This window comes from Sedimenticola hydrogenitrophicus, from assembly GCF_025175675.1.
GTDB lineage: Bacteria > Pseudomonadota > Gammaproteobacteria > Chromatiales > Chromatiaceae > Sedimenticola > Sedimenticola hydrogenitrophicus.
On record NZ_JANIOA010000016.1, the window covers coordinates 56,825 to 98,158 of the forward strand.

Genomic DNA, 41,334 nt, shown 5'->3' on the forward strand with positions numbered 1-41,334 from the left:
GCGATACTGACAGTCATCTTTCGGCAGATTGAAGGCGCGGGCGGTAAAGCAGCGCGCCGAATAGGCCAGCGGCAGACGGCCAAAGGCGAACAGCTCGGTCTCCACCCCCGCCGGCCTCCGCTCCTGCATGGTCTGCAGGGTCTGTTTGGAGAGTTCGACCGGAAACACCCAGCGCCTGAGGCCCTGCCTCGCCAGCAGACTGAGGGTCCGGTCGTTATAGATATTCACGCTATGGCCCGCGACGAAGGGCTTGCCGCGCATCAACTGCACCGCCCCCATGTCATTGGCTTCAACCATATGCACGCCATTCTCGCACAAGCGCCGCAGACGCTTCAGCTCAGACTCCGCCTCCAGCAGCGCCAGGGTGGAGAACACCACCTCTTTCCCCGCCGCGGCCAATCGTTCCGCCAGGGAAAACCAGTCGTCGGTGCGCATCAGGCTGCGTTTGGAACAGACCGTCTCGCCCAGATAGATGATATCCACCGGTGCGGCCGCCATCTCTTCGTAGAAGTCGAGCAGTTGGTCCTTTGCCCAATAATAAAGTACGGGTCCGAGCGAGAGTTTCGGCTGTGTATGCATAGTGGTAGAGACCTTCACTGCCAGGGGCGACTATAGGCGCCAAGAGTGGTTTGCGTCCCTTCCGATACCTTGCCCAGTTCGGCCATCCACGCGGCCTGAGGGCGGTAGTTTTGCGGATCCCGTTCACAGGCATCCAGCGCCGCGCGCCAGACCCGAGCCACCTGCTGGACATAGACCGGGCTGCGCTGGCGTCCTTCGATCTTGATCGCCACGACACCGGCGGCCTGAAGTTGGGGCAGCAGTTCCAGTGTATTGAGGCTGGTCGGTTCCTCCATGGCGTGATAGGTGTTGCCGCCGACCCGGAAACTCCCCTTGCAGAGCGTGGGATAACCGGCATTCTCGCCCTTGGCGAAACGGTCGATCAGGACCCCGCCCAAGCGGGTTTCCAGACCCGCCGGGGTCTCCCGCCACTCCACATGACTGGCCGGCGAACAGGCGCCATAGGTGTTGGGCGAGCGGCCGGTGGCATAGGAGGAGAGAATACAGCGCCCCTCCACCATCACGCAGAGACTGCCGAATCCAAACACCTCGATCTCGACCGGGCTGTTGTTGACAACATGCTCCACCTGACTGAGGGAGAGCACCCTGGGCAATACGGCACGGAGGATACCGAAGTTGTCCTTGTAGAACTGCAGCGCCTCGTAATTGGTGGCTGAGCCCTGAACGGAGAGGTGCAGTTTAAGCTCCGGATAGCGATTTGCCGCATAGTCCATGATCCCGATATCCGCCGCGATCATGGCATCCACCCCCAGTTCGGCCGCCTGATCCACCGCATTCTGCCAGCGGCTCCAGCCATCCGGCTGGGGATAGGTGTTGAGTGCCAGGAACACCTTCACCCCACGCTGGTGGGCATAACGGATACCCTCCGCGATCTTGGCCGGGCCAAAGTTCAGACCGGCAAAATGCCGGGCATTGGTATCGTCACGAAATCCGAAATAGACGGCATTGGCACCGTTATCCACCGCGGCCTTGAGGGAGGGCAGATTTCCGGCAGGGCATACTAGTTCCATCGATTAAGTCACTCAGCAGGTATGAAACAGGACAGGGGCGGGCATTTCCTCGCCAGGGGTCTGTCGGTCTTGACCGATCGTAGCTAGTAGGTTGGGGTGAGCCTGCGAACCCCAACTAAATTCCCTTCAGCGACGATGTTGGGGTTCGTTCCTCACCCCAACCTACGGACTAATTCCGTCAATTAGACTCCTAGTTTCGATCTTTAATCGTAACTACTCACCCGCCTGCAAGCGATTGGCCTGGCTTGTTGGCCGATCTTGATGGCGTCTCGAATCCGGCTCCTTTTTCAGATTCAAGCCTGCCCTTGTCTGAGCGAAGCGAGTTTGGGCAGGCGCTGAAAAATGGGCCGGATTCGAGGAAACAAGCCATCGTGTGAGGCCGACAAGGCAGGCCAATCACCCCGTGAGTAGTTACCTTTAATCTAAAATCAATCGGTTGCACATTTCCTGTATATTTTATAGGTCAATTATCCCTTCCCCGACACCGCACAGACAACCCCTAATTAGTACGGGTTTAAGTCAGTGGCATCGCCCGTCTTGGCCTGGGCGACGGTTACCGGTATGCTTCGCAGCCATTCCCGGCCCGTTACGAATACCATGCTCTACTACTGGATCAAAACACTGCACGTCAGTACCGTGAGCTTCACCATCGGCTTCTTCACGCTGCGCTTCGTGTGGATGCTGAACGGGTCACGCCTGTTCAACCACCGTTGGGTCAGGCGAATTTCCCAGATCAACGACACACTGTTGCTGATGGCCGGCATCGGCCTAGCCGTGATGAGCCGGCAATACCCGTTTGCGGCCCCCTGGCTGACGGCCAAGCTGGCCGCGCTACTGCTCTATATCGTGCTGGGGATGTTTGCGTTCAGGTGGGCCCGTTCGCGGCACGACCGAACCCTGTTCGGCTTGCTGGCCTTGCTTAACGTGGCCTATATCGTCTCGGTCGCCTTGACCCGCAACCCCCAACCCTGGGGAGTTTGGTTTGGTTAGCGGCCGATCCGGGGAGGGATCAGTGTTCGGCAATCTCTCTCAGACCGTCCGGATCCAACAGGCGCAGGCGTTTATGGCGCAGCTGAATCAGGTCATTTTTCTGAAACCGCGTCAGCACCCGGCTGACCGTTTCACTCGCCAGCCCGAGATAACTGCCGATGTCGCTTCTCGACATACCGATCTGAAACTCGACCTGGCGCATGCCGCGTGAATACAGACGCTTGGTCAAATTGAGCAGGAATCCGGCAAGACGCTGATCCGCACTCTGATGGATCAGTGCGGTGATCAGCTGGTGGTTGAACGCCACCTCGGCACTCAACATGCTGATAATGCCCCGCTGCAACTCCTCCAGCAGATACCCGGTCTCCGCGAGGGACTCCATTCGCAACTCACAGACGCTGCTGTCCTGCAGCGCGCGGGCGGTATAGGGGTATCGCTGGCTCGAGAGGCCCTCCATGCCGATCAGCTCGCCGATGAGGTGAAAACCGACCACCTGATCATGACCGGAGACCTTGGGAATATAGGTCTTGAACGAACCCGATTTGACGGCAAAAACCGACCGGAACGGATCATCTTTGAGAAAGATCGTCTCCCCGCGGGCCACCTGGCGACGCCGCAGCAGCACCCCTTCCGGCACATGACTCCCCTCCTCGGCATACTCAAGGATGGAACACATCGGGTCCATGCCGCAATCCTGGCAGGCCACTTCGCCGGCCGCCAGCTTTTCCGGCACTCTTCTACGCCCGATATGCGGAATCTGTTTCTTCAGTTTTTCCATTCGTCAATCGTTGTTCAGTCGCTGATGGTTCAACATATCCTGCCAAAAACATGACAATAATTATACACGGTCTAGCAGCAATTCTTATTCACCGCCATGGGTTGCGGTGAATTGCCCTCACCCGGTGTCGGCATGAATTTCCCGCGCGGGAGACAGCACGACACCCTGCCAGTACCACCTGAACAGGGTGCCTGTTTTACTGACAAACGTCAGACAGTAGTCTACTTGAATAACGCTTCCACGGAAAATCCATCCTTTTCCAGGATGCCACGCAGGCGCTTCAGGGCATCCATCTGAATCTGTCGGACCCGCTCCCGGGTGACCCCCAGTTCATTGGCTACCTGCTCCAGGGTGGCGTTTTCATAGCCGTGCAGCCCAAACCGCCGTTCCACCACCTCACGTTGCTTATCATTCAGCTTGTTCAACCAGTCATCCAGATTCGCGGTCATTCCCTCGCTCTGCAGGCTGTCGGAAGGGTCTTCCGACTGCACATCGGGGATAGTGTCGAGCAGCGGTTTGTCGGCATTCTTGCCGAACGGCGTGTCGACGGAGGTGATCCGCTCATTCAAGCCCAGCATGTGTTTGACTTCATCGATCGGCTTGTCGAGCAGTTCCGCTATCTCATCGGCGGTCGGCTCATGATCCAGTTGCTGGGTCAGGGCTCGTGCCGCGCGCAGATAGACATTGATCTCCTTGACCACATGAATCGGCAGGCGAATGGTGCGCGTCTGATTCATGATCGCCCGCTCGATGGTCTGCCGGATCCACCAGGTGGCGTAAGTTGAGAAGCGGAATCCCCGTTCCGGATCGAATTTTTCCACCGCCCGAATCAGACCCAGATTCCCCTCTTCGATCAGATCGAGCAGGGCAAGGCCGCGGTTCATGTAGCGTCGGGCGATCTTTACCACTAATCGCAGATTACTTTCGATCATGCGCTGGCGGGCGGCGATATCGCCTTTCTGCGCCAGCCTGGCCAGCGTAACCTCCTCTTGTGCGGTCAGCAGTTTTGAACCACCGATTTCACTCAGATAGAGTCGCGTTGCGTCCATCTGGGCGGATTGGCCGGCCGCATCTTCACTTTCGGATATGATTTTTACATCCTTATCCGCAGGTCGTTTTGTCCTTGTCGTGGTTCCCGGGGATACCGACAAGCCGGCATTCCCCTCACTCTCCTTATCCAACTGCCGTTTGACCATAAAAATCCTCCTGTCAAATCTCCGCGGACAGACCGATGAGTAAATCATGGGTGGCGAGGCAACAGCTTCAGTGGATCAACAGGCGCACCATTACGTCTGATCTCAAAATGAAGCATGGGTTTTCCATTACCATCGCTGCCCATTTCCGCAATACGTATCCCTTTCTTTACCGTATCACCTTCTTTAACATGGATTTTTTTATTATAACCGTAGGCGCTGAGAAAATTTTTATTATGTTTGATGATAACCAGTCGCCCGTATCCAATCAAACCACTTCCTGCGTAGACCACCTTGCCCGTCTCCGCGGCGTTGACCGGGGCTCCGTATTGCCCTTCGATCTTCACCCCTTTTCTCACCGGATCGCCTTTGACAAAACGCTGTACCACCGGGCCTTTTGTCGGCCATAGCCAGTGTAACGTTAAATTGTTACCGGTTATTTTCTCCTCGGCCTGGCTTGATGATACCCCTATTGATGGCGATTCGGATACCTCCTTACCAGATACTACCGGTTTATTCGGCCGAGCGGCACCTGTTGATTGTGGGGTTTTTGTCGAAGCCTGACGGACAACCCGTTTCCGTGGTGCGGGCACCAGGCGCAAGCGCTGGCCTGGATAGATGGTATAAGGGTGCCCGATTCCGTTCCAGCGGGCAATAGAGGTGTAATCGATGCCGAAACGCCAGGCGATGGAGTACAGGGTGTCGCCTTGCGCTACCCGGTAGGCACCGGGTCTGGCGCCGACATGCTGCGGCGGCGGGTGGTCACGGGAAACCACCGGTGCCCTCACCGGGGCGCCGCAACCGCCCAGACTCCCGGTCAACAGCAATACGATCAGGCAGTCGCGAACCCTCCTGGCGTCCTTTGCCCGCGGACCCGGCGCAATAAGCCGGATGTCGCCGCAGCCGATCCGGAGACCGATCATTTTGCCATACACCTTACCTGTCAATATTACGCCCGCTCCTGGTTTGCCACGGCTGATTCAACCAGGGGCTACTGGGATAGCTTGACCCAGGTGACGGCCAGGCCGATCAGCAGCACCGAAGTCCAGCCAATCCTATCAATATATTTATGCAGTGTACCCTCCATACGTTCACCTCCCCAGGCCATCAGGCCGGCCACCAGGAAGAAGCGTGCGCCGCGCCCGATAAAGGATGCCAGGATAAAGGGCAATAACGCCATCGAGATGACCCCGGCAGTGATGGTGAACAGTTTGTAGGGAATGGGCGAGAATCCGGCCAGGAAGATCGCCCAAAAGCCCCACTCGCCAAACCACTCCCGCACCTGCAGATATTTGGGGAAATAGCCCGCCCCCCGGAGCAGGGGTTCGATCAGCTCAAAGGCAAACAGGCCGATCAGATAGCCCAGTAGCCCTCCCAGGACAGATGCCACCGTGGTCAAAGCGGCGAAGTTCCACGCCTTGTCTGGATTGGCCAGAGTCATCGGCGCCAGCATGACGTCGGGGGGGATGGGGAAAAACGAGGATTCGGCAAAACTGAGCCCGGCCAGGTAGTGCGGGGCATGGCGATGGCGCGACCACTGCAGCACACGCGCATACAGACGGGAAAAGAGTTTCATCACAGCGTGCCCCCCAGCAGCGGGACGAAAACCACCTGTTCGAGCAGCTCTTTCTCATAGCCGGTCCGGGTGCGGATCACCCGCACCAGAACCTGCTCGGAGCGATTGCCAATGGGCAGGATCATACAGCCGCCGACACGCAGCTGCTCCACCAGCGCCAGGGGAATGCCCTCCGGGGCCGCGGTGACCAGTATGCCGTCGAATGGCGCATATTCAGGTAGCCCCATACCCCCGTCGCGATGCTGCAGACGGATATTGCGGATATGCAGCTCCTGGAAGCGTCTTCTCGCCTGTAGGTGCAATGATTTGATCCGCTCCACGCTATAGACCCGTTTTACCAGCCGCGACAGGATCGCCGTCTGGTATCCGGAACCGGTACCGATCTCCAGCACCGTCTCCATCGGCGCCACCTCCAGCAGCAGTTCGGTCATCCGGGCCACGATAAACGGCTGGGAGATGGTCTGGCCCTGGCCGATGGGCAGTGCGGTATCCTCATAGGCCCGACTGGCAAGCGCCTCATCCACGAAGATATGACGCGGTGTATGGCGAATGGCGTCGAGGACGGCGCGGTTGCCGATCCCTTCATCCCGCAGGCGCTGTATCAACCGCTCCCGGGTGCGCTGTGAGGTCATGCCGATGCCGCGGTGCAGGGTACTGCTCATCGCCCCAGCCTGCTCAGCCAGTCACCCAGGCGATCGATATCGGTATGCCGGGTCAGATCCACCTGGAGCGGTGTGACCGAGACGTAGCCCTCCCTGATGGCATGAAAATCCGTGCCCGCACCGGCATCCTGCTCGAGGCCGGCCGGTCCCACCCAGTATATTGTGCGCCCCCGCGGGTCGGTGTCGCGCACTACCGGTTCGGCCCGATGACGATGGCCGAGCCGGGTGACCTGATAACCCTTCAGCTCCGCATAGGGGAGATCCGGTATATTCACATTGATAATGGTATCCGAGGCCAGGGGTTCCGCCTGCAGATGCTGAACCAGTTCCCGGGCGACCTGCGCTCCGGTGGCAAAATGCTTTGGTTCATGGGCATTCATGGAGAGGGCGATCGCCGGCAGACCCAGGAACCGTCCCTCGGTGGCAGCCGCCACGGTGCCGGAATAGAGCACATCATCGCCCAGGTTGGCACCCGCATTGATGCCGGCAATCACCATGTCCGGCTCCTCATCCAGCAGGCCGGTGATGGCCAGATGGACACAGTCGGTCGGAGTTCCATCCACCCGGATAAAACCGTTGTCCGCCAGTTCCGCGCGTATCGGATACTCCAGGGTCAGCGAATTGCTGGCCCCGCTGCGGTTGCGCTCCGGGGCTACCACGGTAATCTCGGCCAGGGCCGACAGCTCGGCCGCCAGTATCCTTAGCCCCGGGGCCAGGTAGCCGTCATCGTTACTCAGTAGAATCTTCATACAAAATCAAGGCGCCAAATGCTCTGGTTCAAAGGCCAAACTATACTGGAAATGCCACAACTACTCGACTGGCAGCGTACGGTTCGCGGCATGGATTACCGGTATAGCGGCAGGATTGCCTAACAGTTGATTCCGGAATGGTATACTGGTTGCCGTAATGAACGGCGATGAACAGCAGAAACCGGGCGAAGTCGACCTCCTTTTCCAGCAGGAGATGGATGGCGCCGTGCGCCATGAGCACGACAAGGCGACGCCCTACAAGCCCAGGTTGAAACCGCTACCGCTCCCGCCCAATCCCAAGGTGACGGGAGATGGACTGAGTGACGCGTTTGCCGATCTCAATATCGAGACCGGCGAGGAGCTGGAGTTCGTCCGCCCGGGGATTCAGCACCGCCTGTTTCAGGAACTGCGGCGCGGCAGCATCCCGCCCGAGGATATGCTCGACCTGCACGGCCTGCGGGTGGTGGAGGCGCGCCAGGCGCTGGCCGGTTTTCTGGCGCATGCCATCCGCCACCGGCTGCGGGTGGTGCAGATCATCCACGGCAAGGGCTCTCGCTCGGAAGACCGGCAGCCGGTCCTGAAACAGAAAATCAATCAATGGCTGCGACAACGCGATGAAGTGCTCGCCTTCTGTTCCGCCCCCCAGTTTGACGGGGGCACCGGTGCGGCCTATGTGCTGCTCTCGCGCAAGGGATCCAGGGATGGCGATTGACGGTAGTCGACACACTCCCTGAGTAGCGCGGTGGCGAAACAGCCTTTGGGCAGGCTGAAGCCCAACTCCAGCAGATCACCCTGCCGGCTCCAGGCCAGATCGCTCACCGGCACCCGCAGGGCACGCCGCTCCATCTGCAGCCCGAAACCCTCCAGCCCCTCGCGCCAGAACCGCTCCGGCAGCAGCACCGCCGACTCCAGCTCGGCCACCTCGGCCGTGACCATGGCCTCACCGCGCCCCCACAGGGGACCCGAGAGGTGGATATCCATCTCCCGATGGCGCCGCCGTAGCTCATCGTCGACCGTAGCGGCGGGAAAACTGCTGCGCGTCCCGTCCAGCATCATCCGTTCCCCGGCCAGCGGCCGGTTCCAGTTGCCGGCGCTGACCCGGGCGGCCAGCACCTTATTGAACAGCAGCGAGCGGACCGCGGAGAGATAGAAGCCGCGCTGCTCCCGCTTCACCCGCTTCAGCTCACCGCTGAACAGGGCGCGGGCCGCTGCCAGGTTCGCATCATCCGTGCCGAAGCGCTGCTCGCCGAAATAGTTGGGTATCCCCTCGCGCGTGATATGTTGCAGGGTTGCATCCAGCGCCGCCTCATCCCCGTCAAACGCCCGCACCCGGATCCTGAACCGGTTCCCCTTCAATGCGCCGACACGCAGCTTCCGGCTGTGCCTGGCGGTTTGCAGCACCCGGAATTCGCTCGATCCGATGGCGTCCCAGTCCGGCTCCGGTTTGCCGGCCAGACGGATCGAGAACCACTGCCGGGTCACGGCGTGCCGATCCTTCAGTCCGGCATAGCTGACATCCATGCGCGGGACACCGGCAAAGCGGGCCAGCACGCCGGCTACCCAGGCGGTATTGCTGTCACGCTTCTCCACATGCAGCAGCAGATGCTCCCCTTCACCGTCCGCTTCCAGCAACGGGATCTCATCCACCAGGAAGTCCTCGGGTGTGTGTCGGATCACCCCGCGACAACGCGGCGTCCCATAGGCAAAAGGCAGCAGTCTGTTCTCAGGTTCGGTCACGGTATCTGTTCAGGTGGTGAAAAACGGCCATTCTAACCGATCCCAGTGAGTCTGTCGGCTTGTGCAACAGACTCCAACAATTCTAAGCGTGGTTTTCAATAGCCGTTTAGTTATCCCAGTCCGGTCAGTAAGGAACCACGGATGGACACAGATTCACACCGATAGGAGCTCAGAATTCTGAATCTGTGTTTATCTGTGTGAATCCGTGGTTCTCCAGGGTCCCGCCCATTATGAACTTGTCCGCTATGCCTCACCTCTCTGGCGCCCATCAAACCATCGGAGGGAATTACAGTATATTTATTCGCGTTTATTTGCGTTCATTCCATCCTTAGCCCGTAAACGATGCATTGCATCCTCGGCTCCGTTATCGGTACATCCCTGTACCACTCCTCTTGCACCACTCCTCGCGGCTAAAAATGAATCCTTGCCAAGCGATGCTGAGGCTAAGTGCCCAAACTTTACACCGAATCGATGCGGCGATCCCGGGCCACCGGGTGGGTGCTGTCGCAGGGCAGCCGCAGAACGAATCGCGCACCACCGCCCGGCGGAGACTCCACAAACAGCTCACCACCGTAATTCTCCCTGATAATAAAGTAGGCGACGGATAGCCCGAGGCCGGTACCCACCCCGATCGGCTTGGTGGTAAAGAAGGGTTCAAAGATGCGGTTGGCCTGATCTGGCGGAATACCCGGCCCGTTATCCTCGACCTCCAGCCTGACGGCGGCGGATTCGCCCCGAATCCTGAGAATGAAGCGCGCCGCCTCCGGGGTGCGGGATTCTGCCATTGCCTGGGCTCCATTCTTCAACAGGTTGAGCAGCACCTGCTGAATCTGACTGGACTCACAACTGACCAGGGGCAGAGCGTCGTCATATTCCCTGACAATTCCAATCTGCCTGAAATCAAAGCCATCCTCCAGGCGGTAGTCGTTGGCCGCCAGTTCAAGCGACTGTTCCATCAGTCCGACCATATCGCAGGGTTCCAGATGGCGACTGCTTTTGCGGCTGAAACTCAGCATATTGTCGACGATCTTCGCGGCCCGCTTCCCGGACTCCCGGATCCGTTCGATCATCTCATAGACCTTGCGCTCGTCCAGATAGCGTGTGACCGACTGCAGCGTTGTTCCGCACTCTGCCGCGGTCTTTCTATTGGCAGGCAGATCCGCCTGGATCCGGTTCTGGATCACCTGGATATTTTGCAGTATACCCGCCAGCGGATTATTGATCTCATGCGCCATGCCGGCCGCCAGACCCCCGATCGAGAGCATCTTTTCCGACTGGATCATCAGCTCTTCTATACGCACCCGCTCGGTGACATCATCCACCCGGATCACCGCGCCATCGATGCCGTTGGTGGTCAGCGGATAGATGGTGACGTCATAAAGCCGGAGCGCCTTCCCCTCGGCTGATTTCAGGCGCTGGCCGTGGGACGACAGGCCCTTGCGGACAGCGTCCCGGATAGGCGTGATCTGTTGGGCCAACAGGGGAAACACGGAGATCAGGTAGTGCCCCGCCGCCTGTGCCGCGGTGACCCCGGTAACCCGCTCCGCCTGCCGATTCCACTGGATTACCCGACAATCCACATCCACACAGATCAGTGACGAGGGCATGGAGTCCACCACATTACCCAACAGATTGCGCAGCCGGTTGAGCTCGGCCTCCGCCTCCTCCTGCTGGCGAATGTGCAGGCGATACTCGTCCAGCACCCGATTCCCCGTATTCACCAGCAATCCGATCTCATCCGCCCTATGCCCCGGGGGCATGGCGATCCTGGCATCGGAATTATCCTCTGGATTGATCGCGGCAAACGACGCGGCGGTGCGCATCAGCGGTTTGGTGAGGGTGAAGTAGAAAATCACACTCAACAGCAGTGCCAGCACCAGGATCCGAACGATGCCGAACAGCAGGATCAGTCCCGCCCGCTCAAAGAAGTCCGCCGTCACCAGATAGGGGTCGACCGACAGCGTCAGTACCCCCACCGGCTGTGCCCGCCCGGTCCACTCCAGCGGGAGCTGATAGCTCTGGCTGTCACCCACCAGCCGGTTCGCCAAGTTGCGCAGGGGGGAGTCCACACGCACCCGCTCGGCGGTGGCCAGCACGCCACCGAGGTCATCCCTGATCTCCGCCTTAAACACCGGGGGATATTCAAACAGGCCACTTACAACCTGCTGCGCCAGGGTGTTGTCCAGACTGTAGGCGGCCTGGGCCGCCGGCGATTTCAGCAGCCGCAGTACCTGATTGACCGTCTGATCCACTTGCAGTTTTTCCTGCTCCAGATCGACCACAATCTGGTAGATGGATAGAGCCAGGCCAATGACAAACACTGTCATCACGGTGATCAGTGCCTGTTTGTAGGTAAGGCTGTTTCTGCGTTTTATCCTCACCACGTCTCCGGATTGCTGACGGTCATGTTTCGTTCAGATAACTAGCGTTAGCGCAACTTTGTTAGCTCTATTCAGGTTGGCTACCTTGGGCCTTCCACCCTGTAGTTCTCCGCACAGCACCAGCATCTGACAAAGTAGAATCAGGTCGAAGCCCTTTAGTCTCTCCGGACCAGCAGTACCACGGCATAACAGGCGATTCCCTCGCCGCGGCCGGCAAACCCCATCCCTTCGGTGGTGGTCGCCTTGATATTGATATTTTTTCGATCACTACGCAGATCAGTGCCCAGGTATGCACGCATGGTATCGATGTGGGGGCTGAGTTTTGGCGCCTGTGCCACCACCGTGATATCGGCATTGCCCAGTATCCACCCTTCCGCTTCCAGCAACCCGGCCACCCGGACGAGCAGCTTGCGGCTGTCGATGGCCTTGTATTCGGCGCTACTGTCGGGAAAATGAAACCCGATATCCCGTAGCCCCGCGGCGCCGAGCAGCCCGTCACAGAGCGCATGGATCAGCACATCACCATCGGAATGCGCCTCCAGGCCAAACGGGTGGTCGATCTTCACCCCCCCCAGGATCAGGGGTCTGCCGGGGGCAAACCGGTGGGCATCGTAGCCCTGGCCTATGCGCATCGCACCACCTCACGGGTTAGGGTCGCGGTAAGAATAAAGTGTTCCAATATCGCACAGCCCTCGGTTTGCTCACAAGGCCGCTCTCGGGCATCCTGCCCTTCGCGGCATTAGCGCATCCTTGCACGTCGCGTGCAGAGGGGCGCGTAGCGAGCCTATGTAGCCCTTTGCACAACGCCGTGAGCAGGCCGAGGGCGAAGCGGGACGGGATGATCTATTTTTTTCGCGGCCCTTAAATATGAAAAAACGCTCCCAAGCCCTGAACCGCCTGCGGGCGACAGGCAGTCTCGGCTGCCGTGGACTACTCTTTTATATAACAGCTAATAAGAAGAAAGTGACCGTAGCGTTCCTCAATCAACCGGGAGGAGAGGAAAATGCCGAAAATGGACCCCTTATCCATCGAACAGCGCCAGCTACCCGACAGCTTCTACCAATGGAACCCGACCCTGGCCGAGTTACTGGCGGCGGAGGAGCATATCGAGCTGACCGACAAGCACTGGCAGGTCATTCACTTTCTGCGCGACCATTGCGACACCCACGGTACCGGCTGCAGCGCGCGACTGCTGCTCAAGACCCTCAGCCGACGATTCGGCAAGGAGGGCGGCAAACGCTATCTATATACCCTGTTCCCGCGCGGACCCGTGGTGCAGGCCTGCAAGATTTCCGGCATTCCGCTGCCGCAATATGCCCTGGATCTCTCCTTCGGCAGCGTCCATTGAACGCTGCCGCCGGCGGGTCAACCGCGGCCCTGCCGCTCGAGCAGGAAACCGGCCAGCACCAGGTCTTCGGGCGAGGTGATCTTGATATTGTCGCTACGCCCCGCAATCAGCAGCGGGGCGGCACCTGACAGCTCCATGGCACCCGACTCGTCGGTGACCAGCAGTCCGCCTTCCCGGGCGCTTTCCAGCGCCTTAAGCAGGGCGGCATAACGGAACATCTGCGGGGTGAACGCCCGCCAGAGCTGTTCCCGGGGGACGGTCTCCAGCACTCTGTCCGCGGGGTCCGCCCGCTTGATGGTGTCGCTGAGCGGTATCGCCAGCAACCCGCCCACCGGGTGCCCGGCCAGGGCTTGCAGCAGCCTGTCCAGATCGCTCCGGTGCAGGCAGGGTCTCGCCGCATCATGCACCAGCACCCAGTCCATGGCATCGGCCTCGCCCTGCAGCGCCAACAGGCCGTTCAGCACCGAATCGGCGCGCTCCTTGCCGCCCGCGACCCGCTGCACCCGGGGATGTTCCGCATAGGCCGTCCCGCTCCACCAGGCATCCGTCGCCGAGACAGCCACGATTACCCGGGCAATCCGCGGATGCTCCACCAGGGTCCTTAGGGTGTGGTCGATGACCGGGCGGCCATGCAGGTTCAGATACTGTTTCGGTACCGCCCCCCCCATGCGCCGGCCGACTCCCGCCGCCGGCACCACCGCCCAGTGGCGCCTGGCCGGCCGGGTCACCGTTTGCCCTCGCGGGGTTCGATGATCTGGTAAAAGGTTTCACCCTGGCGAATCATGCCGAGATCATTCCGCGCCCGCTCCTCGATCGCCTCCAGTCCCTTCTTCAGGTCGTCCACCTCGGCCTGAAGCGCCTGATTGCGCCGCCGCATCTGTTGCAACTCGCCCTTCTGCTGTTCGATCTCCTGTTTCAGCAGATGCAGTTCCGCCAGGCTTCCATCGCCCACCCAGAGGCGGTACTGGAGCACCACCAGCATGGCAAAAAGCAGCAGCATCAGAATACGTAGCATCATCGTAACTACTCACGGGGTGATTGGCCTGCCTTGTTGGCCGATCTTGGTCCAGCCATCGTGTGAGGCCAACAAGGCAGGCCAATCACTTACAAACCGGGTGAGTAGTTACACATCATCTACCTTAACGATTCGGCGATGGATACTCGCCCGTTCAGAGGCAGTTAAATGCCCCTTTACCCGCATAAACCGCCTCGCTGCCCAGCTGATCCTCTATACGCATCAACTGGTTATACTTCGCCACCCGGTCGGTGCGGCTCAGTGAGCCGGTCTTGATCTGCCCGGTATCGGCCGCCACCACCAGGTCGGCGATGGTGGTGTCCTCGGTCTCGCCGGAACGGTGGGAGACCACCGCGGTGTAGCCGGCATCCCTGGCCATATTGATCGCTTCCAGGGTCTCGGTCAGGGTGCCGATCTGGTTGAACTTGATCAGGATGGAGTTGGCGATGCCCTGCTCGATACCGCGGGCGAGGATCTTGGTGTTGGTGACGAACAGATCGTCGCCCACCAGTTGCACCCGACTGCCGAGCCGCTCGGTCAGCAGTTTCCAGCCGTCCCAGTCGCTTTCGTCCATGCCGTCCTCGACGGAGATGATCGGATACTGGTCGACGATGCCGGCCAGATAGTCGACAAACTCCGCCGCATTGAACCGGCGGCCTTCCGAGGCGAGGTCATACACCCCGTCCTTATAAAACTCGGAACTGGCCACATCCAGGCCCAGGTAGATGTCGCTGCCTACCTTGAAGCCGCTCTTCTCGATCGCCTCCAGAATCACTTCGATCGCCGCCACATTGGAAGAGAGATTCGGGGCAAAGCCTCCCTCGTCACCCACGTTGGTATTGAGGCCACGGGCCTTCAGCACCGCCTTCAGGGCATGGAACACCTCGGCGCCGTAGCGGACCGCCTCGCGGATCGAGCCGGCGCCCACCGGCAGGATCATGAACTCCTGGATATCCACGCTGTTGTCGGCATGGGAGCCGCCATTGATGATGTTCATCATCGGCACCGGCATGCGGAACGGACCGTCCGAGAGAGAGCGGTAGAGGGGCAATGCCCGCTCCTGGGCCGCCGCATGGGCCGCCGCCAGGGAGACGGCCAACAGGGCGTTGGCGCCCAGCCGGTCCTTGTTCTCGGTACCGTCCAGCTGGATGATCTTGCGGTCCAGCCCGACCTGATCCTGCACATCCAATCCCAGTAATGCCTGTTTCAGCTCGCCGGTGATGTTGCCGACCGCCTTGAGCACGCCCTTGCCCAGATAGCGCCGCGGGTCGCCGTCACGCAGCTCCAGCGCCTCGCGCGATCCGGTGGAGGCCCCCGACGGGGCCACGGCCCGGCCGATCGCGCCATCGGCGGTGATGATATCCGCCTCTACGGTGGGGTTACCACGGGAGTCCAGGATTTCACGACCTCGAACATCAACAATCTCAGACATTGTTACTCCAGTTTATTGACTCCAAAAGCCTGTCGGATTTAACGCGGATCGATTAAGGACCCGCCCGACAGACTCGCGGATAAGATAAAAGTATAAATAATTCAGTTTTCGCCGGATCAAACCATACGCTGTATTTGTGGCAGGACGCTTACATGCCGCCGCGGTGCCATACAATACTTAATCCCCGAATACCCCGATCCGGGACATTTTTTTATCTCAACGCGTGGTTATCTCAAAGCGTGCTTTCGATAAACCCGCGCCGCTTGACCGCCTGGTCCAGCTCCATCAGGGTCTCCAGCAGCTCCTCCATGCGCTGCAGCGGCCAGGAGTTGGGGCCGTCGCTCAGGGCCTGTTCCGGGTTTGGATGGGTCTCCATGAACAGCCCGGCCACCCCCGCCGCCACGGCGGCGCGAGCCAGTACCGGCACGAACTCGCGCTGCCCGCCGGAGACGTTGCCCTGTCCGCCCGGCAGCTGCACCGAGTGGGTGGCGTCAAACACCACCGGGACACTGGACTCACGCATCACCGCCAGCGAACGCATATCGGAGACCAGATTGTTGTAGCCGAAGGAGGCACCACGCTCGCACACCATGATCTGCGGGTTACCGGTACTGCGTGCCTTCTCCACCACGTGTTTCATATCCCAGGGCGCCAGGAACTGCCCTTTTTTCAGGTTGACCGGAAGCCCCTGGCTGGCGACCGCCTTGATAAAGTTGGTCTGGCGACAAAGGAAGGCCGGGGTCTGCAGCACATCCACCACTGCGGCCACCTCATGCAACGGGGTGTCTTCGTGCACATCGGTCAGCAGCGGCACGCCAATCTCCCGTTTCACCTTCTCCAGGATCTTCAGCCCCGCTTCCATTCCGGGTCCACGAAAGCTCTCCCCGGAGGAGCGGTTGGCCTTGTCGAACGAGGATTTGTAGATAAAGGGTATACCCAGCCGATCGGTCAGCGCCTTCAGCGCGCCGGCGGTATCCAGCGCCAGCTGCTCGCTCTCCACCACACAGGGACCGGCGATCAGGAACAGCGGGTGCTCAAGACCCGCCTCGAATTCACATAGTCTCATGCCTGCACACTCTCCCTGCTCATCTCGTATTTATGCTTCCGTGCCGCCTGGACAAAACCGGTGAACAGCGGATGACCGTCCCGCGGGGTGGAGGTGAACTCCGGATGGAACTGGCAGGCGACAAACCAGGGATGATCCCTGATCTCGACAATCTCGACCAGTTTGCCATCCATCGAGCGGCCGGCGATCTTCAGGCCCGTCTTCTCCAGCACCGGCAGATACTGGTTGTTGAATTCATAGCGATGCCGATGGCGCTCGATAATGGTATCGCTGGCGTACAGTTTGCGGGTCAGGCTATCCTCGGCCAGCCGGCACTCCTGTCCGCCCAGCCGCATGCTGCCGCCGAGATCGGAGTTCTCGTTGCGCACCTCCAGCTCGCCATCCGCGTTGAGCCACTCGGTGATCAGCGCGATCACCGGATAGGGCGTTTCGCGATTGAATTCGGTGCTGTGGGCATCGGCCATCCCCGCCATGTGACGGGCATATTCAATGACCGCCACCTGCATGCCCAGACAGATGCCCAGGTAGGGGATGCGCAGTTCGCGGGCATAGCGCACGGTCGCGATCTTGCCCTCCACGCCCCGTTCACCGAAGCCGCCGGGGACCAGGATCGCATCCACGCCCGTCAGGCAGTCGGTACCCTCTTTCTCCACCTGTTCGGAGTCTATGTACTTGATATTGATCTTGGTGTGGGTATGAATCCCGGCATGGATCAGCGCCTCGGAGAGGGACTTGTAGGCCTCGGTCAGATTCATGTACTTGCCGACCATGGCCACCGTGACGCTGCCGTCGGTGTTCTCCAGGCCGTCGATCACCGCCCGCCATTCGGACAGATCCGCCGCCGGCACATTGAGTCCCAGCTGGCGTACCACGATCTCATCCATCTTCTGTTCGTGCAGCAGCAGCGGAATCCGGTAGATGTTATCCGCGTCCACCCCGGTGATCACCGCCTCCTCGGGGACATTGGTGAACAGCGCGATCTTCTGGCGCTCGCCCTCCGGCAGCGGACTCTCGCAACGACACAGCAGCACATCAGGCTGGATGCCGATGGAGCGCAACTCCTTGACCGAGTGCTGGGTCGGTTTGGTCTTGATCTCACCCGAAGTGCGGATATAGGGCACCAGTGTCAGGTGCAGGAACAGGGCGTTCTGTTTTCCCAGTTCCACGCCCATCTGGCGAATCGCCTCCAGGAACGGCAGGGATTCGATATCACCCACGGTGCCGCCGATCTCCACCAGGGCGATATCGGCGTCGCCGGCGCCCAGCCGGATACTGTCCTTCATCTCGTTGGTGATATGGGGAATCACCTGCACGGTGCCGCCCAGGTAGTCACCGCGCCGCTCCTTGCGGATGACGCTTTCGTAGATTTGGCCGGTGGTGAAATTGTTGTTGCGGCCCATGGTGGCGCGGATGAAACGCTCATAATGACCCAGATCGAGGTCGGTTTCCGCGCCGTCCTCGGTAACGAACACCTCGCCGTGCTGGAACGGGCTCATGGTGCCGGGATCCACGTTGATGTAGGGATCCAGCTTGATCATGGTGACTTTGAGACCACGCGCTTCCAGCAGTGCGGCCAGTGAAGCGGAGGCAATACCCTTGCCCAGTGAAGAAACAACACCGCCCGTGATAAATACGAATTTGGTCATAGACTCTATGTCTTGTGGTGGAGGAAAGAAATCATTCAGGACGGGGCAATGCTCTGTCAAGGTGATATTGACGTATTCAGTTGGCCTGTCCGCGTTCCTGGCAAGGCGCGGCTCGCAGCGAATGGCCCGGTCCTTTGCAAGAGCCGCAACGCGGACAGGGGCGCGGACAGGCCAACCCGAAGGGCGCCCCTGTGGTGTCCCGCCGCTGCGTTGCATCGCTTGACAAGGACAGGGGCATTGCCTGCGCGACGCGCCTTGCGGCGAAACACCACAGGGGCGCTGAACTAGTCAATATCACCTTGGCAGAGCATTATATAGTACGCGAAAGCAGCTGCAGCCTCAATCAAAAGGCCGCTTATTTATTGTCGCCGGGAACCACCTCACAAGGCTCCCCGAGCGGATGCGGGTAAACGGATGCCCGCCACTTTTAGACCCGGCGGACCGAACTGGACTAAACTGCGCCGAAGCCCTGGGAATGGCCCCATACCCGTTGCTGCGGGAAAAGTTACTTGATCCAGAGCAAAGCAATCTGCAAAATGTCCGTTCCGATAGAGGAGTAAGGTATTGCCGTGAGCGAACACAAGGTCATCTCTTTTGACAATATCAAGGTTGCCTGCAGGAACTGTAGCCTGACTTCCCTCTGCCTGCCCATGGGCCTGACCCCGGAGGATGTGGATCAGCTTGACAATATCGTCAGGCGCAGCCGGCCACTGCATCGCGGCGACCACCTGTTCCGCCAGGGCGACGTATTCCAGTGCATCTATGTGGTCAAGACCGGCACGGTCAAGAGCTTCGACCCGGGCGAGGACGGCAGCGAGCAGGTCCTGGGTTTCCACCTGCCGGGGGAGATGATCGGGTTGGATGCGATCGAGACCGGTTATCACCACTGCTCCGCCAAGATTCTGGAGACCACCGCGGTTTGCGAGATCCCCTTCACCCGACTGGAGGAGCTGAGCAGCATCATTCCCAGCCTGCAGCACCAGATGTTCCGGCTGCTGAGCCGGGAGATCGGTCATGACGAGGATATGCTGACCCTGCTGGGCAAGCGCAATGCCGAGGAGCGGCTGGCTTCGTTTCTCTTGAGTCTGTCGGGACGCTTCCAGCGACGCGGCTTCTCACCCTCCGACTTCTACCTCAGCATGTCCCGACACGAAATCGGCAACTATCTGGGACTGGCGGTGGAGACCGTCAGCCGCCTGTTCACCCGCTTCCAGGACGAGGGGCTGCTGAAGGTGGAACGCAAGCACATCCAGCTGATGGATATCGAGCGGCTGAAACAGATTTTGCACAATGATCAGGGTGGCGGCGTTCGCGAGCGGCAGATCCCCTGATCCCTATTCGGGTTGATCCGCAGCCCGCCACAGGCATCCGCCCCCCGACCCTTTCTCGATCAGATCGAGCCGCTGCTGGTGCGTGGCCAGCTCGTCAACGCTGGCCCGGACCACCTTCAACCGGGCTCGACCCGGATCCAGGCGCTGAATCCGCTCCCCGGCGGACTCCCCCTCGCCGCTACCCGTGTCCAGTGACAGGGCACCCTGACCACCGGTCATCATCAGATAAACGTCGGCCAGGATCTCCGCATCAAGCAGCGCGCCGTGCAGCTCACGATGGCTGTTGTTGATGTCGTAGCGCTTGCACAGGGCATCCAGGCTGTTGCGCTGCCCCGGGTGCATCTTTTTCGCCATCACCAGGGTGTCCAGCACACTGCAGACGCTGTCCAGCGGCGGCGGCTCCCCCGGCAACCGTCTCAGCTCGTGGTTCAGGAACCCCACATCGAACGGTGCATTGTGAATAATCAGTTCGGCGCCCCGGATATAGGCAATAAAATCCTCCACCACATCGGCAAACCGGGGCTTGTCGGCGAGAAATTCATTGGTGATGCCATGCACCTCGATCGCCGCCTGGTCGATCTCCCGGTCGGGCTGCAGATATTGATGGAAATTATTCCCCGTCAAGCGCCGGTCGATCATCTCCACACAACCGATTTCGATAATCCGATGCCCCTGCGCCGGTTCCAGACCGGTGGTTTCCGTATCCAGCACAATCTGCCGCGAACTCATATCTTCATACTCCCAACTCCGCTACGCCCCTGTTGGCCAACTGGTCGGCCAGCTCATTTTCCGGATGCCCGCTATGTCCTTTGACCCAGGCCCAGTTCACATCATGCGTTGTCACCAACTGGTCCAGGCGTTGCCAGAGGTCACTGTTCTTGACCGGCTTTCTGGCCACGGTTTTCCAGCCGTTCCGCTTCCAGTTGCCGATCCATTCGGTAATGCCGTTCTGCACATATTTCGAATCGGTGGTCACCCGCACGCTGGTCGGACGGGTCAGCACCTCCAGGGCACTGATTACGGCCATCAGCTCCATCCGGTTATTGGTGGTCGCCTGCTCGCCGCCGTATAACTGCCGTTCCTTGCCTTTATAGCGCATCACCGCGCCCCAGCCGCCCGGACCGGGATTGCCCTTGCAGGCGCCATCGGTAAATATCTCCACCCGTTCACTCACTTAATCGCCTCTCCTGGTATGCCTTATATTATTTGCCGTGGGCTCGGTCATGCCGCCGCGAATACGCCGGGGGCGCAACTTCCAGGCCGGCTTGATCGGCGTCAGCCGCGCCACCCGTTTGACCGCCAGTATCACATAGACACCCGCCAGCGGCGACCACAGACGGCCGCCGATCCACTCCAGAAAGCCCAGACGCTGCATCATCCGTTCATGTTTCAATGGCGGACGAAACATCCCCGCCCGCTCCGCCTTGATCTCGAATCCCAGCAGGGAGAGCCAGTCATGAACCCGCCAGGACGAGATGAAGTGGCCACACCAGGGGACCTTGTTGCCGCGCATTCGCAGCAGCCGCCAGGCGCCCCAGAGACTCCAGGGATTGAAACCGACAATGACCACATGACCTTCGGGGATCAGCACCCGCTCCACTTCACGCAGCAGCTGATGGGGGTTCCTGGAGAAATCCAGGGTGTGGGAAAGCAGCACGGTATCGATACTATCCGAGGCCACAGGGAGATTCTGCGAGTCACTGACGATACAGCGCTCGCTGAAGACATCCGCCTGGTTGGGCACCAGCACCACCTGGGACTTGATCCGGCTCATCCTGAGCGCATCCAGCTGCAGTCCCAGGCTGCCGACCTGCAGCAGATAGTAGCCGAAACACTCGGCCAACAGGTGCTCCAGGTAGACCTGCTCCACGGCCAGCAGCTCCTTTCCCGGCGTGGTACTGAACCAGGCCCGAAGTTCGGCCGTCGTGGGTGGTGTGTTGATCCGGTTAAATAGTCTCTTCATCAGCAGCTGCGGTTACTTGCGCATGATCCTAATTCCAGTCGGCAATTCCCGTTGCGGGATGACGCCATGGCACCCCCACGGCGCCCATGGTATCACTCTGCCGGCATCGACCAGTCTACCCTCTAAACAGACAGCCCTCATCCAAAAAAGATCATCGGCGAGGGGTCATCCCCGGAACATGACCCGTTTCCTGGAAAAAAACAGGTGATTTGCGTATAGTCCCGACAAATTTACCCAACGCCAGACAGCCGCGGATCGCTTAATGATAAAAAGATATCTGACCCTGACCGTCCTCTCCACCCTGGCGCTGAGCGGGTGCAAATCCCTCGATACCCGAACCCAGACCGGAGCCGACTCAGCGGCCGCCCCGCAGTACTTCAAGGTGGCAGCCCGGCCGGAGACCGTCGCCGAGGCGTTAACGCCCCCCGTCGTCGTGACCACCACCGGGAAGAGCGAGGTTGAACCGGCGCCCACCCCCCAGCAGTCGGCCGAGATCGAGCAGCCACCCGAGCCGCCGTTGGACCTGATGGAGCGGCTGCGTGCCGGCTTCAATCTGGAAATCCCCGACCATCCGCGGATTGACAGCCAGATCCGCTGGTTCGCCGCCAACAATGATTACCTGGATCGGGTACAGGAAAGAGCGGCCCCCTACCTGTACTTTATTCTCGAGGAGGCCGAAGCGCGGGGTATCCCCAGCGAATTGGCCCTGTTGCCGATCGTCGAGAGCGGCTTCCAGCCCTTCGCCTACTCCCCCGGGCGCGCGGCCGGTCTGTGGCAGTTCATCCCGTCGACCGGGAAACACTTCGGGCTGCAGCAGAACTGGTGGTATGACGGGCGTCGCGACGTGGTTGCCGCCACCCGGGCGGCCTTCGACTATCTGAGCAGCCTGGCGACCCAGTTTGACGGCGACTGGGAGCTGGCACTGGCCGGCTACAATGCCGGGGGCGGCACCGTGCGACGCGCCATCAAGCGCAACCAGCGCCAGGGCAAACCCACTGATTTCTGGTCGCTCGAGCTGCCGGAAGAGACCATGCGCTATGTGCCCAAACTGCTGGCGGTGGCCAAGGTGATGACCGATCCGCAGCACTACGGCATCACCCTGGCCGCGATCCCCAACCAGCCCTACTTCGAAAACATCGATATCGGCTCCCAGCTCGATCTGGCCCTGGCGGCCGATATGGCAGGGATATCCATTGAGGCGCTGTACCGGCTCAATCCCGGCTTCAATCGCTGGGCATCCGCGCCGGAGGGGCCGCACCGACTGAGCATCCCGGTTGAACAGGCCGAGCGGTTCAGTGAGGCGCTCGGTGCCCTCGATCCGCAACAACGCCTGCGCTGGAACCGTTACAAGATTCGTTCGGGCGACAACCTCGGCAGCATCGCCAGACACCACAACACCACGGTGGCGCTGCTGCAACAGGTAAACAAACTGCGGGGCAACAACATCCGTGCCGGCCGGCATCTACTAATCCCTGTCTCGGTCAAGAGCTTGGACCAGTACACCCATACCGCGGATGCCCGCCTGGCAAAGACCAAGGACCGGCAGCGCCAGGGCAAGCGTCTGACCCACACAGTGGTGGCGGGGGACACGCTTTGGGACATCGCCCGAAGCTACCGGGTCAGCCACCAGGCCCTGGCCCGCTGGAACGGGATGGCGCCCAGGGACACCTTGCGGCTGGGACAGGAGCTGGTCATCTGGCAACAGGCCGCCAAGACCCAGGACAAGCTGGCCCACCTCGCCCCGACGCTCTCACCACCGGTCAATACCCTCAGCAGCCTGCGTTACCGGGTGCGCAAGGGTGACTCCCTGGCGCTTATCGCCCAGCGCTTCAATGTCTCGGTAGCGGATCTGAGGAAGTGGAACACCCTGGAGGGACGCTACCTGCAACCCGGCCAACGCCTGCAGCTGTTTGTCGACGTGGCCGAGCAGACCCTGTAGTAGTGCCCTTTACCCATAAAAGTGGGTCGGACTGCACCCGGGCGTAGGATGGGTGGAGCGCCCCCGTGAACTAACTCTCCGCCGGCTCCGTCTCCGGCGCACAACCCATCATGCACCTGCATCCGAATCCGAAGATGGGTTACAGCGCACCCGACCGCCGCGAACAGCCGCTAACAAGGGTGCCGCGCCTCCACCCATCCTACACGCTGACGAGGGGTCTTTGCGCTCCTGGCGTTCTTGGCGGTTGCGGCGCGATGAACCGGCAAAAAGAGAGTAACCGCGAAGGACGCAAAGCACGCGTAGAGATGCCCAGCTTCGTATCAGCTTCGCAGGACCGGCTCGCCTGAATCACCGAGGGTACCCCCTGCTCTGCCGGGACAGGCTCTGAAGTCACGGATTCAGGTAGTCTTACGACTCCTCGTGCTCCACCTTGTAACAGCTCACCTGGCGGCCGTCGGCCAGCCGGTTCAGGTCCGGGTAGCGTTCCCGGCACCGGGGCATGGCGAACGGACAGCGGGGATGAAAGTGACAGCCAGCGGGCGGATTCGCCGGCGACGGCATATCCCCTTCCAGCCGGATCACTTCACGCCTCGACCGGGGGTCGGCCACCGGGACGGCCGAGAGCAGCGCCTGGGTATAGGGGTGTCTCGGGGCGGCCAGCAGTTGTCCGACCTCCCCCCGTTCGACAATCCGGCCCAGGTACATCACCGCCACCTCATCCGCCAGATAGGCTACCACAGAGATGTTGTGGGTGATGAACAGAAAGGCGAGGCCACGACTGTTCTGCAGCAGTTTCAGCAGATTCAGGATCTGCGCCTGCACCGAGACATCCAGAGCGCTGGTCGGTTCATCACAGATGATCAGTTTCGGATCCACCGCCAGGGCACGGGCGATACAGATACGCTGGCGCTGCCCGCCGGAAAACTCGTGCGGATAGCGGCTGGCGCTGTCGTCGGGGAGCCCCACCTGTCCCAGCAGTTCCGTCACCCGGGCCCGCCGCTGCTCGGCGGTTCGACCGATACGCTGTGCCTTCATCCCCTCTTCGATAATGTCCCCCACCAGCATGCGCGGATTCATCGAGGCGACCGGGTCCTGAAATATGATCTGCAGCTCGGAACGGCGACTGCGCAGGGCGCCGCCCTTGAGTCGGGTCAGCTCGTCACCGGCGAAACGCACCGAACCCGCGGTGGGCCGGACCAGTTGCAGTATCCCCTTGCCCACCGTGGTTTTGCCGCAGCCCGACTCGCCGACCAGGGCCAGGGTCTTCCCCGGGTCGATGGAGAGGGAGATGCCATCCACCGCCCTGACATGACCCACGGTACGCTTGAACACCCCCTTGTGAATGGGAAAGTGGACCTTGAGCTGCTCCACCTGCAGCAGCGGCCCCTGACTTGAACCCGGGCCCGACGCGGCAGCAACCGGCGTATGCTCGGCTTCCGGCAGTTCAACGATCGACACGGCGTCATGAAAACCGGCCAGGTGACAGCGTACTCCCTGACCAGGCGCCAGCTCGGTCCACCCCGGGGCCATTTCACAATCCTCGAAGGCCCGGTCACAGCGGTCGATAAAGCGGCAGGCGGTAAAGACCTGGTTCAGTGGCGGCACATTTCCGCTGATCACAGCGAGCCGCCGGCTGCGCTTGCCGGCATCCGGCAGGGACTGGAACAGCTTCCGGCTGTAAGGGTGTTGGGGATTGTCGAAGAAGCGGTCACGGCTCGCCTGCTCGATAATCTGGCCGGCGTACATGACCGCCACCCGGTCCGCCACCTCGGCCACCACCCCGAGATCGTGGGTGATCAGCAGGATGGCCATGCCGGTCTGCCGCTGCAGCTCTTTGAGCAGCGCCAGCACCTGGGCCTGAATGGTCACGTCCAGCGCGGTGGTCGGCTCGTCGGCGATCAGCAGTTCCGGGCGACCGGCCAGCGCCATGGCGATCATCACCCGCTGCTTCATGCCGCCGGAGAGTTGATGCGGATACTCGCCGACCCGGCGCACCGGATCGGGAATGCCCACCGAGTGGAGCAGTTCCACCACCCGCTGCGCCACGGCGCGGCGATCCCCGCCGTCGCGGATCTTCACCGCCTCGCCGATCTGCTGACCGATGGTCAGCACCGGGTTGAGGGAGGTCATCGGCTCCTGGAAAATCATCGCCATGCGACCGCCCCGCTCCGCCCGCATGGCGTACTCCGGTAGCTCAAGGAGCGCGGTCTTGCCCAGGTAGACGTCCCCGGCGACGATACGCCCCGCCGGTGGCAACAGGCGCATGAGCGACAGGGCCGTCATCGACTTGCCGCAACCGGACTCGCCCAGCAGCGCGAAGGTTTCGCCCCTTCTGATTTCCAGATCGATACCGTCCACGGCGCGCACCGGGCGCTCGCCGCTGCCCAGCCAGGTTTGCAGATTTTCGACTTTAAGCAGCGTATCGCTCATTCGGCAACGGCTTCCATGGATGGCGGGTCAGCGGCTACTGCGCAGACGCGGATCGAACGCATCGCGTACCACGTCGGAGAACAGGTTGGCCGACAGCACCAGGGTGAACATAAAGATCATCGCGGCCAACAGGGACCACCAGACCACCGGCTCGCGGGCCATCTCCAGTCGGGCGCTGTTGATCATGTTGCCCCAACTGTTCATGGTGGGGTCGACACCGATATTGACATAGGAGAGCACCGCCTCGGCCAGCACCAGGCCGGAAAAATCGAGTACCACGGTGATCAGCACGATATGCAGCACATTGGGCAGGATATGCCGCACGATGATCTGGAAATGGCCCACGCCGAAGGCCACCGCCGCCTGCACGTAGTCGACTTCGCGCAGCTTCATCGACTCGCCCCGCAACAGGCGGCACAGCCCGGTCCAGCTGGTGACACCGAGGATGATGCAGAGGAACAGCAGGCGCAGGTCGGCGCGCTCCACCAGGCTGTTGAACTCGTCGGCATGGTTGCTCATGTAGATCTGCAGCATCAGGATCGCCGCGGCGATCAGCAGCACCCCGGGGATCGAGTTGAGGGTGGTGTAGGTGTACTGGATCAGGTCATCCACCCAGCCGCGGAAATAGCCGGCCATGATACCCAGCAGGATGGCGGCGGGGAGCATCACCAGGGTGGTCAGGGTGCCGATCAGCAGGCCGGTACGGATGCTTTTGAGCGCCTGATAGAAGACATCCTCACCCACCTTGTCGGTACCCAACAGGTGGTAACGACCCGACAGCTCCACCGCCCACAGCAGCACCATCAGCAACAGCCCCAGGGTGATCAGCGCGGAGCGCCAGGGGATCTCGCCTTTCCCGGTCAACACCTCCCGGGCGACCCCGGCGAACCCCCCGGCGCGCCGGGAAGCCAGCAGGGCAAACAGGATATTCGCCAGGACCAGGGTCACCAGCAACCCCTTGACCAGACCGATCAGGCTGAGGCGCAGGACATCCCCGGCCCAGTCCCGCGCGGGGTCCGCCAGATGGGCGCCGCCATATTGCAGCCGCGGATAGTCCCGGATCATCGTGCCGTCCGACTGCTCGATGTTCTCCTTGGCGTACAGGTGAGTGGCCAGCGGCGCCGAGTAGGTCTTCTCCTGGCGCTCCCGCAGCGGCAGCACCAGGCGATCGAACAGGCTGACCACCTCGGTCGACTGCGCCCGGTCCTGCGCCTGCGGATCGGCCAGGTACGAGGGTTCAAAGTGTACCGAATCGAGCAACCCGACCGCCACGTAGAAGCTCAGGATCACCAGTGTGCTGACGCCCACCCGGCTGCGCACCACCAGCCGCCAGGGTCCGCGCAGATGCTCCTTACCGGCGGCATAGACACCGAAGGTGCCGACGAACAGCAGCAGCAGGAAGACCAGCGCGTCGGTCCACAGGATCACCAGGCTATCCATCATGACAGCCTGACCCGCGGATCGACCAGCGTATAGGAGATATCGGTCAGCAGCAGACCGATGATATAGAGCACCGAGCCGAGGAACACCATGGCGCGCACGATGGCGAAATCCTGCCGGTTGATGGCGTCGATGGTGTAGCTGCCGAGCCCGGGGATGCCGAAGAAGGATTCGGTGATCAGGCTACCCATGAACAGCAGGGGCAGCACCACCACCACGCCGGTGAGGATCGGGATCATAGCGTTTTTCAGCACATGGCGGAACAGTACCAGCCCCTCGGAGAGCCCCTTGGCCCGGGCAGTGCGCACATAGTCCCGATTGATCTCCTCGAGAAACAGCGTGCGGTACCAGCGCGTGCCCGCGCCGATGCCCCCCACCACGCCGATCAGCACCGGCAGGATGAGAAACTTGATCGCGGCAAGGCCGGTGTCGTAGCCGGAAATGGGTACCAGATGCAGCAGCTTGCTCACCAGATACTGGCCGCCGATGATATAGAACAGGCCCGAGATGGACATCATCACCACACACAGCACCACGCTCCAGATATCGATATAGGTGGCACGAAAAAAGGCGATCAGCAGGGCATAGGTGATATTCACCAGCAACCCCACCAGCAGCACCGGCACCGCGATGGCCAGGCTCGGCCACATGCGCTGGGATATGTCGTAGCCGATGTCCCGGTCACTGTCGGATACGCCGAACTCGAACTGGAACAGCTTCAGGGATTTCTGGAAGAAGATGGTGTTGGTCAACTGTTCCGTTCCCTGGCGCGCGGCGTTGTACAGCAAAGGTCTGTCGTAGCCGCGCTCGGCCTTCCAGTTCTCTATCGCCTCCGGTGTCACCCGCTTCATACCGAGGTTCATGCGCGCCATGTCATCGGGTGAATTGACCACGAAGAACAGCACGAAGGTAAGGATGTTGATGCCGATCAGTATCGGTATCGCATACAGCACCCGGCGAATGATATAGGCGATCATCGGGCGGCGCTCCGCTCATGGCGGCGATACACCAGTACCGCGGGCACGGTACTGACCACCAGCAGCAGCAGCAGCAGATTCAGAGGCCAGACGATGGGCGGGTTCCACGCCTGCTGATTCGCGTTGCGCGTCTCGGGATCGACGCGCTTGTACTTGAGGGTGTTGTTGGCCATCAGATTGGGCTTCACATTCCCATACCAGTCATGGTAAAGCGAAAACGATTTGGGGTAGAAACCCCAGATCCAGGGGGCGTCGTGACGCAGGATATCCACCATGCGATCGATGATCTGCTGCCGTTCCGGGCTGTTCTCCATATTCTTCATCCGGTCGAACAGGGCATTGAATTCCGGGTTGTCGTAATTGACCGCGTTCTCGCCGGCATGCTCCACCTTGCCGTTGGGTCCATAGAGCAGAAACAGGAAGTTCTCCGGATCCGGGTAATCGGCATTCCAGCCGAACATGAACAGCTGCCCCGTGCCCTTGCGCAGCTTCTCCTGAAACCGATTGTAGTCGGTGGCGCGAATCACCAGCTGTATTCCCAGCTGATTGAGCTGCTTGCGTATCCAGTTGAGTTGCGCCTTGCTGTCCGGCCCGGCCGAGGCCGACTCGTAATTCAGCACCAGCGGCCGCCCGGTATTGGCACTCTTGCCGTTGGGATAACCGGCCTTCGCCATCAGCGCCCGCGCCTCCTGCAGGGATTTACGCCGCGGCCTGCCATTTTCCAGGTCATACACCACCGGATTGATCCCCTCCGGGCTCTGGTCCGAGCTCTGGCGACTGCCGAAGATGCCCACCGGCAGCGGGCCGTGGGCCACCACCCCGCGGCCATTCAGGAAGATGGAGATATACTCCTCGAAATTGACGGCGATGGAGATGGCCTGACGCAGGTATCGGTTCTCCTCGCTGTCGCCACCGATCACCGGATCGGCCATATTGAAACCAAGATAGAAGATCGAGGTCTCCACGGCCGTGGCCAGCTGGATATTCCGCTCCTGCATCTCCTGGGTCAGGTTGGCCTCGCCGCCGGTACCGAACCTGACCGCCTGATCGAAACTGTCCGAGCTGACCCCGGAGGTATCGTAATAGCCCTGGAGGAATTTGTTCCAGCGCGGTATCACCTCCTTTTCCAGACTGTAGACCGCCTTGTTGATCAGCGGCAGCGCCTTGCCGGCATCATCCAGCATGCCGTTTTCACCGTCTTCCGGCTCCCCTTCGGTAGGATAGGCCTCGCCGTGAAAATTGGGATTGCGGCTCAACACCATGCGCAGATTGGGGTTGTTCTCCGCCAGCATGAAGGGCCCGGTCCCGATCGGGTACCAGTTCAGGTTGATATTGCGTTTGTCCATACCCGGTTGACTGTAGAACAGATCCGCCTCCCAGGGCATGGGCGCGAAAAAGGTCATGGCCAGCCAGTAGACAAACTGGGGGTACTTGCCCCGCAGCCGCACCTTGAAGCGGTAGCGGTCGAGCTGGGTGACCCCGGCCATGCGGTGTTGCCTCAGGTCGATAAAATCACCATTGCCGCCGGCGTCGACCAGCGCCCTGCCGAATTCGTTAAAACCGACGATATACTCCCCCATGATGCTGGCGATGGGGGAGTGCAGGCGGGGGTTGGCCAGGCGCTTGATCTGATAAATGAAATCCTCCGCGGTCGCCTCGCGCGTACCGGTCTCCGGAAAGTCGGCCAGGGTATTGACCCCTTCCAACTGTTCCTCTGTCAGCCGGTGGTAGCGATAGGCGCCGTCCGCATCCTTGGCCAGCGCCGGATGGGGCTGATAGCGCATGTCCGGCTTGATGCGTATCTCATAGTCGCTGAAGGCCACCTGGTCGGCCGGGGCATCCGCCGACAGCGGGTTGCCGGCCCGGTCGATCAGCTGCGGCACCGGGACCTGTTCGGCCGCCAGCGGTACCAGCTGATAGGGGCGCTTCAGGAAGTGGTACTGTAGCGGCGGCTCGTAGATCTGGGCGATGAAGGCGTACTCATTGGCCGCGTAGGAGCGGGCGGGATCGAGATGCTTGGGGCGTTCGGAAAACGAGCTGAAGAGGGTGTTTGAGTTCGCCTCACTGGCCGAATGGGGGGCATTCCAGGCGCGCTCGCCACAGCCGCTGAGCGAAAGCAATGACAGCACCGCAAACAACAGGCCAACCATACGCCCGGCATTCGTAGCGCTTCTCCACTCCCGCCTGGCCACTTGTTTCCTCTGCTGTCTCATTCTTGATTATTGATCACTCGGTAGCTCTATTTTGTCAGATTGAATCAGACCGGCTTCCTCAGGGCTTTCGGGTGGAAGGATTCCAAGACCGTCGGCGGCAGGAGGAGTGGTACAGGGATGTACCGTTTACGCAGCCGAGGATGCCATGCCGCCGTCGAGCCCCCCGGGATGGGTTTACGGCGTATCTTGGAATCCTTTCACCCGGAAGCTATCCGCATAAAACCAACATCCAATAAAAGTGCTGCCGGTACAGCAGCATATATTAGAACAGACCAACAAAAAACCATTGGGTTCTTTTCGGGCCGATGCTTTTCCGGTACCTTAGGACTGCCCTCGACCGGGCGTCAGCCGGGCCTGACCCGCAGACGCCAGGAGCCGTCAGGCACATTCAAACTTTCTTTCATACGAAGTTGCAAGGATTTCACATGGGTTTCCTACAAGACAAACGCATCCTCATCGTCGGCGTGGCCAGCAATCGTTCCATCGCCTGGGGGACCGCCCAGGCCATGCACCGCGAGGGGGCACAGCTGGCCTTCACCGCACAGGGCGACAAGCTGCTGGAGCGGGTGCGGAAAATGGCCGCCGAGTTGGATTCGGAAATCGTCCTGCCGCTGGATGTCACCTCCGACGGGCAGATCGAGGCCGTGTTCAGCGAGCTCGCCAAGCATTGGGATGGCCTGGATGGCATCGTCCACTCGGTAGGCTTTGCCCCCCGGGATCAATTAGAGGGCAGTTATATCGATGCGGTCACCCGCGAAGGATTCAGCATTGCCCATGATATCAGCGCCTACAGTTTTGCCGCCTTGGCCAAGGCGGGCCGCACCCTGATGCAGGGACGTAACGGCGCCCTGATCACCATGAGTTATCTGGGGGCCGTGCGCACCATCCCCAACTACAATGTGATGGGTATCGCCAAGGCCAGCCTGGAGGCAAGTGTGCGTTACATGGCCGATTCACTGGGGCCGGAAGGAACCCGGGTCAACGCCATCTCGGCCGGGCCGATACGCACCCTGGCCGCATCCGGGATCAGCGGTTTCAAAGGGATGCTCGCCGAAGCGGAAAAGAAGAACCCGCTGCGTCGCAACGTCACCATTGAGGAGGTGGGCAACGCCGCCGCGTTCCTCTGCTCCGATCTGGCATCGGGCATCACCGGTGACATTGTCTACGTGGATTCCGGCTACCATATCGTCGGCATGGCGTGATTCTAACAAAAAAGCCGCCCACCCCACGCCAAGTGGGGTGTGCGGCTTTTTTGTGTACGTCCTTAATTATCCGATGATTTGCCGCTGACGGTCACATCGGCCGCGGCGCGCAGATTACCCTGCAAGTGCTGGAAATAATTTTTACCCCGCGACTGCGCCAGGGCGTTGTTCAGGGCCGCCTCACCCCCCAGCTGCTCGGCGTCCGCCAAAGTACCGTCGGTGACCGTATGCAGCGCGATCAGGGCCAGGTCCCCACTCGCCATCGCCAATTGGCCGTACACCGGCGACTCCCCTTCCGGGCGCGGCATGAGGAACAGCTCCCTGACCAGCTCTGCCGGCAGATCGCGCTCATCCCGGGTCACCACCTTGCGCGGCTCAACCGTAACCCCCTGCTCCGCGGCAAGCGCCTCCAGGGTCTCCCCCTGCGAAAGCCGGGTCACCAGTGCAGCCCCCTCCCGGCCAGCCTGCTCAATGGCCTGCTCGATACGCAATTTATCGCGGATGGCCTCCTTCACCTGATCCAGCGGTTTGACAGCGGCCTCCTCATGGGCGGTAACCCGCAGCACCATGATGTGTTCCGGATTGATCTCAATGGCCTCGCTGTTGTTTCCCGATACCAGGACATCCTCGCTGAATGCCGCGGCGATCACCTTGGGTGAGGCGAAGATCCCCTCCCCCCCGTCGCGGGCAACCCAGTCACTCTCTTTCGGCTGGATCCCCAGGGCGTCGGCGGCCGGCTGCAGGCTGTCCGGCTCTTCGTAGGCGATAGTGCCCAGTCGTTCGGCGTATTCGTAGAACAGGCGCTCGGCCTCGACCTTCAGATAGGCCCGCTCCACCTCATCCCGCGCCTCCGCGAAAGACTTCCCCTCACCCTCGCGAATTTCCATCAGCTTGATGATATGGAAACCGAACGGCGTGCGCACCAGGTCACTGATCTCGCCAGGCCGCAGGTTGAATACGGCCTCGTCAAAGGCCGGCTCCATCACCCCGGATTCAAAGAAGCCGAGGTCCCCGCCCTCTTCGGCGGATCCGGGGTCTTTGGAAACCGCTTTGGCGACCGTGGCGAAATCCTCACCACCGCGCACCCGCTCGAGTATCGCCTGCGCCTCACTTTGCGCCTGCGTCACCGCCGCCGCGTCACTCCCCTCTTCCGCCGGGATCAGGATGTGGCTCGCCCGCCGCTGCTCGGGGTTCTTGTAAAGGGACTGATTCTGGTTGTAATAGGCCAGTAGCGTTTCATCATCCACCGTCAGGCTCTTGGCAATACTGGCAATATCCAGATCAAGATAGCTGAGTTTGACCCGTTCTGGGGCGATGTAATCGTTTCGATGCGCGGCATAGTAAGTCGCCACGGCCTCGTCGCTCACCTCTATACCGCTGAGAAAACTGGCGGCCGGCAGCAGCAGGTATTCTAACTCACGTCGCTGAAGCCGCAGCCGCAACAGGCTTTGCAGTTCCGAACGGGTGGCGAACTCGGAGCCGGTAACCGCCTTGGCGAGCTGTTCACTCACCAGACCGCGGCGAATCTGCTCCTCGAACCCGGCCGGCGTCAGTCCCTGCAGACGCACACCGCGCTCATAGGCATCCTGACTGAATCGGCCATCGATCTGAAAACCGGAAAGCGAGGCAATGATCCGTTTCACCAGCTCATCACCGATCCGAATACCCAGCTCATCGGATTTCTGCATCAGCAAATTGTTGCGGATCATCAACTGCAGCACCTCCTGCCGCAGTTCTGCCTCGTCGATCATCTCGGGGCGGTAGTTGTCCCCCAAACGCTGGCGCAGGTTTTCGCGGAAATCGCGATAACCTTCTTCAAACTCGCTCTGGGTAATCTCCTGACCATTGACCGTTGCCGCAACGGACTCGGAGCCGCCACCGAGATAGGAGTTAATGCCGAACAGTGCGAAAGGCACACTGATGAGGATTACTATGAACCAGGCGATCACTCCCTGGGCGCGTTCCCTGATGGACTGAAGCATGTCGTACCTGAAATCAGAAATCTGACAATGACAGTAAAGAAAACGGGGTATCCAAGGATACCCCGCGTCTCCTCACCGATGGCGGAGCGGACGGGGCTCGAACCCGCGACCCCCGGCGTGACAGGCCGGTATTCTAACCAACTGAACTACCGCTCCGAAAATGGTGGGTGCTGAGGGGATCGAACCCCCGACCCTCGCCTTGTAAGGGCGATGCTCTCCCAGCTGAGCTAAGCACCCGTGAAGGCGCGCTAGTTTACGGCATCCTTCAGGGCTTTACCAGCCTTGAAAGAGGGATTCTTGGATGCCTTGATTTCGATGGTGGCGCCGGTTTGCGGGTTCCGACCAGTGCGTGCAGCCCGCTCACGCACAGCGAAGGAACCGAACCCGATGACTGATACTTGATCCCCGTTTTTCAGCGCCTCGGTGATGGCTGCAATCATACCATCCAGTGCGCGTCCGGCGGCTGCTTTGGAAATATCTGCAGAATCTGCCATCGCATCGATCAGTTCCGTCTTATTCATTAATCGTCTCCCCTAAGGTCATAAAAAAAACGCTGAGAACAGCGTGGGTAAAATACTTTATCGGCTACCGTTGCAGGTATGCGAAACGGGGTCAATTTATACCAGTGGCCCGGAAGAAGTGTCAAGCAAACAAGCCGCAAAAGCCTAATTTTATGCGGTTTCCAGGGGAATTGGCCCCTTCGACACCAAAATAAAACCGCAACGGCTCGGACCGCCGTTTCCATGAACTGACGGCCTCTTTCCGTAGCGGACGACAAATCAGATTCATATTCCCGGCGCGCCAGGCCAGAAGCAAACCGCTACTTCCATCCCGGCGCGTCATGATGCCATCACAGACGGTGGCCCGATTGCCGATCAGTGCCGGGTCAGCCCCCCGCCTTTTTTGGCGGCCTTCTTTGCCGCCGTGCGCGGTTTGCTCTTTGCCACCTCGACAATATCACCCTGCTCCTGTAGCGGTGTCGGCAGATGTACCAGTGCGATCTCCAGCGCCTGTTCAATCCAGCGCACCGGGAGGATCTCCAGGTTCTGCTTGATGTTCCTGGGAATCTCCACCAGATCGCGCTCGTTCTCTTCCGGGATGATCACGATCTTGATCCCGCCGCGATGAGCCGCCAGCAGCTTCTCTTTCAGCCCGCCGATGGGCAACACCTCACCCCGCAAGGTGATCTCGCCTGTCATGGCCACATCCGCCCGCACCGGGATCTGGGTCAGGGCAGAGACCAGGCAGGTGCACATGCCAATACCGGCACTGGGACCATCCTTCGGAGTCGCCCCCTCCGGTACATGCACATGTACATCCAGTTTCTGGTAAAAATCGCTCTCGATGCCCAGCGCGGCGGCCCGGCTTCTGACCACCGTCATCGCCGCCTGGATCGACTCCTGCATCACATCGCCCAACTGCCCGGTATGGGTCAGCCGTCCCTTACCGGGCACCAGGGCCGTCTCGATTTTCAGCAGCTCGCCGCCCACCTCGGTCCATGCCAGCCCGGTCACCTGACCGACCTGATCGTAGTCCTCCACCTCGCCATACCTGAAGCGTTTCACCCCCAGGTATTTTTCAAGGCTGGCAGGCGTAACAACCACTTTCTTACCCGATTTGGTCAGAAGGATATCCTTCACCACCTTGCGGCAGATCTTGGAGATTTCACGCTCCAGGTTCCGCACCCCGGCTTCACGGTTGTAATAACGGATGATGTCACGAATCACCGCCTCCCTGAACTCGATTTCACTGGCCTTCAGGCCATTGTTCTCGATCTGCTTGGGCACCAGGTAACGCATGGCGATATTGACCTTTTCATCCTCGGTGTATCCGGACAGGCGTATCACTTCCATACGATCCAGCAGTGCGGCTGGCACGTTCAGGGTGTTGGCGGTCGCCACGAACATCACTTCGGAGAGATCGAAATCCACTTCCAGGTAGTGATCGGCGAAGGTGTGGTTCTGTTCCGGGTCCAGCACCTCCAGCAGTGCGGAGGCGGGATCGCCACGGAAATCCATCGCCATCTTGTCTATCTCGTCCAACAGGAACAGCGGGTTCCGGGTACCGATCTTGGACAGGTTCTGGATGATCTTTCCCGGCAGGGCACCAATGTAGGTACGCCGATGGCCACGAATCTCCGCCTCGTCACGCACCCCGCCCAGCGCCATGCGGATGAACTTTCGATTGGTGGCGCGGGCAATGGACTGCCCCACCGAGGTCTTGCCGACGCCCGGAGGGCCCACCAGACAGAGGATGGGACCCTTCAGTTTGCGCACCCGCTGCTGCACCGCCAGGTACTCGATGATCCGCTCCTTCACCTTCTCCAGACCATAGTGGTCCTTTTCCAGTACATCCTCGGCCGCCTTCAGATCATTGCGGATCTTGCTGCGCTTCTTCCATGGGACATTCACCAGGGTGTCGATATAGTTTCGAACCACGGAGGCCTCGGCCGACATCGGCGACATCAACCTCAGCTTGTTCAGCTCCCCCTGGGCCTTGGTCTTGGCCTCCTTGGGCATACCCGCGGACTCGATGCGGTTCTCCAGATCCTCGATCTCGTTGGGCGCCTCATCCATCTCGCCCAACTCTTTCTGGATCGCCTTCATCTGTTCATTCAGATAATACTCGCGCTGATTCTTTTCCATCTGGCGCTTGACCCGGCCACGAATCCGCTTCTCCATTTGCAGCAGGTCATTCTCGGCCTCCATCAGACCCATCAGGTGTTCCAGGCGATCACCGATACTGGACATCTCGAGCACGTTCTGCTTCTCGTCCAGCTTCAATGACATGTGGGCAGCCATGGTGTCCGCCAAGCGGCTGGGAGATTCAATGCTGGAGAGCGACGTCAGCACTTCGGGTGGTATCTTCTTATTCAGCTTTACATACTGATCGAACAGCGCGATCGCCGAGCGCATCAGGACTTCCAGCTCCCGGTCATCTTCCGGGGCGACATCCTCTACGCGGACAAACTCGGCCGTGAAAAAGCCGTCGGCATCGGCAATATTGCTCAGTTTGGAGCGTGCGCCACCTTCAACCAGGACCTTTACCGTGCCATCCGGTAGTTTGAGTAACTGAAGAATATTCGCCAGGGTCCCTACCGTATGCATATCCGCCACTGCCGGCTCATCGGTTTCAGCACTTTTCTGCGCTACCAGAATAATCTGTTTATCCTCCTTCATGGCCGCATCCAGCGCCTTGATCGACTTGTCACGACCAACAAAAAGCGGGATCACCATATAGGGATAAACCACGACATCCCGCAGCGGGAGTACGGGAATGCGACTGACAGAACTATCAATCCGGGAGGTGCTTTTATCGTCTTGACCCATGGAGGGTGCTCCTTCTGTTGCGGCCTGTTGACTGGATGCTGACAACCCAGGGGTGCCCGCTGAATGTGTTTCCGGTTTGCCAACAGTGCGAAATTGGTAGCGGCATATGAATACTCTGCCGTCCCGTTGATGGTGGGGGTTTATGCGGAATATTTCAAGGCAATAGACAATGGTCTTTACGAGGAAATAGGGTCAACCCGCCGATAGGGTCTGATTCTTCAGGGATTTATCTGTTTCAACCGCGGATTCACACAGATGGCTTCCACGTCGCCCCTTTACGCGCATCCGCGTCCATCAGTGGTTCACTCCCAAGATAGTGCCGTCACACTGGCGCCGAACCACGCAGACACACAGATGGACACGGATGGGGTAGATCACGCAACGCGTGGCCCTGCGCGGTCATGACCGCCAGCGTTACGACAATCCGCCTGTTGCGATGTTTCCTTAATCAGATATCCGCGTTTATCCCTGTCCATCCGTGGTTCCTTCCAAAGAGCCGGAATCAAAAAACCGCTGCCGGTTCCCCGGTCAGCGGTTTTATCGGAGCACGACGCAATAGCCGGGTCAGTCGGCGGCGACCATCTTCTTCTCCCCGCCTTCATAGATGATGTAGGGAGCATTTTCGCCAGTGACCACCGATTCATCCACCACCACTTTGGAGACATTATCCAGTGAGGGCAGGTCATACATGGTATCCAGCAGCACCTGCTCCATGATGGTCCGCAGACCGCGCGCACCGGTTTTCCGCTCCATCGCCTTGCGTGAAATGGCGGACAGGGCATCCGGTCTGAACTCGAGCTCGCAATCTTCCATCTCGAACAGCCGGTGATACTGTTTCACCAGCGCATTCTTGGGTTCCGTCAGGATGCGCACCAGCGCCTCCTCATCCAGCTCTTCGAGCGTGGCCACCACCGGCAACCGGCCGACGAACTCGGGGATCAGCCCGTAGAGGATCAGATCCTCGGGTTCGACACTGGTCAGGATCTCACCGACCTTGTGGGAGACATCCTTACTGTGCACCTCCGCGGAGAAGCCGATTCCCCCCTTCTCGGAGCGGTTGCGTATCACCTTTTCAAGACCGGCAAAGGCTCCGCCCACCACGAACAGGATATTGGAGGTATCCACCTGCAGAAACTCCTGCTGGGGATGCTTACGGCCACCCTGCGGCGGCACCGAGGCAATCGTTCCTTCAATCAGCTTCAACAGCGCCTGCTGGACGCCCTCGCCGGATACGTCACGGGTGATCGAGGGATTGTCGGATTTGCGCGAAATCTTGTCGATCTCATCGATGTAGACAATACCCGTCTGGGCCTTTTCGACATCATAGTCGCACTTCTGCAGCAGCTTCTGGATGATATTCTCGACATCCTCACCCACATAGCCAGCCTCGGTGAGGGTGGTGGCATCGGCGATGGTGAACGGTACGTTGAGCATTCGCGCCAGCGTCTCGGCCAACAGGGTCTTACCGGAACCGGTCGGCCCGATCAGCAGGATGTTGCTTTTGGCGATCTCGATATCATCCTTGTTTTTGCTGGTATCCAGGCGCTTGTAGTGATTGTACACCGCGACCGAGAGCACCTTTTTCGCGCGCGCCTGGCCGATAACATACTGATCGAGCAAGGCGCTCAACTCGTGCGGCTTCGGCAATTTCCCGGCAGATTCCACACTGCCTTCCTGCATCTCCTCACGGATGATGTCATTACACAACTCGACGCATTCATCGCAGATGAATACCGAGGGTCCGGCGATCAGTTTACGAACTTCATGCTGACTCTTTCCGCAGAACGAGCAATAAAGCAATTTGCCGTCATCGCCTCTTGTCTTGTCGTCACCCATGAAGCCATCCTCTCGGTAATTCAGTCAATCCGCTCTCGATCATAAATACTGTATAAGGCTGATCGATCTCCATTACAACCCCCGGGCGTAATCACGCCTCCTCAGGCGAGTCGGGGTCACAACAACACATCCATCAATCTTTCTCTTAAAAACAATCAGTTACAATAAATATATCACTTGACGTCGGCGCCTTCCGGACGTCGGTTCAATACCTTATCGATCAGCCCATAGGCCACCGCACCCTCGCCGCTGAGGAAATTATCCCGATCGGTATCCTTGGCAATGGTTTCCAGCGACTGCCCGGTATGAGTGGCCATGATAGTGTTCAATTTGTCGCGCAACAGGAGGATCTCCCTGGCATGGATCTCGATATCGGTGGCCTGGCCCTGAAAGCCGCCCAGTGGCTGGTGGATCATCATCCGCGAGTTGGGCAGGCAGTAACGCTTGCCCTTCTCCCCGCCGGCCAACAGCAGCGCACCCATGCTGGCCGCCTGACCGATACACATGGTGCTGATGTGCGGCCGCACAAACTGCATGGTGTCATATATCGCCAGGCCAGCGCTCACCGAGCCGCCGGGGGAATTGATGTAGATATGGATATCCTTGTCCGGATTCTCCGACTCCAGGAAGAGCAGCTGGGCCACAATCAAGTTGGCCATGTTGTCTTCCACCTGGCCCACCAGGAAGATGACACGCTCCTTGAGCAGCCGGGAGTAGATATCGTAGGAACGCTCCCCCCGGGCGGTCTGTTCGACCACCATGGGGATCAGTCCCAGATTCGTTGCATCCAATCCACCCATATTTCGTATATCGGTCATGCTGAAATGATCCTTTAACCTGTGCCTATTCGCTAGCAGCTTCGGCATCCGGCGTTGACGGGTTCATCACCTCGTCAAAACCTTTTGCGATATCCTCGACCGTGACCTGGTCAAGCACCCAATCCACCACCTGATCCTCAAGAACCAGATTCTGGATTCCGGAAAGCTGCTCCTTGTTGCTGTAATAGTAATCTATAACCTGCTGGGGATCTTCGTAGGACTGGGCGAACTGCTCAATCTTCTGGCGCACACGCGCTTCATCCAGCTCAATATTATTACTACCGAGCACCTCGGCAATAATGAGTCCAAGGGTAACACGTTTCCTGGCCTGCTCCTCGAACAACTCGACCGGCAGGTTGATGTTGTTTCCCTGTCCGCCCTGGGCCAGGTTGGCCTTGGTCTGCTGCAGCAACACCTGGGCTTCGCGGCTGACCAGCGCCTTTGGCACCTCCAGCTCATTCACCTGCAGTAGCGCATCCATCGCCTGCTCCTTGACCACACCGCGAATCTTGTCCTCAAGTTCACGGGTCATATTGGCGCGGATCTCTTTATAGAAGCCGTCCACGCCCTCTTCGCTGACACCGAAGGCCTTGATGAACTCTTCGTTGACCTCGGGCAGCACCGCTTCCGAAACCTTGATGACCTCAACCTCGAACGTGGCGGGTTTGCCGGCCAGCTGCTTGGCATGGTAGCTCTCCGGGAAAGTCAGTTCCAGGGTGCGTGCCTCACCCGCCTTGGCACCGACCAGACCCTCTTCAAAGCCCGCGATCATGCCCTTGGTGCCCAGTTCCAGCGGGATACCGTCGGCAGAGCCCCCTTCGAACGCCTCGCCGTCCATGTAGCCTTTGAAATTGATGGTAATCTGATCACCATCCCGCGCCTCGCGATCGACTTCGTTCCAGGTAATCCGCTGCTTGCGCAGCTTCTCGACCATCTCCGCCAGATCTTCATCGGTCACCTCGGCCACCGGACGTTTCACCGTCACCTCGCTCAGCGGGTTGAGTTTCACCTCCGGCATCACCTCAAAAACCGCCACATAGGCCATCCCTTCCTCCGTCCCCTTTTCCACAGGTTCGATCGAAGGCTCACCCGCGGGATTCAGCTTCTCCTGCATCAGGGCTTCAAAGTAGCTGGACTGCACCAGATCGCCAAACACCTCCTGTTTGGCATCATGGGAAAAACGTTTACGTACTACCGACAGAGGCACCTTGCCTGGGCGAAAACCATCCAGCCTGATGGTCCGTGCAATCTCTTTCAGCCGCTTCTCCACTGCCGCATTGACCTTCTCGGCAGGGAGTTCAACTGTCATACGACGCTCAAGCCCTTCACTCGATTCAACCGAAACTTGCATGAAAACCTCTTCTGGCAGAGTTTACTGCCATTCCTCTGTCTTTAGTTAAAAGTGGTTACCGCGGGAGCGGTAGCCGAAAGTTGGCCCGGTTCGGGCGCTGCCACCGGGCGGCGACCGAAGCGATCAGGCACCCTGTTCCAGTACTTGGCCACGCGTCGGTGCATTCCCACTAACCCCATGTAAATCAAATTATTAGATAACTTCCACCGGGCTGGAAATGCGCACTGTCGCTTGCAAATAAGCCGGCTATTGTACCTAAAAACAACCTATATTAAAGCGTATTTTGACTCCGGGGCCGGAACAGGGATGGAAAAAGCGCCTGGAGTCCCGGACGCATCGGGTAAAAACCGCAGAAATAGCC

35 protein-coding genes and 2 tRNA genes (1 of these 37 running past the window's edge) are annotated in these 41,334 nt (G+C 59.9%); 6 read left to right on the plus strand and 31 right to left on the minus strand.

Annotated features, from left to right (window positions below):
* Both ubiV and ubiU read right to left on the minus strand, forming a co-directional pair.
* Positions 1–579 carry the 5' portion of a ubiquinone anaerobic biosynthesis protein UbiV gene (gene ubiV / locus NPX02_RS10610; RefSeq protein ID WP_260293524.1) on the minus strand. It extends 342 nt beyond the left edge of the window, so 579 of the gene's 921 nt are visible here — the first part of the coding sequence; the start codon lies at positions 577–579; the stop codon falls past the left edge of the window.
* 14 nt (positions 580–593) lie between these two features.
* Entirely contained in the window at positions 594–1,589 is a 996-nt protein-coding gene (gene ubiU, locus NPX02_RS10615; protein ID WP_260293526.1) for a ubiquinone anaerobic biosynthesis protein UbiU, read from the minus strand.
* A 561-nt stretch (positions 1,590–2,150) separates the two neighbouring features.
* Between ubiU and NPX02_RS10620 the strand changes: the two genes are divergently transcribed.
* Positions 2,151–2,579, plus strand: coding sequence for a SirB2 family protein (locus NPX02_RS10620; RefSeq protein ID WP_260293528.1), 429 nt, complete (start codon positions 2,151–2,153; stop codon positions 2,577–2,579).
* Positions 2,580–2,598: 19 nt separating this feature from the next.
* On the opposite strand, the gene NPX02_RS10625 is transcribed toward NPX02_RS10620, so the two are convergent.
* The 6 genes from NPX02_RS10625 to surE all read right to left on the minus strand — a co-directional run bounded on the left by NPX02_RS10625 (position 2,599) and on the right by surE (position 7,537).
* Complete coding sequence (locus tag NPX02_RS10625; RefSeq protein ID WP_260293530.1) at positions 2,599–3,357, minus strand: helix-turn-helix domain-containing protein; 759 nt, start codon at positions 3,355–3,357, stop codon at positions 2,599–2,601.
* Positions 3,358–3,578: 221 nt separating this feature from the next.
* A complete protein-coding gene (rpoS, locus tag NPX02_RS10630; RefSeq protein WP_260293532.1) occupies positions 3,579–4,553 on the minus strand; it encodes an RNA polymerase sigma factor RpoS in 975 nt (324 codons plus the stop codon).
* A gap of 44 nt (positions 4,554–4,597) precedes the next feature.
* Positions 4,598–5,497, minus strand: a complete 900-nt coding sequence (locus NPX02_RS10635) for a peptidoglycan DD-metalloendopeptidase family protein (RefSeq protein WP_260293533.1) — start codon at positions 5,495–5,497, stop codon at positions 4,598–4,600.
* Positions 5,498–5,541: 44 nt separating this feature from the next.
* The gene (locus tag NPX02_RS10640) at positions 5,542–6,126 is read right to left on the minus strand and encodes a YqaA family protein (RefSeq protein ID WP_260293534.1); all 585 of its coding nucleotides are present in this window, start codon (positions 6,124–6,126) and stop codon (positions 5,542–5,544) included.
* Entirely contained in the window at positions 6,126–6,788 is a 663-nt protein-coding gene (locus NPX02_RS10645) for a protein-L-isoaspartate(D-aspartate) O-methyltransferase (protein ID WP_260293535.1), read from the minus strand. The genes NPX02_RS10640 and NPX02_RS10645 overlap by 1 nt, the downstream gene beginning before the upstream one ends.
* Entirely contained in the window at positions 6,785–7,537 is a 753-nt protein-coding gene (gene surE, locus NPX02_RS10650) for a 5'/3'-nucleotidase SurE (protein ID WP_260293536.1), read from the minus strand. Before surE ends, NPX02_RS10645 begins: the two co-directional genes overlap by 4 nt.
* Positions 7,538–7,694: 157 nt before the next feature.
* Between surE and NPX02_RS10655 the strand changes: the two genes are divergently transcribed.
* A complete protein-coding gene (locus NPX02_RS10655; protein ID WP_260293537.1) occupies positions 7,695–8,249 on the plus strand; it encodes a Smr/MutS family protein in 555 nt (184 codons plus the stop codon).
* On the opposite strand, the gene truD is transcribed toward NPX02_RS10655, so the two are convergent.
* The 3 genes from truD to ispF form a co-directional block, all read right to left on the minus strand.
* Positions 8,207–9,274, minus strand: coding sequence for a tRNA pseudouridine(13) synthase TruD (gene truD, locus NPX02_RS10660; protein ID WP_260293538.1), 1,068 nt, complete (start codon positions 9,272–9,274; stop codon positions 8,207–8,209). The two genes, NPX02_RS10655 and truD, sit on opposite strands and share 43 nt — an antisense overlap.
* Before the next feature lie 458 nt (positions 9,275–9,732).
* Positions 9,733–11,655 carry an ATP-binding protein gene (locus NPX02_RS10665; protein ID WP_260293539.1) on the minus strand — a complete coding sequence of 641 codons (1,923 nt, stop codon included), beginning with the start codon at positions 11,653–11,655 and terminating at the stop codon, positions 9,733–9,735.
* Positions 11,656–11,810: 155 nt separating this feature from the next.
* Positions 11,811–12,287, minus strand: a complete 477-nt coding sequence (gene ispF, locus NPX02_RS10670; protein WP_260293540.1) for a 2-C-methyl-D-erythritol 2,4-cyclodiphosphate synthase — start codon at positions 12,285–12,287, stop codon at positions 11,811–11,813.
* Positions 12,288–12,658: 371 nt separating this feature from the next.
* Here ispF and NPX02_RS10675 point away from each other — a divergent pair, with 371 nt between their 5' ends.
* Positions 12,659–13,003 (plus strand): TusE/DsrC/DsvC family sulfur relay protein, encoded by a 345-nt coding sequence (locus NPX02_RS10675; RefSeq protein WP_260293542.1) that lies wholly within the window; start codon positions 12,659–12,661, stop codon positions 13,001–13,003.
* Between the two features lie 17 nt (positions 13,004–13,020).
* Here the strand turns inward: NPX02_RS10675 and ispD are convergent, their stop codons facing one another.
* The 5 genes from ispD to NPX02_RS10700 form a co-directional block, all read right to left on the minus strand.
* Positions 13,021–13,731 carry a 2-C-methyl-D-erythritol 4-phosphate cytidylyltransferase gene (gene ispD, locus NPX02_RS10680; protein WP_260293544.1) on the minus strand — a complete coding sequence of 237 codons (711 nt, stop codon included), beginning with the start codon at positions 13,729–13,731 and terminating at the stop codon, positions 13,021–13,023.
* Positions 13,728–14,021, minus strand: a complete 294-nt coding sequence (gene ftsB, locus NPX02_RS10685; RefSeq protein ID WP_260293546.1) for a cell division protein FtsB — start codon at positions 14,019–14,021, stop codon at positions 13,728–13,730. Before ftsB ends, ispD begins: the two co-directional genes overlap by 4 nt.
* Positions 14,022–14,172: 151 nt before the next feature.
* Entirely contained in the window at positions 14,173–15,450 is a 1,278-nt protein-coding gene (eno, locus tag NPX02_RS10690; RefSeq protein WP_260293548.1) for a phosphopyruvate hydratase, read from the minus strand.
* 232 nt (positions 15,451–15,682) lie between these two features.
* Positions 15,683–16,516, minus strand: coding sequence for a 3-deoxy-8-phosphooctulonate synthase (kdsA, locus tag NPX02_RS10695; RefSeq protein ID WP_260293549.1), 834 nt, complete (start codon positions 16,514–16,516; stop codon positions 15,683–15,685).
* On the minus strand, positions 16,513–18,162 hold the full coding sequence (locus NPX02_RS10700) for a CTP synthase (RefSeq protein WP_260293550.1): 1,650 nt from the start codon (positions 18,160–18,162) through the stop codon (positions 16,513–16,515). The genes kdsA and NPX02_RS10700 overlap by 4 nt, the downstream gene beginning before the upstream one ends.
* 569 nt (positions 18,163–18,731) lie before the next feature.
* Between NPX02_RS10700 and fnr the strand changes: the two genes are divergently transcribed.
* Positions 18,732–19,493: a fumarate/nitrate reduction transcriptional regulator Fnr gene (fnr, locus tag NPX02_RS10705; RefSeq protein ID WP_260293551.1), complete on the plus strand. Its 762-nt coding sequence runs from the start codon at positions 18,732–18,734 to the stop codon at positions 19,491–19,493.
* A 3-nt stretch (positions 19,494–19,496) separates the two neighbouring features.
* On the opposite strand, the gene dnaQ is transcribed toward fnr, so the two are convergent.
* From dnaQ to NPX02_RS10720, 3 genes are read right to left on the minus strand one after another with little or no spacing between them, the layout of a single operon-like run.
* Positions 19,497–20,222: a DNA polymerase III subunit epsilon gene (dnaQ, locus tag NPX02_RS10710; RefSeq protein WP_260293552.1), complete on the minus strand. Its 726-nt coding sequence runs from the start codon at positions 20,220–20,222 to the stop codon at positions 19,497–19,499.
* Between the two features lie 4 nt (positions 20,223–20,226).
* Positions 20,227–20,667: a ribonuclease HI gene (gene rnhA / locus NPX02_RS10715; RefSeq protein ID WP_260293553.1), complete on the minus strand. Its 441-nt coding sequence runs from the start codon at positions 20,665–20,667 to the stop codon at positions 20,227–20,229.
* The gene (locus tag NPX02_RS10720) at positions 20,668–21,456 is read right to left on the minus strand and encodes a class I SAM-dependent methyltransferase (RefSeq protein WP_260293554.1); all 789 of its coding nucleotides are present in this window, start codon (positions 21,454–21,456) and stop codon (positions 20,668–20,670) included.
* Positions 21,457–21,718: 262 nt separating this feature from the next.
* Here NPX02_RS10720 and NPX02_RS10725 point away from each other — a divergent pair, with 262 nt between their 5' ends.
* Positions 21,719–23,395, plus strand: coding sequence for a LysM peptidoglycan-binding domain-containing protein (locus NPX02_RS10725; RefSeq protein WP_260293555.1), 1,677 nt, complete (start codon positions 21,719–21,721; stop codon positions 23,393–23,395).
* Between the two features lie 408 nt (positions 23,396–23,803).
* On the opposite strand, the gene NPX02_RS10730 is transcribed toward NPX02_RS10725, so the two are convergent.
* The 4 genes from NPX02_RS10730 to NPX02_RS10745 are packed head-to-tail and all read right to left on the minus strand — an operon-like array spanning position 23,804 to position 30,392.
* Complete coding sequence (locus NPX02_RS10730) at positions 23,804–25,825, minus strand: ABC transporter ATP-binding protein (RefSeq protein WP_260293556.1); 2,022 nt, start codon at positions 25,823–25,825, stop codon at positions 23,804–23,806.
* Positions 25,826–25,852: 27 nt separating this feature from the next.
* A complete protein-coding gene (locus tag NPX02_RS10735) occupies positions 25,853–27,265 on the minus strand; it encodes an ABC transporter permease (RefSeq protein ID WP_260293557.1) in 1,413 nt (470 codons plus the stop codon).
* A complete protein-coding gene (locus NPX02_RS10740; protein WP_260293558.1) occupies positions 27,265–28,242 on the minus strand; it encodes an ABC transporter permease in 978 nt (325 codons plus the stop codon). The genes NPX02_RS10735 and NPX02_RS10740 overlap by 1 nt, the downstream gene beginning before the upstream one ends.
* Positions 28,239–30,392: an ABC transporter substrate-binding protein gene (locus NPX02_RS10745; protein ID WP_260293568.1), complete on the minus strand. Its 2,154-nt coding sequence runs from the start codon at positions 30,390–30,392 to the stop codon at positions 28,239–28,241. Before NPX02_RS10745 ends, NPX02_RS10740 begins: the two co-directional genes overlap by 4 nt.
* Positions 30,393–30,880: 488 nt before the next feature.
* Between NPX02_RS10745 and NPX02_RS10750 the strand changes: the two genes are divergently transcribed.
* Positions 30,881–31,657 carry an enoyl-ACP reductase FabI gene (locus tag NPX02_RS10750; protein WP_260293560.1) on the plus strand — a complete coding sequence of 259 codons (777 nt, stop codon included), beginning with the start codon at positions 30,881–30,883 and terminating at the stop codon, positions 31,655–31,657.
* A 62-nt stretch (positions 31,658–31,719) separates the two neighbouring features.
* On the opposite strand, the gene NPX02_RS10755 is transcribed toward NPX02_RS10750, so the two are convergent.
* The 8 genes from NPX02_RS10755 to tig all read right to left on the minus strand — a co-directional run bounded on the left by NPX02_RS10755 (position 31,720) and on the right by tig (position 40,973).
* Complete coding sequence (locus NPX02_RS10755) at positions 31,720–33,639, minus strand: SurA N-terminal domain-containing protein (protein ID WP_260293561.1); 1,920 nt, start codon at positions 33,637–33,639, stop codon at positions 31,720–31,722.
* A gap of 79 nt (positions 33,640–33,718) precedes the next feature.
* Positions 33,719–33,795 (minus strand) — tRNA-Asp (locus tag NPX02_RS10760).
* Positions 33,796–33,800: 5 nt separating this feature from the next.
* A tRNA-Val gene (locus NPX02_RS10765) sits at positions 33,801–33,876 on the minus strand.
* Positions 33,877–33,887: 11 nt separating this feature from the next.
* A complete protein-coding gene (locus NPX02_RS10770; protein WP_260293562.1) occupies positions 33,888–34,160 on the minus strand; it encodes an HU family DNA-binding protein in 273 nt (90 codons plus the stop codon).
* Positions 34,161–34,514: 354 nt separating this feature from the next.
* Complete coding sequence (gene lon / locus NPX02_RS10775) at positions 34,515–36,968, minus strand: endopeptidase La (protein ID WP_260293563.1); 2,454 nt, start codon at positions 36,966–36,968, stop codon at positions 34,515–34,517.
* A gap of 564 nt (positions 36,969–37,532) precedes the next feature.
* Positions 37,533–38,804 (minus strand): ATP-dependent Clp protease ATP-binding subunit ClpX, encoded by a 1,272-nt coding sequence (clpX, locus tag NPX02_RS10780; RefSeq protein ID WP_260293564.1) that lies wholly within the window; start codon positions 38,802–38,804, stop codon positions 37,533–37,535.
* Positions 38,805–38,977: 173 nt separating this feature from the next.
* A complete protein-coding gene (gene clpP / locus NPX02_RS10785) occupies positions 38,978–39,622 on the minus strand; it encodes an ATP-dependent Clp endopeptidase proteolytic subunit ClpP (protein ID WP_260293565.1) in 645 nt (214 codons plus the stop codon).
* Between the two features lie 25 nt (positions 39,623–39,647).
* Positions 39,648–40,973, minus strand: a complete 1,326-nt coding sequence (gene tig, locus NPX02_RS10790; protein WP_260293566.1) for a trigger factor — start codon at positions 40,971–40,973, stop codon at positions 39,648–39,650.
* Positions 40,974–41,334: the final 361 nt, after the last annotated feature.

Excerpts from the sequence above, each read along its gene's own strand:
- NPX02_RS10770 (WP_260293562.1), bottom strand. The coding sequence starts at position 34,160 with ATGAATAAGACGGAACTGATCGATGCGATGGCAGATTCTGCAGATATT.
- ubiU (WP_260293526.1), bottom strand. The coding sequence starts at position 1,589 with ATGGAACTAGTATGCCCTGCCGGAAATCTGCCCTCCCTCAAGGCCGCG.
- ftsB (WP_260293546.1), bottom strand. The coding sequence starts at position 14,021 with ATGATGCTACGTATTCTGATGCTGCTGCTTTTTGCCATGCTGGTGGTG.
- NPX02_RS10655 (WP_260293537.1), top strand. The coding sequence starts at position 7,695 with ATGAACGGCGATGAACAGCAGAAACCGGGCGAAGTCGACCTCCTTTTC.
- NPX02_RS10625 (WP_260293530.1), bottom strand. The coding sequence starts at position 3,357 with ATGGAAAAACTGAAGAAACAGATTCCGCATATCGGGCGTAGAAGAGTG.
- NPX02_RS10720 (WP_260293554.1), bottom strand. The coding sequence starts at position 21,456 with ATGAAGAGACTATTTAACCGGATCAACACACCACCCACGACGGCCGAA.
- NPX02_RS10750 (WP_260293560.1), top strand. The coding sequence starts at position 30,881 with ATGGGTTTCCTACAAGACAAACGCATCCTCATCGTCGGCGTGGCCAGC.
- NPX02_RS10725 (WP_260293555.1), top strand. The coding sequence starts at position 21,719 with ATGATAAAAAGATATCTGACCCTGACCGTCCTCTCCACCCTGGCGCTG.
- dnaQ (WP_260293552.1), bottom strand. The coding sequence starts at position 20,222 with ATGAGTTCGCGGCAGATTGTGCTGGATACGGAAACCACCGGTCTGGAA.
- NPX02_RS10700 (WP_260293550.1), bottom strand. The coding sequence starts at position 18,162 with ATGACCAAATTCGTATTTATCACGGGCGGTGTTGTTTCTTCACTGGGC.
- eno (WP_260293548.1), bottom strand. The coding sequence starts at position 15,450 with ATGTCTGAGATTGTTGATGTTCGAGGTCGTGAAATCCTGGACTCCCGT.
- NPX02_RS10745 (WP_260293568.1), bottom strand. The coding sequence starts at position 30,392 with ATGGTTGGCCTGTTGTTTGCGGTGCTGTCATTGCTTTCGCTCAGCGGC.
- tig (WP_260293566.1), bottom strand. The coding sequence starts at position 40,973 with ATGCAAGTTTCGGTTGAATCGAGTGAAGGGCTTGAGCGTCGTATGACA.
- NPX02_RS10735 (WP_260293557.1), bottom strand. The coding sequence starts at position 27,265 with ATGGATAGCCTGGTGATCCTGTGGACCGACGCGCTGGTCTTCCTGCTG.
- NPX02_RS10645 (WP_260293535.1), bottom strand. The coding sequence starts at position 6,788 with ATGAGCAGTACCCTGCACCGCGGCATCGGCATGACCTCACAGCGCACC.
- NPX02_RS10640 (WP_260293534.1), bottom strand. The coding sequence starts at position 6,126 with ATGAAACTCTTTTCCCGTCTGTATGCGCGTGTGCTGCAGTGGTCGCGC.
- NPX02_RS10675 (WP_260293542.1), top strand. The coding sequence starts at position 12,659 with ATGCCGAAAATGGACCCCTTATCCATCGAACAGCGCCAGCTACCCGAC.
- NPX02_RS10755 (WP_260293561.1), bottom strand. The coding sequence starts at position 33,639 with ATGCTTCAGTCCATCAGGGAACGCGCCCAGGGAGTGATCGCCTGGTTC.
- NPX02_RS10620 (WP_260293528.1), top strand. The coding sequence starts at position 2,151 with ATGCTTCGCAGCCATTCCCGGCCCGTTACGAATACCATGCTCTACTAC.
- surE (WP_260293536.1), bottom strand. The coding sequence starts at position 7,537 with ATGAAGATTCTACTGAGTAACGATGACGGCTACCTGGCCCCGGGGCTA.
- lon (WP_260293563.1), bottom strand. The coding sequence starts at position 36,968 with ATGGGTCAAGACGATAAAAGCACCTCCCGGATTGATAGTTCTGTCAGT.
- clpP (WP_260293565.1), bottom strand. The coding sequence starts at position 39,622 with ATGACCGATATACGAAATATGGGTGGATTGGATGCAACGAATCTGGGA.
- NPX02_RS10730 (WP_260293556.1), bottom strand. The coding sequence starts at position 25,825 with ATGAGCGATACGCTGCTTAAAGTCGAAAATCTGCAAACCTGGCTGGGC.
- NPX02_RS10740 (WP_260293558.1), bottom strand. The coding sequence starts at position 28,242 with ATGATCGCCTATATCATTCGCCGGGTGCTGTATGCGATACCGATACTG.
- ispF (WP_260293540.1), bottom strand. The coding sequence starts at position 12,287 with ATGCGCATAGGCCAGGGCTACGATGCCCACCGGTTTGCCCCCGGCAGA.
- rpoS (WP_260293532.1), bottom strand. The coding sequence starts at position 4,553 with ATGGTCAAACGGCAGTTGGATAAGGAGAGTGAGGGGAATGCCGGCTTG.
- clpX (WP_260293564.1), bottom strand. The coding sequence starts at position 38,804 with ATGGGTGACGACAAGACAAGAGGCGATGACGGCAAATTGCTTTATTGC.
- kdsA (WP_260293549.1), bottom strand. The coding sequence starts at position 16,516 with ATGAGACTATGTGAATTCGAGGCGGGTCTTGAGCACCCGCTGTTCCTG.